The sequence below is a fragment of the Zhongshania antarctica genome (genome assembly GCF_014202945.1).
GTDB classification, from domain to species: domain Bacteria; phylum Pseudomonadota; class Gammaproteobacteria; order Pseudomonadales; family Spongiibacteraceae; genus Spongiibacter; species Spongiibacter antarcticus.
The window spans coordinates 56,140-106,741 of the sequence record NZ_JACHHW010000009.1 but is presented as its reverse complement, the minus strand read 5'-3'; the positions used below and the strand labels follow the sequence as shown (position 1 = coordinate 106,741).

The following is a 50,602-nucleotide window of genomic DNA, read 5'->3' as shown; positions in this document are numbered from 1 at the left end:
AGTAGCGAGAGCTACACACATGAGAAAACTTGTTTATATCAGCTTATTTACCACCTTATTTGGATTGAATGACGCAGTGCCTAGGCACGTAAGACTTCTCATTTAACCAAGCCAGTTTGCCTGGCGACCATAGAGACATGGTACCACCTGATCCCATCCCGAACTCAGAAGTGAAACGTGTCATCGCCGATGGTAGTTTGGGGTTTCCCCATGCGAGAGTAGGTCATCGCCAGGCTTTAATTTAAAACCCGAGATTCATTAGAGTCTCGGGTTTTTTTATGGGCCGCTGGAAGTGGGTTCCACCAGGCGATGACCTACGTAGGTCATGGCCACGGCACTCGCTAACGCTCGCGGGCCACACTGACACCTCGTTCAGCTTATGCTGGACGGGTTTTTATTTAGTGCGACTGTCGTAAGTCTTTTTAAAGCCCGCAGTACCCGCGGCAGCTCAATGCTAGACGGGAGACGGAAGGCGCAAAAGATAAAATCAACACCAAGTCTCCGGTTCCCCGCCTTACGCAATACCCACAAAAAAGCCCCAGCAGGAAACCCTGCTGGGGCTTTTAAGTTTTAGCGTCTTCCGTCTCTCGTAACGCATATCCGAGGCATTCTGCGTTCACTGTCTCCCGCGCCCTAATAAAAATCTCGGCTGGGTAGTCAGTTAGTGCTTTTCAGTATTCGGCATTCACGGCTTTCGGTGTTGGCTCGTTCGGTGTTGGCTCGTTCGGTGTTGGCTCGTTCGATGTCGGTCAGGGTTGCGTCAGGCGTGTGATGGAGGTCCTATTAAAAGGTTGTAGAGAAAATGCCTCCATTGGTGGCTAAATGCGCGTAAGTTGTTATCAACATGTTAGATTGTCTTTCTGTGGTGTTGCTTGATTAATCGGGTCGTGGCCCTTGCGCGGGGCTGGCAGGCCACATTCGTGTCTGGCCGCCTTTATGCCGCGCTTATCGCTATTCTTGGGCTAGTTCTTGGTTGTCTGCTATGATCCGAGGCGATTAAGTAGCGGGTTTTTGGTGTGGATAATTCAATATTGTTGACGATTTTGGCTGATGGTGAATATCACTCTGGCGAGGAGCTGGGTGCGCAGCTTGGAATTAGTCGCGCAGGCGTTTGGAAACAATTGCACAAGCTCGAAGTGCTTGAGCTTCCGATAGGGTCAATAAAAGGTCGGGGGTATCGGCTAGCTGGCGGTTTGGATTTGCTTGGGGCCGACAAGATTCGTTCCTTGTTGCCAGAATCGGCGGCGTCAGCCTTGGGTGAGCTTGATATTTTCCCGCTAATAGGGTCGACGAATGACGCGGCGGCTGAGGCGATTCGTACAGGGCGAGGCGCAAATTATTGCTGTTTTGCTGAGCAGCAGTCTGCTGGTCGAGGACGCCGCGGGCGGGCCTGGCGCAGCCCCTTTGGTCGCAATATATACCTTTCTATGGTGTGGGAATTTCAATCTGGCGCGGCGGCGTTAGAGGGTTTAAGTCTGTCGGTTGGTTTGGCGGTGGTGCGAGCCTTAGGGCATTTGGGTGTGGATGGCGCTGGTTTAAAGTGGCCTAATGACGTCTTGCACGATAATAAGAAGTTAGCGGGTATCTTGCTCGAAATGCAAGGTGATCCCTCCGGTTTGTGTCAGGTGATTGTTGGCGTTGGTTTGAACGTTAATTTGGCGGGCTGCGATACGGAGGCGATCACGCAGCCTTGGACTGACCTTCAGATGATAGTTGGTAATGTCGCGCGTAATGAGCTAGCCGCGACGCTTATTGCGGAGCTCCTAAAAGTGCAGGCCGAATTCACTCGTGACGGTTTTACCTATCTTCGTGAGGAGTGGGGAAAATTTGATGTCTTTGCGGGTAAGTCGGTACAGGTTCAGTTGGGTGATAACGCAATTCAGGGGGTCGCGCGCGGGGTCGATGCCAGTGGCGGCTTAGTGCTTGAGACCGACGCTGGTGAGCGGGTTTTCCGCGGCGGTGAAGTTAGTTTGCGAGGCGCTTGAGTGTGGGGGCAGTAAGTCTAGAGTTGGATGTGGGCAATAGTGCGCTGAAATGGCGGCTTATGAGCGAGTCGGGGCGCCTGCAAGGCGGGCGTGTTGCAAGCTCGCCGGCTGCACTGGGGTTGTTGCTTGATGAGCTCTCTCTGGAAAATTTGACTGATATCAAGGTTGCCTCAGTCGGTTCTGTTGAGCGCGATGAGCCCTTGATGCATATACTTGCGGCTTCAGGCGTGCCGGTTAAGTTGGCTGTTAGTCAGGCTTTTTGCCGTGGTGTGCGCAATAGTTATGGCGATACTTCTCGGATGGGCGTTGATCGCTGGCTGGCAATGGTTGCCGCCTTTGGGGTTTGTGGAAGCGCTTGTGTGGTCGTGGATGCTGGTACCGCCCTGACCATTGATATTGTTGATGGCGGCGGCATGCATCAGGGTGGGTATATTATTCCCGGTGTCGCAATGTCGGCTCGGGCCTTGGCGGAACATACCGGGCGGGTTCGATTTGATGGTGCAGATAAGCAAAGTCTGGCGCCCGGCAAGGATACCGAGAGTTGCGTTCATCACGGAAAGTGGTTGGCCCAATATGGCGCGGTTCAGGCTGCGATTACCCTGGCAGAGGCCACTCAGGGGTCTTTAGAGGTGTTTGTGACCGGCGGGGATGCTCAGGGGTTGATGGTGGTGGCTGGCGAATATGCTCGCCATTGGCAGTACTGCGAAGAGCTGGTGTTAGATGGGCTTGCGCCAGTGTTGGCGTCATGCTGAGGGAGAGATAAGTGCGCTGGTTTTTTGTGTTGATTGTTATGCTCAATGGGGTGTTTTACCTTGCGCATAAATCCGAGCAGGGTTTTGATGTGCTGTCTGAGCGTTTGGACTTGGCTTCTGGTGGTGGAAATATACAGTTGTTGGCAGAGCGGAATAAGGGGGTGGTAGAGCCGCCTCCGCGCGCTGCTGTCGCAGCGCCACGCCCGCCGGAGCAGGCGTGTCTGGTTTTGGGGCCGTATTCGGATGAGGCTGATTTCGGGTCGGATCGGGCGCGCTTGTCTGGTCTGGGGGTGTATCTTGAGGAGTACGAGCGCGGTGCGGACTACTGGGTCTATCTTGGGCCTTATTCATCGTTGGCGGTGGCGACCAAGGCGGGTGGTGAGTTAAGGGCGAAGCGGATTGATAACTTTGTGATTCGCAAAGGCGAATTAGAAAATGCCATTTCCTTGGGGGTCTTTACCGATGCCGAGCGCGCAGCCACGCATGCCAAGGGTTTAAGTAAAAAAAATTATGACGCCAAAATACGCCGGATTGCAAAGCTGGCTAACCGTTATTGGCTGGTGTTTCGCGGTGAGCGCGGTGGTGGTGAGTATGGGCGCGCTGAGTCGGTAATGGCTAAGCTGGAGGATGATAATAAAAAGCTAGGTGAAAAAGACTGTAATTTGATTGCGTCTTATAAACAGTTCGACTAGAATGCGCCCCTCGTTTGGAAGCGACGTGGTAGTTTGCTGGCGTAGCTCAGTTGGTAGAGCAGCTGACTTGTAATCAGCCGGTCGGGGGTTCGACTCCTCTCGCCAGCTCCACATATTTTTTGTTGCGGGGTAAGTATTGATCATTCGGCCATTAGTTTTGGGCGATAGATATTTGAACTAAAACAAATTATTCCATTTTCTTGGGGAGGGGTTCCCGAGTGGCTAAAGGGATCAGACTGTAAATCTGACGCGCGAGCTTCGGTGGTTCGAATCCACCCCCCTCCACCATTAATTGCTAGACTTGCCAGAAAACAATGATTTCAGCGGGTATGGTTCAATGGTAGAACCTCAGCCTTCCAAGCTGATGGTGCGGGTTCGATTCCCGCTACCCGCTCCAGTATGGGCAGGTGTAAGGGTGTGAATTGCGGTGCTCATATAGCTCAGTCGGTAGAGCACTTCCTTGGTAAGGAAGAGGTCAGCGGTTCGAATCCGCTTATGAGCTCCATTAATTTGGCGGCAAAAGCTGATTGGTCGGCTTTTGTCTTTTTGTAGTGACTAGACGAAAGGTCCGCTAGGAGACTGTCGCAATGGCAAAGGAAAAGTTTGAACGTAATAAGCCCCACTTGAACGTGGGCACCATCGGTCACGTTGACCATGGTAAAACCACGCTGACTGCAGCACTGACCCGTGTATGTGCGGAAGTGTATGGCGGTAAGGCAGTGGCGTTTGATGGTATCGATAATGCACCTGAAGAGCGTGCACGTGGTATCACCATTGCGACCTCTCACGTCGAGTATGATTCATCTACTCGTCACTACGCGCACGTTGACTGCCCGGGTCACGCTGATTATGTAAAAAACATGATCACTGGTGCTGCGCAGATGGATGGCGCGATTCTGGTATGTGGCGCCACTGACGGCCCAATGCCGCAGACGCGCGAGCACATCCTGCTGTCACGTCAGGTTGGTGTACCTTACATCGTTGTATTCCTGAACAAAGCTGACCTGCTGGCTGAAGATTGCGGCGGTGTGGGCAGCGAAGAATACAATGAAATGCTGGAATTGGTTGAAATGGAGCTGCGTGAGCTGCTCGATATGTACGAATTCCCAGGTGACGATACCCCCATTATTGCGGGTTCTGCACTGATGGCACTGAATGGCCAGGACGATAACGAGCTGGGCACCACTGCTGTTAAGAAATTAATCGAAGCTTTGGATTCTTATATTCCACAGCCAGAGCGCGCAATTGACCTGCCGTTCCTGATGCCGATTGAAGACGTATTCTCAATCTCTGGTCGCGGTACAGTAGTAACTGGCCGTATTGAGCGTGGTATTCTGCGCACCGGTGATGAGATTGCGATCATTGGTATTCACGACACCACCAAGACCGTATGTACTGGTGTTGAAATGTTCCGCAAGCTGCTTGACGAAGGTCGCGCTGGTGAGAACGTAGGTGTGTTGCTGCGTGGTACTAAGCGCGACGACGTAGAGCGTGGCCAAGTACTGGCTAAGCCCGGTTCAATCACGCCTCACACTCGTTTCGAAGGTGAAGTATACGTACTGTCCAAAGAAGAGGGTGGCCGTCACACGCCGTTCTTTAAAGGCTACCGTCCTCAGTTCTACTTCCGTACCACGGACGTAACTGGTGCATGTGAGCTGCCGGAAGGTACTGAAATGGTTATGCCTGGCGACAACGTGAAAATGGACGTAACTTTGATTGCGCCAATCGCGATGGAAGAAGGTCTGCGTTTTGCAATTCGCGAAGGTGGCCGTACTGTTGGCGCCGGCGTTGTTGCTAAAATCGTAGAATAAGCCCGGCAATATTGGGTTAAAGTCCGGGCTTGTAGGCCCGGCACTTGTAGGCCAGTAGTTCAATTGGTAGAGCACCGGTCTCCAAAACCGGCTGTTGGGGGTTCGAGTCCCTCCTGGCCTGCCATTTACGTTGACACCGCTTCGCGTATGCGTAGTGGTGTTTTGCGCTTAGCGGAAAAGGGAAATGTTTTAACAATGAGTGCTAAGGCGGAAGACGCTGGTCGATTCGACGGTCTGAAATGGAGCCTAGTAGCTCTGTTAGTGGCCGGCGGTGTTGGCGGCAATATATATTTCTCTAGCGAGTCTCTGCTTTACCGTGTTATCGCCTTATTGGTGTTGGCGCTGGTTGCGGGGTATATCGCTTACGGTACAGTTAAGGGCGAGGCCTTTTTTGAGTTGCTCAAAGGCGCGCGCACTGAGATTCGCAAGGTTGTCTGGCCATCGCGTCAGGAAAGCACCCAAACCACGCTGATTGTTGTGGCGTTTGTAGTAGTTGCGGCATTGATTCTGTGGGGCTTAGACACTCTGTTGGGTTGGTTGGCATCCATGGTTATCGGCTAGAGGTAGGGCATGACAAAGCGCTGGTATGTTGTACACGCCTATTCTGGGTATGAAAAGAAAGTGGCTCTGGCACTAAAAGAGCGCATTGAGCTGTCAGGTTTTGCTGACCGTTTTGGTGATGTTTTGGTTCCGACCGAAGAAGTCATTGAAATGCGTGGTGGTCAGAAGCGCAAAAGTGAGCGCAAATTTTTTCCAGGTTACGTGCTGATTCAAATGGAACTCGGCGACGACACTTGGCATTTGGTTAAAGAAACGCCGCGGGTAATGGGCTTTATTGGTGGCAAGGCCGACAAGCCGGCGCCTATTACTGAAAAAGAAGCGCAAGCGATATTGCAGCGCGTCGAAAGTGGTGACAAGCCTAAGCCTAAAACCTTGTTTGAACCGGGTGAAATGGTACGGGTTATCGATGGACCGTTTAATGACTTTAACGGTGTTGTTGAAGAAGTAAATTACGAGAAAAACCGTCTGCATGTCGCGGTTCTTATCTTTGGCCGGTCAACGCCGGTTGAGCTGGACTTTGCGCAGGTAGAAAAGGCGTAAAAATTGCCGTGCGTCGTACGCGCTGCAAATGAAATGTTGCTAGCTAGTCAGTGTTGATAGTCGAGCAGTTTAAACCGGGGAGCTGATTGTCGATTTTTAAATCGCAAGGCGTTTGTACCCACTAGGAGGAAGTTATGGCTAAGAAAGTACAAGCTTATATAAAGCTTCAGGTTGCTGCTGGTAAGGCCAACCCAAGTCCGCCAGTTGGTCCCGCACTGGGTCAGCACGGCGTTAACATCATGGAATTTTGTAAAGCCTTTAACGCTCAAACTCAGAGCCTAGAAGCTGGCATGCCAATTCCTGTTGTGATCACTGTTTATTCAGATCGTAGTTTCACCTTTGTGACTAAGACTCCACCAGCTTCGTTCTTGTTGAAGAAGGCTGCGGGCGTAACTAGTGGCTCTGGTACACCTAACTCCAAGAAAGTCGGTAAAGTGACTCGCGCCCAGCTTGAAGAAATCGCCACTATTAAAATGGCAGATTTGACTGCGTCTGATATGGATGCAGCAGTGCGCACTATTGCGGGCAGTGCCCGTGCCGCCGGTATTGAAGTTGAGGGTCTGTAATCATGGCTAAGCTCACTAAGCGTCAAAAAGCTATCCGCGAAAAAGTGGTAGCTGGTAAGCAGTACAGCTTCGAAGAAGCCGTAGCGCTGCTTAAAGAAGTATCAGTAATCAAATTCCCTGAAGCAATTGATGTTGCAATCAACCTTGGTGTTGATGCGCGTAAATCTGACCAGGCGGTTCGCGGTGCAACTACTCTGCCCCACGGCACGGGAAAAACTGTTCGCGTAGCAGTATTTACTCAAGGTGAAAACGCTGAGAAAGCGAAAGCAGCCGGTGCTGACTTTGTTGGTATGGATGATTTGGCTGCCCAAGTTAAAGGCGGCATGATGGACTTTGACGTGGTTGTTGCGTCTCCTGATGCAATGCGCGTTGTCGGTCAGTTGGGTCAAGTACTTGGTCCGCGTGGCCTGATGCCTAACCCAAAGACGGGTACCGTGACTGCAGACGTAGAGACTGCGGTTAAAAATGCTAAAGCAGGTCAGGTTCGCTACCGTACAGATAAAAACGGTATCATCCATGGCGCGATTGGCAGCATCAGCTTTGAAGCCAATGTGCTCAAGGATAACCTTGAGGCATTGTTGAGCGATTTGCGTAAAGGCAAGCCGTCGTCAGCCAAGGGTGTTTATATGAAGAAAGTAACTCTTTCTTCAACGATGGGTCCCGGTATCGCAATCGATATGGCGAGCTTGTCGGCAAAATAATTTTAGGACGCTAGTCGTTCTAAATGAGGCGACCTTTTCGGAGGTTGTTTTATAGGCTTTGTGGTCTTTGACAGCTGACCTACTGTGTCAAAAGACAGAGACCATCAAAGACCGTAGGCGGGGTTTGGGTTATTTAGACTTACCCCTTAATCGATGTGTTGATTCGTCAACGTTTACCGGCATTGGCCTACGCAGATGGTGGAGTGGATTTGTTCTCCAGCAAATGACTTGAAACCTCGTGTTTTGAGTCTACGGTAAATAACTGACAAATCCAGGAGTTATCCAAGTGGCATTAAGACTCGACGACAAGAAAGCGATAGTAGCTGATGTTAACGAGACTGCTGCGAGTGCATTGTCATTGGTTATTGCTGACGCCCGTGGGTGTTCAGTAGGCCAAATGACTGAGCTCCGCAAATTGGCGCGAGAATCACAAGTAAGTGTGCGTGTAGTGCGTAACACTCTTGCGAAATTAGCGCTGAAGGGAACTGAATTCGAGTGCGCAGAGTCGGCCTTTAAAGGTCCTTCTCTGCTAGCTTTCTCGATGGAAGATCCCGGTGCGGCGGCGCGTATCTTCAAAGACTTTGCGAAAGCAAATGCTAAATTTGAAGTAAAAGCACTGGCAGTCAGTGGCCAATTGATGGGCCCAGATCAGTTAGATGTACTGGCGAAATTGCCGACCCGCGACCAGGCGCTCTCTATGTTGATGAGCGTTATGCAAGCACCGGCTACGAAACTGGTACGTACACTGAACGAAGTACCCGGAAAATTGGTTCGTACTCTAGCTGCAGTTCGCGAGCAGAAAGAAGCTGCGTAAGCGCAGCGTATTAATGGTTTTTCTTTAAGTAATTGACACAGTAGGGAGTTTCACATGGCTCTGTCACAAGACGATATTTTGAATGCAATCGCTGAAATGAGCGTAATGGACGTAGTTGGTCTGATCGAAGCGATGGAAGAGAAGTTTGGCGTTACTGCTGCTGCGGCTGTTGCTGCTGCACCAGCTGCCGCTGCTGAAGCTGGCGCTGCCGCTGAAGAGCAGACTGAATTTGACGTAGTTCTGACCGCTGTTGGCGAGAAGAAAGTTAACGTTATCAAAGCAGTCCGCACTATCACTGGTCTGGGTCTGAAAGAAGCTAAAGAATTAGTAGACGGCGCGCCTTCTACTATTAAAGAAGCTGCTTCTAAGGCTGATGCAGAGACTGCGAAGAAAGAACTTGAAGAAGCTGGCGCTAGCGTCGAGCTTAAGTAAGTTGCTTGTTGGCCTGCTTGCAGGTCAATCTCAAGCGAGGCTGGTGGGTTAATCCCGCCGGCCTTTTGCTGTTATTTGAGATATTACAGTCGGTTTCCTTTGGGAGCTGGCTAGCGGCAGATGAAAAACTGCCGTACTAACGATGCCGTCGCCGGTCGCGACGGGGTCAAGAAATGATGCTGGGGAGTACTGATGGCTTACTCGTACACTGAGAAAAAACGTATCCGTAAGGATTTTGGCAAGATGCCGCACGTCATGGACGTGCCCTATCTCCTTGCGATTCAGCTGGATTCTTACAAGAAGTTCACCCAGCAGGGTGTCCCTGCCGGTGAGCGCGGCGAGTATGGTTTACACGCCGCATTTAAATCAATATTCCCGATAGTGAGTTACTCCGGCAATGCTGCGTTGGAGTATGTCGATTACGTACTTGGCGTGCCGGCCTTCGATGTGAATGAGTGCCAGCTGCGCGGTGTGACTTATTCTGTGCCGCTGCGAGTCAAAGTTCGTTTGATCATCTATGATCGCGAATCGGCCAACAAAAGCATCAAAGATATTAAAGAACAAGAAGTCTACATGGGCGAAATCCCACTGATGACGGAAAACGGTACCTTCGTTATTAATGGTACTGAGCGAGTTATTGTTTCCCAGTTACACCGTTCACCGGGTGTGTTCTTCGATCACGATCGAGGCAAAACTCACTCATCGGGCAAGCTGCTGTACTCTGCGCGGATCATTCCCTACCGTGGTTCTTGGTTGGATTTCGAATTCGACCCGAAAGACATGGTGTTTGTGCGTATCGATCGCCGTCGTAAATTGCCGGCCACGATTTTGCTGCGTTCATTGGGTATGACGGCAGAAGAGATTCTTGAGCTCTTCTACGACGTTAACACCTTTAAGGTTGCCAAAAAAGGCGGCTTTACTATCGAATTGATCGCTGAGCGCCTGCGCGGTGAAGTTGCGACCTTTGATATTGCTGCTAAGAACGGTGAGGTCATCGTTGAGACCGGCCGCCGTATTACTGCGCGCCATATCCGCCAGATTGAAAAGTCAGGCCTGAAAGAGTTAGAAGTACCGGTTGAATACTTGGTTGGCCGCGCGCTGGCTAAAGACATTGTCGACAAAAAGACCGGCGAAGTGCTCTTTACTTGTAATACCTTGATTACCGCCGAAATCCTTACTGCGCTTGAAGAAGCTGATGTTAAGGAAATCGACACGTTGTATACCAACGAATTGGATTGTGGTCCTTACGTAAGTGATACCTTGCGCGCTGACCCGACCAATACCCAGTTGGAGGCATTGGTCGAAATCTATCGCATGATGCGTCCTGGTGAACCGCCAACTAAAGAGTCGGCTGAGAATTTGTTCCAGAACTTATTCTTCTCGCCAGAGCGTTATGACTTGTCTACCGTTGGTCGGATGAAGTTCAACCGTCGCGTAGGCCGTGAAGAAATTTTGGGCTCCGGCACCTTGGACCAAAGCGACATCATCGCTGTTATGAAAATGCTGGTTGGCATTCGTAACGGTAAGGGCATCGTCGACGATATCGATCACCTCGGTAACCGTCGTATTCGCTCCGTGGGTGAAATGGCTGAAAACCAATTCCGTGTTGGTCTGGTACGGGTAGAGCGCGCGGTTAAAGAGCGTCTGTCTATGGCCGAAAGTGAAGGTCTGATGCCTCAGGACCTGATCAATGCCAAGCCGGTTGCAGCTGCAGTTAAAGAGTTCTTTGGCTCGTCACAGCTGTCTCAGTTTATGGACCAAAACAACCCGCTGTCAGAAATCACCCACAAGCGCCGTGTTTCTGCGCTTGGACCCGGTGGTCTGACCCGCGAGCGCGCTGGCTTCGAAGTCCGCGACGTTCACCCGACACACTACGGTCGGGTATGTCCTATAGAAACGCCAGAAGGACCAAACATTGGTCTGATTAACTCATTGGCGACCTATGCGCGTACCAATGAGTACGGTTTTCTTGAAAGCCCTTACCGTAAGGTGAAAGACGGTAAGGTAAGCGACGATATCGAATATCTGTCGGCGATCAACGAAGCTGAAGAAGTTATCGCTCAGGCCTCTGCGGTCATGAACGAAAAAGGCGAGCTGACCGACGAAATGGTTGCCGTTCGTCACATGAACGAATTTACGGTAATGCCGCCTGAAAAAGTAACCTACATGGACGTTTCGCCCAAGCAGGTTGTTTCGGTTGCTGCGTCATTGATTCCGTTCCTAGAGCACGATGATGCTAACCGCGCCTTGATGGGTTCGAACATGCAGCGTCAGGCTGTACCTACCTTGAAGGCCGATAAGCCTTTAGTCGGTACTGGTTTTGAACGCTATGTGGCGTCTGACTCCGGTGTGTGTGTGGTTGCTCGCCGCGGCGGTGTAATTGATAGTGTTGACTCTTCGCGTATTGTTGTTCGTGTAAATAATGAAGAAGTTCAGCCTGGTCAGCCACCGGTAGACATTTATAACCTGACTAAATACACCCGTTCGAACCAGAACACCTGTATTAATCAGCGCCCCATAGTGAGCGAAGGTCACGACGTCGTTCGCGGCGATATTTTGGCTGATGGCCCGTCTGTTGATATGGGTGAGCTGGCACTTGGCCAGAACATGCGTATTGCCTTCATGCCTTGGAATGGTTACAACTTCGAGGATTCGATCCTTGTTTCTGAGCGAGTAGTGAAAGAAGATCGCTTCACTACCATTCATATTCAAGAGTTGACCTGTATTGCCCGCGACACCAAATTGGGTTCAGAGGAAATCTCTGCCGATATTCCCAATGTTGGCGAAGGCGCGCTGGCGAGTCTCGACGAGTCCGGTATCGTGTATATCGGTGCTGAAGTCGGTCCCGGCGATATTCTGGTTGGCAAGGTCACGCCTAAAGGCGAAACCCAGTTAACCCCAGAAGAAAAATTGCTACGCGCAATCTTCGGTGAGAAAGCCTCTGACGTTAAAGATACTTCCCTGCGTGTGCCTACTAGCACCAAGGGTACTGTTATCGACGTTCAGGTTTTCACCCGCGATGGTCTTGAAAAAGACAAGCGCGCGCTGGAAATTGAAAAAATGCAGCTCGACCAGTTCCGTAAGGATCTGAACGAAGAGTATCGCATTGTAGAAGAAGCTACCTTTGCGCGTTTGTCTACGGCCTTGGATGGTCAGGCGATCCTAAGTGGTCCCGGCATGAAGAAGGGCGATGTCCTGACTGCTGCTGGCTTGGCTGAGGTTAAGACTGACGATTGGTTCAAGCTGCGTCTTTCAGACGAGACCTTGAATGCCGCACTGGAAGACGCCGACAAGCAGTTGGTTGCGCATCGCAAAACCTTGGAAGAGCGTTTTGAAGATAAGCGCCGCAAACTGACGACTGGCGACGATTTGGCGCCGGGCGTACTGAAGATAGTTAAGGTTTACTTGGCCATCAAGCGTCGCATTCAGCCAGGTGACAAAATGGCTGGTCGTCACGGTAACAAGGGTGTTATCTCGGTCATTATGCCTGTTGAAGACATGCCTTTTGACGAAAACGGCGAGCCGGTTGATATCGTCTTGAACCCGCTGGGTGTCCCGTCGCGGATGAACGTTGGTCAGGTTCTTGAGACTCACCTTGGTCTCGCTGCGAAGGGCTTGGGTAGCAAGATTGACACAATGATTCGCGAGCAGCGTCAAATTGCCGATGTTCGTAAGTTCCTTGGCGAAATCTACAACGATGGCGCAGGCCGTCACGAAGATCTCGATAGCTTCAGCGATGAAGCCATTATGGACCTTGCCAAGAACCTCCGTGGCGGCGTGCCAATGGCAACTCAGGTATTCGACGGTGCTAACGAGGCAGAAATTAAAAGTCTGCTACGCTTAGCAGGCCTGCCAGACAGCGGTCAGTTGAAACTGTGTGACGGTCGTACCGGTCTGGAGTTCGATCGCCCGGTCACTGTCGGCTATATGTACATGCTCAAGTTGAACCACTTGGTTGATGACAAGATGCATGCGCGTTCTACCGGTTCGTACAGCTTGGTTACCCAGCAGCCATTGGGTGGTAAAGCTCAGTTCGGTGGTCAGCGCTTCGGGGAGATGGAAGTGTGGGCACTAGAAGCTTACGGTGCCGCCTATACCCTGCAGGAAATGCTAACGGTGAAGTCGGACGACGTGAACGGTCGTACCAAGATGTACAAAAATATTGTTGATGGTGATCAGAGCATGGAGCCGGGTATGCCCGAGTCTTTCAATGTATTGGTCAAAGAGATCCGCTCACTCGGTATTAATATCGAGCTGGACACGGAATAAGTATCAACAACGAGATGGCAAGGGGTGCCGCTACAGTTTTGTAGCGGGCACCTGTTGAATACCCTTGCGGAGGAACGGCCTTGAAAGATTTATTAAGTCTATTAAAACAGGGACAACCGAACGATGAGTTTGACTCTATTCGTATCGGTTTGGCGTCACCGGAGCTAATTCGTTCTTGGTCTTTTGGCGAAGTGAAAAAGCCAGAAACCATTAACTACCGTACTTTCAAGCCTGAGCGTGACGGTTTGTTTTGTGCCAAAATTTTTGGACCCGTAAAAGACTACGAATGTCTGTGCGGTAAATACAAGCGCCTGAAGCATCGCGGCGTAATCTGTGAGAAGTGTGGCGTTGAAGTTGCACTGGCTAAAGTGCGTCGCGAGCGCATGGGCCACATTGAGCTGGCTAGCCCAGTTGCTCACATTTGGTTTTTGAAGTCACTGCCAAGCCGGATCGGTTTGCTGTTGGACATGACCCTGCGTGATATCGAACGTATTTTGTACTTCGAGTCGTACGTAGTGACTGACCCAGGCATGACTACCCTAGAGAAAGGCCAGTTGCTAAGCGACGAGCAATTCTTTGAGGCAATGGAAGAATTTGGTGACGACTTCGTGGCCAAAATGGGCGCCGAAGCCATCATGCACCTGCTGATGGAACTTGACCTACCGGTTGAGATTGAGCGTCTGCGCGAGGAAATTCCCGCGACCAACTCTGAAACCAAGATTAAAAAGCTGTCCAAGCGCCTGAAGCTGATTGAAGCCTTGGCCGAGTCTGGCAACAAGCCAGAGTGGATGGTAATGAAAGTTCTGCCAGTTCTGCCACCGGATTTGCGTCCTTTGGTACCGCTGGATGGTGGCCGTTTTGCGACCTCGGATCTTAACGATTTGTATCGCCGGGTGATCAACCGTAACAACCGTTTAAAGCGTCTGCTTGATCTGAATGCACCTGACATCATTGTGCGTAACGAAAAGCGTATGCTGCAAGAATCAGTTGATGCGCTGCTGGATAACGGTCGTCGCGGTCGTGCCATCACTGGCTCGAACAAGCGTCCGTTGAAATCTTTGGCAGACATGATCAAAGGTAAGCAGGGTCGTTTCCGTCAAAACCTCTTGGGTAAGCGAGTCGACTACTCTGGTCGTTCGGTTATCGTGGTTGGACCTACCTTGCGTCTGCATCAGTGCGGTCTGCCTAAGAAAATGGCACTCGAATTGTTTAAGCCATTTATCTTCGGCAAGCTCGAAGCACGTGGTTTAGCAACTACCATTAAAGCCGCTAAGAAAATGGTTGAGCGTGAGCCGCCAGAAGTATGGGATATTCTCGCTGACGTTATTCGCGAACATCCAGTGCTGCTCAACCGCGCACCAACCCTTCACCGCTTGGGTATTCAGGCGTTTGAGCCGGTACTGATCGAAGGTAAGGCAATTCAGTTGCACCCCTTGGTGTGTGCGGCCTATAACGCTGACTTTGACGGTGACCAAATGGCGGTACACGTACCGCTGACAATAGAAGCGCAGCTGGAATCTCGCGCGCTAATGATGTCGACCAACAACATTCTGTCGCCCGCTAACGGCGAACCGATCATCGTACCTTCTCAGGACGTTGTATTGGGTCTGTACTGGATGACTCGCGACCGTGTAAACGGCGCTGGTGAAGGCACTGTGTTCGCTAACCCAGAAGAAGTGCATCGCGCTTATGTTACCGGTTTGGCGCATTTGCAGGCGCGTATTAAGTGCCGCCTGACTGAGGTGAGTTTTGGTGAGAACGGCGAGCGTACGGAAACACGCTCCATCGTTGACACCACCATCGGCCGTGTTCTGTTGTGGCGGATCGTGCCTGAAGGTCTGCCCTTCGACATGGTTAACCACGCCATGACCAAGAAGGCGATCTCTCGTATTCTTAACGAGTGCTACCGTCGCGTTGGCCTGAAAGCCACGGTAATCCTCGGCGACCAGCTGATGTACACCGGTTTTGAATACTCTACTCGCTCCGGTTCATCGATTGGTGTTAACGATTTTGAAATCCCAGAAGCTAAGGCGCGTATTGTTGCGGCCGCTGATGCTGAAGTGGTTGAGATCGAGAAGCAGTACGCTTCCGGTCTGGTAACCCAGGGTGAGAAATACAACAAAGTTATCGATATTTGGTCCCGTGCGAACGACATGGTTTCCAAGGCGATGATGGAAGGTCTGTCTAAAGAGCCCGTTATAAACCGCAAGGGTGAGGAAGAGATGCAAGACTCTTTCAACTCGGTTTATATCTACGCTGACTCGGGTGCTCGTGGTTCGCCAGCCCAGATTCGTCAGTTGGCTGGTATGCGTGGTCTGATGGCTAAGCCGGACGGCTCGATCATCGAGACGCCGATCACCGCAAACTTCCGTGAAGGTTTGAGCGTACTTCAGTACTTCATCTCGACTCACGGTGCGCGTAAAGGTTTGGCGGATACGGCATTGAAGACGGCTAACTCCGGTTACCTTACTCGCCGTCTGGTTGACGTTGCTCAGGATTTGGTTATTACCGAAGACGATTGCGGCGCGACCGAAGGTCTGACCATGACCCCAGTTATCGAAGGTGGTGACATCATCGAAACCTTGGGTGACCGCGTACTGGGTCGTCTGGTTGTTCGCGATGTATTTATTCCTGGCACCGACGAAATTGCTGTCGAAGCGGGCGTGATGCTCGACGAGAAAGGCGTTATCGCGCTGGAAGAGATGGGTATCGACGAGATCGATGTGCGCTCGCCAATTACCTGCGAAACTCGTCACGGCGTTTGTTCTGCTTGTTACGGTCGCGATCTGGCGCGAGGCCACTTGGTTAACCGTGGTGAGGCTGTTGGTGTTATAGCTGCTCAGTCTATCGGTGAGCCGGGTACTCAGCTGACCATGCGTACCTTCCACATCGGTGGTGCGGCATCGCGGGCAACTGCAGTCGACAATATTCAGGTTAAACAAGACGGTAAGGCTCGCCTGCACAATCTGAAGTACGTTGAGCGTGAAGACGGCTTCCTAGTGGCGGTAAGCCGTTCTGGTGAGCTGGCTATTACCGACAAGAGCGGTCGTGAGCGCGAGCGTTATAAGCTTCCTTACGGCGCCTTGATTAAGGTTGCCGACCGCGCCGAAGTGGCAGCGGGCGATATCGTTGCTACTTGGGATCCGCACACTCACCCAATTATTACTGAAGTAGCGGGTATCGTTAAGATGTCCGGTATGGAAGAAGGTATTACCGTTAAGCGTCAAACTGATGAATTAACCGGTTTGACCAGTATTTCGGTTATGGACCAGGGCGAGCGTCCAGCAGCGGGTAAAGATATGCGCCCTGCCGTGACCTTGGTCGATCCCAATGGTGATGAACTGTGCTTGGCGGGTACCAACGTGCCGGCCCACTACTTCCTGACTGAAAATGCGATCGTGTCCCTGGAAAATGGCGCCACCGTGAAAGTCGGTGACGTTGTTGCTCGTATTCCACAGGAAAGCTCGAAAACACGTGACATTACTGGTGGTTTGCCACGAGTTGCTGACTTGTTTGAGGCGCGTAAGCCGAAAGAGCCCGCAATTTTGGCGGAGATCTCCGGTACTGTGAGCTTTGGTAAAGAAACCAAAGGTAAGCGCCGCTTGATTATCACGCCTGCCGACGGCAAGCCGCTGTCTGACGGTTCAGATTACTACGAAGTGCTTATTCCGAAATGGCGTACTTTGACCGTGTTCGAAGGTGAGCAGGTTGAGAAGGGTGAAATTGTATCGGAAGGCCCATTGAGCCCTCACGATATCCTGCGCCTGAAAGGCGTTGAAGAGTTGGCCAAGTATATCGTCAACGAAATTCAGGACGTTTACCGTCTGCAGGGTGTAAAGATCAACGATAAGCACATCGAAGTTATCGTTCGTCAGATGCTCCGCAAGGTCAATATTCTGACTTCTGGCGACTCAACCTTTATCAAGGGTGAGCAGGCTGAGTATGTGCGGGTAGTGGAGGAGAACGAAGTTCTTCACAACACCGACAAGATTTGTGCAAGCTATGAGCGTGAATTGTTGGGTATTACCAAGGCCTCGCTAGCAACAGAATCCTTTATTTCGGCGGCTTCCTTCCAGGAAACGACGCGGGTTCTGACCGAAGCGGCGGTTACCGGCAAGCGCGATCATCTGCGCGGCTTGAAAGAAAACGTGGTTGTAGGCCGCTTGATTCCTGCGGGAACGGGCTTGGCATATCACCGCGATCGCAAGATCAAGAAAGAAGAACTGAGTAAAACCGTATCAGCACAAGATGTTGAAGCGGCACTGTCAGAGGCGCTCAGCGATAACGGCTGAGTAAATTTGACTACTTGACGGGAGTGGAGTGCGTCTTTAGAATTCGCGCTCCACTTTTTTTATAAGCTGCCGGTGGTTTCGGCAGTTGGTCGGCCAGTGCATTGGTGCCCTGGTCTTTAGTTTTTGGAGTTAATTAATGGCAACGATCAACCAGTTGGTTCGTCAGCCGAGAAAGCGTAAAGCGGCTAAAAGTGATGTTCCTGCATTGCAGGCATGTCCACAGCGTCGCGGCGTATGTACTCGTGTTTACACCACTACCCCGAAAAAGCCTAACTCGGCACTGCGTAAAGTATGTCGTGTACGTTTGACTAACGGCTTTGAAGTTTCATCTTACATCGGTGGTGAAGGCCACAACCTGCAGGAACACAGTGTAGTGCTGATCCGCGGCGGCCGTGTAAAGGATTTGCCTGGTGTGCGTTACCACACTGTTCGCGGCAGCCTAGATACATCCGGTGTTAACAACCGTAAGCAAGCTCGTTCTAAGTACGGTACTAAGCGTCCTAAGTCGTAATTCGATTTAACGCTACTTAAACAGACCTTAAGTAAGGCCAAACCATCGTCTCATCGCTGTAAGGGCGGCCCGGTGTTTGGATTTACCTGAAGACAAAGGAAGATAGAGATATGCCAAGAAGACGCGTCGCCGCTAAGCGAGAAATACTGCCAGATCCAAAATTTGGCAACCTGACCCTGGCCAAGTTTATGAACCACGTAATGGTCAGTGGTAAAAAATCAGTTGCAGAGCGCATCGTATATGGAGCTTTGGACTTGGTTAAAGAGCGCCTGAATACTGATCCACTAGAGGCTTTCGACACTGCCCTAGAAAACATTGCACCTATGGTCGAGGTTAAGTCTCGCCGTGTTGGTGGTGCTACGTATCAGGTGCCTGTAGAGGTTCGTCCTAGCCGTCGTACTGCTTTGGCAATGCGTTGGTTGGTTGACTACTCTCGTGGCCGTGGCGAGAAATCTATGCGTCAGCGTTTGGCTGGTGAAATTATCGATGCATCGCAGGGCAAGGGCTCTGCAGTTAAGAAGCGTGAAGACGTGCATCGCATGGCTGAAGCTAACAAAGCGTTCTCCCATTATCGCTTCTAAGAAGTTACACCAGAGTTTAATTGGGGAAGCATAGTGGCACGTAAAACGCCTATCTCAAGATATCGTAATATTGGTATCTGTGCCCACGTTGATGCGGGCAAGACGACGACGACAGAGCGGGTGTTGTTCTATACCGGTATGTCGCACAAGATCGGCGAAGTTCACGATGGTGCTGCGACCATGGACTGGATGGCTCAGGAGCAGGAGCGTGGTATTACTATCACCTCCGCTGCGACCACCTGTTTTTGGTCTGGCATGCAGCAGCAGTTTGAACAGCACCGTATCAATATCATCGACACGCCGGGACACGTTGACTTTACCATTGAGGTTGAGCGGTCTTTGCGGGTGCTTGATGGTGCTGTGGTGGTTTTGTGTGGCTCGTCTGGGGTGCAACCTCAAACTGAAACTGTGTGGCGTCAAGCTAACAAGTATGAAGTGCCGCGTTTGGTCTTTGTGAACAAAATGGACCGAATGGGTGCTAATTTTCAGCGTGTAATTGAACAGCTCCGCACCCGCTTGGGTGCGGTCGCTGTGCCAATGCAGATGACGATCGGTAGCGAAGAAGAGTTTCGCGGGGTCGTTGATCTCATCAAAATGAAAGCCATTATCTGGAATGAAGCTGATCAGGGTATGACCTTCGAATACGAAGAGATTCCGGCTGAGATGTTGTCCGCGTGTGAAAAAATGCGCGAGTACATGATCGAGGCTGCCGCTGAAGCGACTGATGAGATGATGGAGAAGTACCTTGAAGGCGGTGAGCTGAGCGAGGAAGAGATCAAGGCGGGTATTCGCAAGCGTACTTTGGCTAATGAGATCATTCCGGTGTTTGGTGGTTCGGCTTTTAAAAATAAAGGTGTTCAGGCAATGCTTGATGCCGTTGTTGAGTATATGCCTTCGCCGACCGAAGTTAAGGCGATTGAAGGTACCCTCGACGACAAGAATGAAACGCTCGCTACCCGCGAAGCAGATGATGATGCGCCGTTTTCGGCGTTGGCGTTTAAGATTGCGACTGACCCCTTCGTGGGTACCCTGACTTTCTTCCGGGTGTATTCCGGCAAGCTGGAAAGTGGTACAGCGATTGTTAATTCAGTAAAGGGTAAGAAGGAGCGTGTCGGTCGTATGGTGCAAATGCACGCCAACGATAGGCAGGAAATTAAAGAGGTCTGGGCGGGTGATATTGCCGCTGCCATCGGCTTGAAGGACGTGACGACGGGTGACACTCTGTGTGATCCAAATAACGTCATTGTGCTTGAGCGTATGGAGTTTCCTGAGCCGGTAATATCGGTAGCAGTGGAGCCGCGGTCTCAGGCAGATCAAGAAAAAATGGGTATTGCCTTGGGTAAGTTGGCTCAGGAAGATCCGTCTTTCCGGGTCAAAACTGACGAAGAAACCGGTCAGTGTATTATCTCTGGTATGGGTGAATTGCACCTAGACATCCTTGTTGATCGTATGCGTCGCGAGTTTAGTGTTGAGGCCAATATCGGTAAGCCTCAGGTGGCCTACCGCGAGGCGATTCGCAATACCTGCGAGATTGAAGGTAAGTTTGTTCGTCAGTCTGGCGGTCGTGGTCAATTCGGGCATGTCTGGATTCGGTTTGAACCGGGCGAGGATTCAAATGCCGAAGGACTGGAGTTTGTCAGTGAGATTGTGGGTGGTGTGGTTCCGAAGGAATACATTCCGGCAATTGAAAAGGGTATTGCTGAGCAGATGCAGAATGGCGTGTTAGCCGGATATCCCTTGCTGGGACTTAAGGCGACAGCATTTGATGGCTCATACCACGACGTAGACTCTAACGAAATGGCGTTTAAGGTTGCCGCCTCTATGGCGACAAAGCGGCTCGCTCAAGAGGGCGGTGCGGTCTTGCTTGAACCCATTATGAAAGTAGAGATTGTTACCCCTGAGGCAAACATGGGTGACGTCGTTGGCGACCTAAACCGTCGTCGCGGCATAATCTTGGGCATGGATGAGTGTCTGTCTGGCAAGGTTATTAATGCCGAGGTTCCGCTGGCAGAGATGTTCGGTTATGCAACCGATTTGCGCAGTGCGACCCAAGGGCGTGCGACATTTACGATGGAATTCGAAAAGTATTTTGAAGCGCCGCGTAACGTTACCGAAGAAATCATGGCTAAAAACAGAGCTTAATTTTTAAAACCTTTATGCGAGGAATATATTGTGGCTAAGGAAAAGTTTGAACGTAATAAGCCCCACTTGAACGTGGGCACCATCGGTCACGTTGACCATGGTAAAACCACGCTGACTGCAGCACTGACCCGTGTATGTGCGGAAGTGTATGGCGGTAAGGCAGTGGCGTTTGATGGTATCGATAATGCACCTGAAGAGCGTGCACGTGGTATCACCATTGCGACCTCTCACGTCGAGTATGATTCATCTACTCGTCACTACGCGCACGTTGACTGCCCGGGTCACGCTGATTATGTAAAAAACATGATCACTGGTGCTGCGCAGATGGATGGCGCGATTCTGGTATGTGGCGCCACTGACGGCCCAATGCCGCAGACGCGCGAGCACATCCTGCTGTCACGTCAGGTTGGTGTACCTTACATCGTTGTATTCCTGAACAAAGCTGACCTGCTGGCTGAAGATTGCGGCGGTGTGGGCAGCGAAGAATACAATGAAATGCTGGAATTGGTTGAAATGGAGCTGCGTGAGCTGCTCGATATGTACGAATTCCCAGGTGACGATACCCCCATTATTGCGGGTTCTGCACTGATGGCACTGAATGGCCAGGACGATAACGAGCTGGGCACCACTGCTGTTAAGAAATTAATCGAAGCTTTGGATTCTTATATTCCACAGCCAGAGCGCGCAATTGACCTGCCGTTCCTGATGCCGATTGAAGACGTATTCTCAATCTCTGGTCGCGGTACAGTAGTAACTGGCCGTATTGAGCGTGGTATTCTGCGCACCGGTGATGAGATTGCGATCATTGGTATTCACGACACCACCAAGACCGTATGTACTGGTGTTGAAATGTTCCGCAAGCTGCTTGACGAAGGTCGCGCTGGTGAGAACGTAGGTGTGTTGCTGCGTGGTACTAAGCGCGACGACGTAGAGCGTGGCCAAGTACTGGCTAAGCCCGGTTCAATCACGCCTCACACTCGTTTCGAAGGTGAAGTATACGTACTGTCCAAAGAAGAGGGTGGCCGTCACACGCCGTTCTTTAAAGGCTACCGTCCTCAGTTCTACTTCCGTACCACGGACGTAACTGGTGCATGTGAGCTGCCGGAAGGTACTGAAATGGTTATGCCTGGCGACAACGTGAAAATGGACGTAACTTTGATTGCGCCAATCGCGATGGAAGAAGGTCTGCGTTTTGCAATTCGCGAAGGTGGCCGTACTGTTGGCGCCGGCGTTGTTGCTAAAATCGTAGAATAAACATTACCGCTACGGCGGTATTTGTTTTGGAGAGGGAGGTTTTGCCTCCCTTTCTTAGTTGTTCACCGGTAATTTTGCCGGCTTTGTAATTTAGTTGTGGTTTGCGTAGAGAAATGATTGGATATTGTGTTGACAATGTCTGGGTATATCTTTAACATTCCGCTTCCTTTTTTCGGGTTACCTCGGCGACAAATGGCGAGGGTCCGGATTTATTCGGGATGGGAGTTTGATCAGGTGCAGAACCAACGGATAAGAATTCGTTTAAAAGCTTTTGATCACCGCCTCATTGATGCGTCTACGCAAGAGATTGTGGACACTGCAAAACGTACTGGTGCTCAGGTTAGAGGTCCAATTCCTCTGCCAACGCGCAAAGAGCGTTTTACAATCCTGGTCTCTCCACATGTAAACAAGGATGCGCGTGATCAGTATGAGATCCGCACCCATAAGCGCATGTTGGACATCGTAGAGCCTACAGAAAAAACTGTAGACGCGCTGATGAAGTTAGATTTGGCGGCTGGTGTAGAAGTTCAAATTAGCCTCGGCTAAAAACAAGTAAACACTGAATATTTTTTTCAGACCCGCTCGGGGGCTGGCCCTGGGTTGTGTAACGCGTGTTAAAGCGCGGCCATAGAGGGTGTTAGCCCCGTACACTGAGAGGTTGGAGCAATGACTATAGGTTTGGTCGGTCGTAAAAGCGGCATGACGCGCGTTTTTACAGAAGACGGTATTTCTATTCCGGTAACCGTGATTGAGGTTGATCCTAATCGCGTTACTCGTGTCAAGGCAGATGATGTCGATGGCTATCGGGCAATCCAGATTACTACTGGCGCTCGCAAAGCATCGCGTATCCCGAAAGCAGAAGCAGGTCACTTTGCAAAAGCCGGAGTTGAGGCTGGTCGTGGTTTGTGGGAGTTTCGTTTGGAGCAGGGCGAAGAAGCCCCTGAAGTTGGTGTTGAGCTAACTGTTGCTGCATTCGAGGCGGGCCAAAAGGTTGATGTCACTGGTCAGTCTAAAGGTAAAGGTTTTCAGGGCGGTATTAAGCGCTGGAACTTTGCTATGCAAGACGCAACTCATGGTAACTCTTTGTCTCACCGTTCTAACGGCTCAATTGGTCAGTGTCAAACGCCTGGTCGAGTTTTTAAGGGCAAGAAGATGTCGGGTCATATGGGTGCTGAGCGCGTAACGGTTCAGACTCTTGAGGTTGTTCGTGTGGACGCTGAGCGCAACTTGATTTTGGTCAAGGGTGCGGTTCCAGGTGCTCCAGGTGGTGATGTATTCGTACGTCCTGCTGTAAAAGCTAAAAAATCCTAGGGGGCGATGCAATGGAATTAAGTATTGCGAAACCCGGTAACGGGGCAGCGGGGACAGTTCAGGTATCTGATGTCACCTTTGCACGCGAGTTTAACGAAGATCTGGTGCACCAAGTAGTAGTGGCTTATATGGCCGGTGCGCGTCAGGGTACTCGTGCTCAAAAGACACGTTCTGATGTCCGTGGTGGTGGTAAGAAGCCTTGGCGTCAAAAAGGTACTGGCCGCGCACGTGCCGGTACGATCCGTTCGCCAATTTGGCGTGGGGGCGGCGTGACATTTGCTGCGCGTCCACAGGATCATACTCAAAAAGTAAACCGTAAAATGTATCGTGCCGCGCTTTGCACGATTCTGTCTGAGTTGGCTCGTCAAGAGCGCTTGGTCGTGGTTGAAGAATTTGCACTAGAGTCACCGAAAACGAAGTTGCTGGTTAAGTCGCTTGGTGAGTACGGTCTTGAAGGTGCCTTGGTTGTGACAGAAGAAGTGAATGGCAATTTGTATCTTGCTGCGCGCAATCTGCACAATGTTGATGTTCGCGATGTAAGTGGTGTTGACCCAGTAAGCCTGATTGGCTACGACAAAGTGGTTATCACTGTTGCTGCATTGAAAAAGTTTGAGGAGCTGTTGGGATGAATAAAGAGCGCATCTATAAGGTACTGCTCGGCCCGCACGTTTCTGAAAAAAGTGCAGCGAGCACAGAGCTTAGTAATCAGGTAGTTTTTCGGGTGCTGCCGAACGCTAACAAGCTGGAAATTAAGAAAGCGGTAGAAATGCTTTTTAAAGTCAGTGTGTTGGATGTTCGTACAGTGAACGTAAAAGGTAAGGTTAAACGCAATCGTTTTGGTTTGAGTAAGAAGTCAAGCTGGAAGAAAGCGTATGTAAGCCTTGCGCAGGGTCAAGATATTGACTTTGCGGTCGCTGAATAAGTCTGGAGTTTAGTCAAATGGCAATTGTAAAAAGTAAACCGACTTCTCCCGGCCGTCGCTTTGTTGTTCGGGTTGTAAACCCCGATCTACACAAAGGTGCACCGCACAAGCCACTGCTTGAGAGTCAATCGCGCAATGGCGGTCGTAACAATAACGGTCGTATCACCACTCGTCACGTTGGTGGTGGTCATAAGCAGCATTACCGTTTGGTAGATTTTAAGCGTAATAAAGACGGTATTCCTGCACGCGTCGAGCGTTTAGAGTATGATCCTAACCGCACCGCGTTCATTGCCTTGGTAATGTACGCTGACGGTGAGCGTCGTTACATTATTGCGCCAAAAGGTGTTTCGGCCGGGGATCAAATTATCTCTGGTGAAGCGTCGCCAATTAAGGCTGGTAATACTCTGCCTATTCGCAACATCCCGCTGGGAAGCACAGTTCACTGTGTTGAAATGAAGCCTGGTAAAGGTGCGCAGATAGCGCGCAGTGCCGGTACTTCTGCTCAGTTGGTTGCTCGTGAAGGTCAGTACGCGACGATTCGTCTGCGTAGCGGTGAAACGCGCAAGATATTATCAGAGTGCAAAGCAACATTGGGTGAAGTATCCAACAGCGAGCACAGCTTGCGTAAGTTGGGTAAAGCCGGTGCCTCGCGTTGGCGTGGTGTTCGTCCTACCGTTCGCGGTGTGGCGATGAACCCGGTAGATCACCCACATGGTGGTGGTGAAGGTCGTACTTCTGGTGGTCGTCACCCTGTATCTCCTTGGGGTATGCCGACCAAAGGGTATAAGACCCGTAAAAATAAGCGTACAGACAAACTAATTGTACGTCGTCGCGATAAATAATCGATCAGACGTCAATTAGAGTAAAGAGGATTAGCTTGTGCCACGTTCATTAAAGAAAGGTCCGTTTGTCGATCTTCATTTGTTGAAGAAGGTTGAAGTAGCGGTAGAAAAAAACGATCGTCGCCCCATTAAAACGTGGTCGCGTCGCTCCATGATTCTGCCTGAAATGGTGGCTCTGACAATCGCTGTTCACAACGGTCGTCAGCATGTTCCGGTTATTATTTCCGAAGACATGGTTGGTCACAAATTGGGTGAATTTGCCGCGACTAGGACCTATAAGGGTCACGTGGCCGATAAAAAGGCCAAGCGTTAAGCTTGGGCCGGGAGAGGCTTTTAAGATGGAAGTAGCAGCACGTTTAAAAGGCGCACGAATCTCTGCCCAAAAGGCGCGTTTGGTTGCTGACCAAATTCGCGGCAAGGGTGTAGAAGAGTCGCTAGATCTGCTGACGTTCAGCTCCAAGAAAGCGGCGAGCATTATTAAGAAAGTGCTCAACTCCGCAATCGCCAATGCTGAGCACAATGAAGGCGCAGATGTTGACGAATTGAAAGTTTCGACAATCTTTGTTGATGAAGGTACGACGATGAAACGTCTTCGTCCTCGAGCAAAGGGTCGTGCGGACCGTATTCTGAAAAGATCTTGTCACATCACGATTAAAGTCGCAGACGGCGAAGGCTAGGTAGGAGAGACCACATGGGTCAGAAAGTACACCCGACCGGCATCCGGCTGGGAATCGTAAAAGAACATAATTCCGTTTGGTACGCGAGTGGCAAAAACTACGCCGCGCACCTAGTAATGGATTTGGAAGTACGTGAGTTGCTTGAGAAAAAGCTCTCTCACGCTTCAGTAAGCCGTATTGTTATTGAGCGTCCGGCACAGACTGCACGCATCACGATTCACACAGCGCGCCCCGGTATCGTTATCGGTAAAAAGGGTGAGGATGTCGACAAGCTTCGTAAAGAGCTGTCAGTGAAGATGGGTGTGCCAGTTCATATCAACATCGAAGAGATCCGCAAGCCGGATATGGAAGCGAAGTTGGTAGCCATGAACGTCGCTCAGCAGCTTGAACGCCGTGTTATGTTCCGTCGCGCTATGAAGCGTGTGGTACAGAATGCAATGCGCCAAGGTGCAGAAGGCATTAAGGTACAAGTTAGTGGGCGTGTCGGTGGTGCAGAAATTGCTCGTACTGAGTGGTATCGCGAAGGCCGTGTGCCCTTGCACACACTCCGTGCTGATATTGACTACGCGACACACGAAGCAGCTACGACCTACGGCATCATTGGTGTCAAAGTCTGGATCTTTAAGGGAGAAATCCTGGGAACCAGAAAAGAAGCGGTCGAAGCTAAGGCTAAGAAAGGTTCAGAGTAAGGGTTACGCAAATGTTACAGCCGAAGCGCACAAAGTTTCGCAAGCAACACAAAGGACGCAACCGTGGTCTGGCAGAACGCGGTAGCCGGGTCAGCTTTGGCGAGTTTGGCCTTAAAGCAATCGGTCGCGGCCGTATTACAGCACGCCAGATTGAAGCGGCACGTCGAGCTATGACGCGTCACATCAAGCGTGGTGGTAAAATCTGGATACGTGTTTTCCCAGATAAGCCAATTACCGAAAAGCCTCTGGAAGTTCGTCAGGGTAAAGGTAAGGGTAATGTAGAATACTGGGTCGCACAGATTCAGCCGGGCAAGGTCTTGTACGAAGTGGAAGGCGTGTCTGAAGAATTAGCGCGTGAAGCATTCGCCTTGGCGTCAGCAAAGATTCCTGTGCCGACCGCATTTGTTAGACGGGTGGTGATGTGATGAATGCTTTAGAGTTACGCGATAAATCAGTTGAAGATCTTAATGCCCAACTGTTGCAGCTGCTTGAAGATCAGTTCAAGCTTCGCATGCAAAAGAGTACCGGCCAGTTAGCGCAAACGCATTTGCTGAAGAAAACTCGTCAGGAAATCGCACGCGTTAAAACTGTGCTCCAGGAAAAGGCAGGTAACTAAAAATGTCAGAAGTAGCAAAAAGTGCTCGTACAGCCACCGGTAAAGTGGTCAGTGACAAGATGGATAAAACCATCACGGTACTGATTGAGCGTCGGGTAAAGCACCCGATGTACGGTAAGTACATAACGCGCTCATCTAAAGTTCACGCTCATGATGAAAATAATGAGTGCAAAATTGGTGATGTAGTGACAGTTTGCGAAACGCGTCCAGTGTCCAAGTTAAAAACTTGGGCTTTGTTGAGCGTAGATGTAACGGCTACCCAGGTTTAATTTGGCCGGCGGCCTGTGTGCAATCGCTTGATGCACTGTTGACTGGTTTGGAGTAAGAAATGATTCAAACAGAAAGCTATTTGGAAGTTGCAGATAACAGTGGCGCACGTCGCGTTATGTGCATCAAGGTGCTTGGCGGCTCTCATCGTCGCTATGCACGAGTCGGTGATCTGATCAAAGTCACAGTCAAAGAGGCTATTCCTCGCGGCAAAGTGAAAAAAGGTCAGGTAATGACAGCTGTTGTAGTTCGTACTAAGAAAGGTGTTCGTCGTCCAGACGGCTCACTGATCAAGTTTGACGATAACGCTGCAGTGTTGCTAAACAATAACAACGCACCTATTGGTACCCGTATTTTTGGGCCAGTAACGCGTGAATTGCGTGGCGAGAAGTTCATGAAGATAATCTCTCTGGCACCGGAAGTATTGTAGTTCTAGGTGTAGAGAGAAGGCTGAGGTCAGGTTATGCGTAAGATTAAGCGTGAAGACGAAGTTATCGTCTTAACCGGGAAAGACAAAGGTAAGCGCGGTGTTGTCCAGAAAGTTTTGGCCGACAACAAGTTGCTGGTCTCCGGCATCAATATGATGAAGAAACACCAGCGTCCTAACCCGCAGTTGGGTGTGGCAGGTGGTATCGTTGAGAAAGAGGCGGCGATTCAAGTTTCTAATGTTGCTATTTATAACCCGTCTACCAAGCAGGCGGATCGCGTGGGCTTCAAGGTGGCCGAAGACGGCAGCAAGACCCGTATTTTTAAATCAAGCGGCGAAGCGATCAACGCGTAGGGGTTATTGAAAAATGGCACGATTAGGTGAACTTTACCAAACTGAGTTAAAAGCAAAGCTGATTGAAGAGCTGGCTTTGGCTAACCCTATGGAAGTTCCGCGCATTACCAAAATCACCCTGAACATGGGTGTTGGTGAAGCAGCTGGAGACAAAAAGGTTCTTGAGGCAGCACTGTCCGATCTGACGAAAATCGCAGGTCAAAAACCAGTGGTGACCAAGGCGCGCAAATCTATCGCAGGTTTTAAAATCCGTGATGGTTGGCCAATTGGCTGCAAAGTAACTCTGCGCGGCGAAAACATGTATGAATTTCTGGATCGCTTAGTCAGTATCGCTATTCCTCGCGTACGTGACTTCCGCGGTATCAGCCCGAAATCATTCGACGGTCGCGGTAACTTCGCGATGGGCGTAACGGAACAGATTATTTTTCCGGAAATTGATTACGATAAAATTGATACACTACGCGGTATGGATATTACGATCACGACTACTGCTCGTAATGACGACGAAGGTCGCGCGCTGTTAAAGGCGTTTAACTTTCCGTTTAAAGGTTAAGGGGTTCAGGGGACATGGCAAAGCAGTCAATGAAAGCGCGCGAATTGAAACGTGCCCAAACTGTCGAAAAATTCGCTGCAAAGCGCGCTGAGCTAAAAGCGATTTTCGCCAGCGTAAATTCTAGCGATGAAGAAAAGTGGGATGCGCAGGTTAAGCTGCAGAAGCTTCCGCGTGATGCAAGTCCATCACGTCAGCGTCGTCGTTGTCAGATCACGGGTCGTCCGCACGGTGTATACCGCAAGTTCGGTCTTTGCCGTAACCAGCTTCGTCAAGCCGCTATGCGCGGTGATGTCCCCGGCTTAGTTAAGGCTAGCTGGTAATAGTGGGAATTTTGCTGTCGCTGGCTATGGCCGCGGCGTTTAATGGGAGCAAAACATGAGCATGCAAGATCCTTTAGCGGATATGCTTACACGTATCCGCAACGCTCAGATGGCAGGTAAAACTGCTGTTCAGATGCCTTCTTCAAAACTTAAGGTATCGGTTGCAAAGGTACTGGAAGACGAAGGTTATATCGCTAGTTCGCGCGTTGAAGCCGATGGTGGCAAAGCGCAGCTGACAGTTGAGTTGAAGTACTATCAGGGTAAGCCGGTAATCGCTGAGATTCATCGGGTAAGCCGTCCAGGTCTGCGCGCTTACGCTGGTAAAGACGAATTGCCATCAGTGCGTGCCGGTTTGGGCATCGCGATTGTGTCTACCAGTAATGGTGTGATGACTGATCGTGCAGCGCGAGCGGCCGGTGTGGGCGGCGAAGTGCTTTGCACTGTTTTCTAACGCGACAGTTTAAAGAGTTCTTAACATGTCAAGAGTAGCGAAAAGTCCAGTGACTATCCCCTCAGGGGTTGAAGTCAAACTCGACGCCAGCAGCATCGCAGTCAAAGGTAAAAAGGGTAGCTTAGTGCTGCCTTTGCACCAGTCTGTTGAAGTGAAGCAAGAAGACGGGCGTTTAGTGTTCTCAGCGCGTGAAGGCGCGAAAAACGGTTGGGCGATGGCGGGTACTACTCGTTCATTGACTAACAATATGTGTGTTGGTGTTAGCGAAGGATTTCAGCGTAAGCTGATTCTAAACGGCGTTGGTTACCGTGCTAAGGCCACTGGTAATAGCATTAATCTGGTGTTGGGTTTTTCCCACCCCATTGATTATGCATTACCAGAAGGCGTAACTGTCGATACCCCGACTCAGACAGAGATTGTCTTGAGTGGTACTGACAAGCAAATACTGGGTAAGGTAGCGGCCGAAATCCGCGCGTTCCGTCCACCAGAGCCTTACAAAGGTAAGGGTGTTCGCTACGCAGACGAAAACGTCCGTCGTAAAGAAGCGAAGAAAAAGTAAAGGCTAGGTTATGAGCGATAAGAAAGTATCAAGATTACGTCGTGCCCGCCGTGCTCGCTTTAAAATGCGTGAGCTCCGCGCCGTACGTCTTAGCATTCACCGCACACCGCGTCACATGTATGCTCAGCTTATAGCTGCTACAGGTGATGTCGTGTTGGCGAGTGCCTCTACACTAGATAAAGAGTTGCGTGCTGGTGCGACTGGTAATGTTGCTGCAGCCGCTAGTGTGGGCAAGTTGATCGCCGACCGCGCGAAAGCCGCAGGCGTGACAAAGGTCGCCTTTGACCGCAGTGGATTTAAATTCCACGGCCGTGTCAAGGCGCTGGCAGATGCTGCCCGTGAAGGTGGTTTGGAATTCTAAGGTTTTAGGCGATGGCGTATAACGATCAGAAAGACAAAGCGAACACTGAAGGCTTGCAAGAGAAATTAGTGCAGGTAAACCGTGTTGCCAAGGTGGTCAAGGGTGGCCGTATTTTCAGCTTCACTGCTCTGACTGTAGTTGGTGATGGCAATGGTAAAGTCGGCTTTGGCCGCGGCAAGGCACGTGAAGTGCCGGTCGCAATCCAAAAGGCGATGGAAGCTGCCCGCCGTAATATGGTCCAGGTAGACGTAAAGGGTGATACCATCCAATACGCTGTCAAAGGCCGTCACGGTGCCTCCAAGGTTTACATGCAGCCCGCATCCGAAGGTACTGGTGTTATTGCCGGTGGTGCAATGCGCTCGGTGCTTGAAATTGCCGGCATTCATAACGTACTGGCCAAGTGCTACGGTTCTACCAACCCGGTAAACGTGGTTCGTGCAACTGTTAAGGCATTGGTAAGCGTTTCTTCACCAGAAGAGGTCGCAACTAAACGCGGCAAGACTGTTGAAGAGATCTTGGGCTAAGAAATAGGCAGGATTTGCAATGAGCAAGATTAAAGTCACACTAGTTCGTTCTGTTACAGGACGGCTAAAGTCGCACAAGGCCTGCGTAGCTGGTCTTGGCTTGCGTCGTATTCGCCACACTGTTGAAGTGGAAGACACTCCATCAGTGCGCGGTATGATCAATAAGGTCAACTATTTAGTACGTGTTGAGGGATAAGTGATGAGCGATATGCGTTTAAACACGCTGAGCCCGGCTCCCGGTCGAGTTAAAGATAGTAAACGGGTAGGTCGTGGTATCGGTAGTGGCTTGGGTAAAACCGCAGGTCGTGGTCACAAAGGTTTAAAGTCGCGTTCAGGCGGTAGTGTACGTCCTGGTTTCGAAGGCGGTCAGATGCCTTTGCAAAAGCGTCTGCCGAAGTATGGTTTTACTTCGCGCCTGTCACGCGTGACTGCACAAATTCGCACCGCTGAGCTCGCAGCAGCTGGTGATGGCGTGATTGATCTTGATGCGTTGAAGCGTGCTGACTTGGTCGGTCGCAATATTGAGCGTGCAAAGATCTTTCTGTCCGGTGATCTGAACAAGGCAGTTACTGTAAAAGGTTTGGCAGTAACAAAAGGCGCGCGCGAAGCTATTGAAAAAGCGGGCGGCAAAGTCGAGGAATAAGGCGAGATCCCCATGGCGAAATCCAGTCCATTATCAGCTGGAAGTCAATCCGGAGTAGGCGAGCTGATGGCTCGCCTTCGTTTTCTACTGCTGGCGATAATTGTTTATCGCATCGGTACTCACATTCCGGTACCGGGCATTAACCCGGATCAACTCGCCGCGCTGTTTAATCAGAATCAGGGCACGGTACTTGGTTTGTTTAATATGTTCTCGGGCGGTGCCTTGGAGCGTATGAGTATATTGGCGCTGGGTATCATGCCGTATATCTCTGCATCGATTATTATGCAGCTGATGTCGGCAGTGAGTCCTCAGCTCGAAGCGCTTAAGAAAGAAGGCGAGTCAGGCCGTCGGCAGATCAGTCAGTACACCCGCTACTTAACGGTTGTACTTGCGCTGCTTCAAGCGGTTGGTATGACGGTAGGTTTGGCTAATCAAGGCCTGGCTTACAGTGCAGATTTTAGTTTTTACTTTGTTGCCGTGGTTTCACTGGTAACAGGTGCGATTTTCATGATGTGGCTTGGTGAGCAGTTAACCGAGCGCGGTGTTGGTAACGGCATCTCCATGTTGATCTTCGCAGGTATCGTTGCGGGCTTGCCCTCGGCGGTCGGGCAGTCTTTGGAGCAAGCGCGCCAAGGTGAGCTCAATGTATTAGTACTGTTGGCGGTGTTGGTGCTGGCGGTAGCGGTGGTGTATTTGGTGGTCTTTATCGAGCGCGGTCAACGCCGCATTACGGTGAATTACGCCAAGCAGCAGCGCGGTAATAAGATGTATCAGGCGCAGTCCAGCCACTTGCCGATGAAGGTGAATATGGCGGGTGTTATACCGGCGATTTTCGCTAGCTCTATTCTACTGTTCCCTGCGTCCATTGCGCAGTGGGTTGGTCAGAGCGGTGAAGGCATGGAATGGTTGCAAGAGCTCGCTCTGGCAATTGGACCCGGTCAGCCCCTGAATATCATTATGTTTACTGCCTTGATCGTATTTTTCTGCTTCTTTTATACAGCGTTGATGTTTAACCCTAATGAAGTAGCAGATAATTTAAAACGCTCAGGTGCATTTTTACCCGGGATTCGTCCTGGTAAGCAAACGGCTAATTACATCGATGGTGTGTTAACCCGATTGACCATGTTTGGCTCTATGTATATTGCTGGCGTGTGTTTGTTACCGCAGTTCTTGGTAGTGATGTGGAATGTGCCGTTTTATCTCGGTGGTACATCACTGCTGATCGTAGTGGTGGTAGTGATGGATTTCATGGCGCAGGTTCAATCGCACCTAATGTCTCATCAGTATGACTCGGTCTTGAAAAAGGCCAATTTGAAAAATTACGGCGGTGGTGTGCGCTAAGGCGCACCAACCTGATTGCTAGTTTGGAGTGTCACAATGAAAGTACGCGCATCAGTAAAGACGATCTGTCGAAACTGTAAAATTGTTCGCCGCAAGGGTGTTGTTCGCGTTATTTGTAGCGTCGAACCTCGTCACAAGCAGCGGCAGGGCTAAGCAATACGGTTGGGGTTGATTTACAACCCCAGTACGGGTAGACTACTGCGCCTTTCGTGCGGTGGTTTCCTTGTTACCGGTCATTGCTAGGCGTTGGAAGAATTAGGCTTAATTGGAGTAACCTGAATGGCTCGTATAGCAGGTGTCAACATACCAGATAACAAGCATGCTGTTATTTCGTTGACCTATATATTTGGCATTGGCCGCACTACTGCTAAAGCACTGTGTGCCAAAACCACTATCGCTGAAGATGCAAAGATCGGCGATTTATCTGAAGAGCAACTAGATGCGCTTCGCGGCGAGATTGCCAAAATGTCAGTAGAGGGCGACTTGCGTCGCGCAGTATCTATGAGCATTAAGCGTCTGCTGGATTTGGGCTGCTACCGCGGTCTGCGTCATCGTAAAGGCCTGCCGCTTCGCGGTCAGCGTACTAAGACTAATGCGCGTACGCGTAAAGGTCCACGTAAGCCGATTCGTAAGTAATTTAAAGGCAGTGATTCCTTTAGTGTAGCTACACCACTTGTGTAGTGTTGATATTAGAGATGGAAATAGAACATGGCCAAACCAGGCAAGCAACAAGCTCCACGGAAAAAGGTCAAAAAGACCGTCGTGGATGGTGTCGCACACATACATGCGTCATTTAACAATACGATTGTTACTATTACGGATCGTCAGGGTAATGCACTGAGCTGGGCTACGGCCGGTGGTAGTGGTTTCCGCGGCTCTCGTAAAAGTACACCTTTCGCTGCCCAGGTCGCTGCAGAGCGCGCTGGTAACGCTGCGAAAGATTACGGTTTAAAAAATCTTGATGTGCAAGTTAAAGGTCCAGGCCCAGGTCGCGAATCTGCGGTCCGCGCACTGAACAATTGCGGTTACAAGATTACCAACATCACCGACGTGACGCCTATTCCGCACAATGGTTGCCGTCCTCCCAAGAAACGTCGCGTTTAATTAACAGTTGAGGAATACAGAAAATGGCTAGATATTTGGGCCCAAGCTGTAAATTATCCAGACGGGAAGGCACCGACCTGTTCCTGAAGAGTGGCGTACGTCCGCTGGATTCAAAATGTAAAGCAGAAACTGCACCCGGTATGCACGGTGCGCGTCGTGGTCGTCTATCTGACTACGGTGTTCAGTTGCGTGAAAAGCAAAAAGTACGTCGTATGTACGGTGTTCTTGAAAAGCAATTCCGCGCTTATTATGCAAAAGCTGCTCGTCGTAAAGGCGCAACCGGTGAAAACCTGCTGCAACTTTTAGAAAGTCGCTTAGACAACGTGGTATACCGCATTGGTTTTGGCTCTACTCGTGCCGAATCTCGTCAGCTGGTATCGCACAAGTCAGTACTGGTTAATGGCAAAACGGTTAACGTACCGTCTTACCAAGTTCAAGCTGGTGATGTAGTCAGTGTTCGTGAGAAAGCTAAAGCGCAATTGCGGATTCAATCTGCGATTACTCTGGCCGCACAGCGCGGTGACTGCGCATGGATCGACATTAACGCCACTAAGATGGAAGGTGTTTTTAAGAGCGTGCCAGATCGTAGCGACTTGTCTTCAGAGATCAACGAACAATTGATCGTTGAGCTTTACTCGAAGTAAGTTAACCTCCGGACAAATCACTACAGGTGAATTATGCAAAGTGCTGTCAATGAATTTTTAACCCCGCGTGTCATCCAAGTTGAAGAATTTGGCCAGACTCGCGCGAAAGTGACCTTAGAACCGCTTGAGCGGGGATTCGGTCATACCCTGGGTAATGCCTTGCGCCGTATTTTGCTGTCTTCTATGCCGGGCTGTGCAATCACCGAAGTTGAGATTGATGGTGTGTTGCACGAGTACAGTGCAATGGAAGGTGTGCAGGAAGATGTTATTGAAATCCTGCTTAACCTGAAAGAAGTTGCAGTAATCATGCACGGCAAAGATCAGGCAATTTTGAGCCTGAACAAAAAAGGCCCAGGTGTTGTTACTGCAGGTGATATCCAGACGGATCACGAAATCGAAATTGTTAACACCGATCACGTTATTGCGAACCTAAACGACGACGGCGAGATTAATATGCGCCTGACTATCGCTCGCGGTCGCGGTTACGTGCCGGCAGACGCTCGTGATAACGGCGAAGAAGAAACCCGCTCTATCGGTCGTCTTCAATTAGACGCCAGCTACAGCCCAATCAGCCGCGTAAGTTATGTGGTTGAGAGTGCTCGTGTTGAGCAGCGTACTGACCTAGATAAATTGGTTCTTGATTTAGAGACCAACGGTACGATTGATCCCGAAGAAGCTATTCGCCGTGCGGCAACCATACTTCAGCAGCAGCTGGCAGTATTCGTTGACCTTGAAAGCGAAGGTGAAAACGAGCCGTCACGTGAAGAGAACGAAGTAGATCCTATTCTGCTGCGTCCGGTAGATGATTTGGAGCTGACAGTGCGCTCTGCCAACTGCCTGAAAGCAGAAAATATCTACTACATCGGTGATTTGGTGCAGCGCACAGAAGTTGAACTTCTGAAGACGCCAAACCTTGGTAAGAAGTCGCTGACTGAAATTAAAGACGTATTGGCATCGCGTGGTTTGTCTTTGGGTTTGCGCCTAGACAACTGGCCGCCAGCAAGTCTTAGAAACGACGACCGAGTACTCGCTTAATTTTAAGTGATCACTCTCGAATATTTTTTGCTGAGATAGCAACGTTTATTAAAGGAAAAAGCCATGCGTCATCGTCATAGTGGCCGTCAATTAAACCGTAATAGCTCACATCGTAAAGCGATGTTCCGCAATATGACGGCGTCGTTGGTAGAGCACGAAATGATTAAAACCACCTTGCCAAAGGCAAAGGAGCTGCGCGGTTATGCAGAGCCTTTGATTACCCTTTCAAAGGTAGACAGTGTTGCTAACCGTCGTTTGGCTTTCGCCAGACTGCGTTGTAATGCTGCTGTTGGTAAGCTGTTTACTGACCTGGGTCCTCGTTATGAAGGCCGTCCAGGCGGTTATATCCGTATCATGAAGTGCGGTCTTCGCACCGGTGATAAGGCGCCAATGGCTTATGTAGAATTGGTTGACCGTCCAGTAGCAGAAGAAGCTGACGACGAGTAAGTCTCGACGTAGCAAAAAAGCCGACTTTTTAAGTCGGCTTTTTTTTGTCTTAAAATTGGCTTTTGGTGTGCTGGGCCAGTCAAAGACCGACCCAGCCGCGATTAGGCGCTGCGCTGCTTGGCGAGCTTGAGGACGTCCGCAAGAAAATGCCCGGTGTGGGACTGGCTAATGGTGGCGATGTCCTCGGGGGTACCTTCCGCGATAATCATGCCGCCGCCACTTCCGCCTTCGGGGCCAAGGTCAACGATCCAGTCTGCAGTCTTAATCACGTCGAGATTATGTTCGATGACCACGACGGTGTTGCCGTGATCTCGCAGGCGATGTAAAACCGTAAGCAGTAATTGAATGTCCTCAAAATGCAGTCCTGTGGTGGGTTCGTCGAGGATGTACAAGGTTTTGCCGGTGTCACGCTTTGATAGTTCCTTGGCGAGTTTTACCCGCTGCGCTTCGCCGCCAGATAGTGTGGTGGCAGCTTGGCCCAGACGAATATAGCTTAAGCCAACATCCATCAGGGTTTGCAGTTTCTTGCTGATAGACGGTACGTTTTCAAAAAAGGTGTTGGCGTCTTCTACAGTCATATCCAATACTTCGTGGATATTTTTGCCCTTGTAGACGATCTCCAAGGTCTCTCTGTTGTAGCGTTGGCTGCGGCAAACTTCACAGGCGACATAAATGTCGGGTAAGAAATGCATTTCTACCTTGGTGACCCCGTCGCCCTGACAAGCTTCGCAGCGTCCACCCTTTACGTTAAAGCTAAAGCGGCCAACCTTATAGCCCCGCGAGCGCGCTTCCTGAGTGCCAGCAAAGAGTTCGCGAATCGGCGTAAATATCCCGGTATAGGTTGCGGGGTTTGAGCGCGGGGTGCGACCAATGGGGCTTTGGTCAATATCGATGCATTTATCGACTTGATCTAGGCCGGTTACTGCGCGATGTGGCGCGGGTGTTAATGTGGTCGCGCCGTTAAGTACGGTTGCTGCCACGGGGTAGAGGGTGTGGTTGATAAGCGTGGATTTACCCGAGCCAGAAACGCCGGTGACGCAGGTCATCAGGCCTAGCGGGATAGTCAGGTCGACGTCCCGTAAGTTATTACCGGTCGCACCTTCTATCCGCAGGCATTGATCCGGATTAACAGGATTGCGTAGTTTGGGGATCGCGATCGCGCGCTTTCCGGATAAATATTGGCCGGTGAGGGATTCAGGGCTATTTAAAATATCTTCTATTTTGCCTTCAGCAATGACGCGGCCGCCGTGTACCCCGGCGCCGGGGCCAATATCGATAATGTGGTCGGCGGTGCGAATGGCGTCTTCGTCGTGCTCAACCACAATGACGGTATTGCCGATGTCGCGAAGGTGACGAAGGGTCTTTAAAAGGCGTTCATTGTCGCGCTGATGGAGGCCGATTGAGGGTTCGTCGAGAATGTACATAACGCCGACGAGGCCCGCGCCAATCTGGCTAGCGAGGCGAATACGCTGAGCTTCGCCGCCAGACAAGGTGTCGGCGCTGCGGTCAAGCGTAAGATAGTTAAGTCCAACGTCGACCAAAAAGCGCAGTCGGTCGTTAATCTCTTTCAGAATTTTTTCGGCTATTTGGCCGCGACGACCGCTGAGCTCTAGCTTGGTAAAATACTCGCGCGCTGCGCCAACCGGCATGGCAGTGATTTCCGGCAGGGTGTTGTCGAGGATAAAGACATTGCGCGCTTCTTTGCGTAATCGCGTGCCCGCGCAGTCTGGGCAGGATTGCGAATTTAAGAATTTGCTCAATTCTTCGCGGACGGTTTGTGATTCGGTTTCTTTGTAGCGGCGATCCATATTGGGGATCACGCCCTCGAAGGGGTGCTTGCGCTGGAAGTTGTCGCCGCGATCATTGATATAGGTGAAGCTGATTTCTTCTGCGCCGCTGCCGAATAGAATTTTCTGGCGGTGCTCATCGCTCAGCTCTTCAAAGGGGGCGTCAATGTCAAAGCCGTAGTGCTCGGCCAAGGACGTGAGCATATGGAAATAATAAACACTGCGCCGATCCCAGCCCCGAATTGCGCCTGTGGATAGGCTAACGTCGGGATGCTGTACTATGCGGGAAGAGTCGAAAAATTGTTTTACGCCTAAACCATCGCAACTACTGCAGGCGCCGAGCGGACTGTTAAACGAAAACAGTCGAGGTTCTAATTCAGAGAGGCTGTAACCGCAGTGGGGGCAGGCGAACTTTGATGAGAACGTTAATTCAGCTGCTTTGTCGTTGTCCATATCGGCGATGCTGGCGATACCGTCGGTGAGCTCTAGTGCGGTTTCAAAAGATTCGGCTAGACGTTGGGTGAGGTCCTCGCGTACTTTAAAGCGGTCTACCACCACTTCGATGGTGTGCTTTTTATTTTTATCCAGAGTGGGTAAATCGTCTAAATCGGTTACTAGGCCGTTTATTCTGGCGCGGACAAAGCCTTGGCTGCGTAGCTTTTCAAAGGTGTGAATATGTTCGCCTTTGCGATTTTGCACAATCGGCGCCAGCATCATTAGCTTGCTGCCCTCGGGTAGGGCTAATACTGTGTCGACCATCTGGCTGACAGTCTGCGCTGACAGTGCGGCGTTGTGGTCGGGGCAGCGGGGCTCACCTGCGCGGGCGAACAATAGGCGCAGATAGTCATAAATTTCGGTTATCGTGCCCACGGTGGAACGAGGATTGTGGGAGGTGGATTTTTGTTCTATCGAAATAGCCGGTGACAAGCCTTCGATGTGGTCGACATCGGGCTTTTCCATCATCGACAAAAATTGCCGAGCATAGGTCGAGAGTGACTCAACGTAGCGGCGCTGGCCTTCGGCGTAGAGTGTGTCGAAAGCCAGTGATGACTTACCTGAACCGGATAGACCGGTAATCACGACGAGTTTGTCGCGGGGTATATCAAGATCGATATTCTTTAGATTGTGGGTGCGGGCACCGCGGACGATAATCCGATCCATATATTTTCCCGGCCTAATAAACCGGACATTATACGACGCCGACACCATGGGGCGCAAAACAAGCTCGTTGCTAATATGTATGGTTTTTTGGCGGCAGCATAGCTGTTAGAATGGCGGCCAAACCCCTTAATTTTGTAGGACTTCCTCGCCCTTGAATCATCATTCGATGAGCGCAACTGAACTGCGCGCGATCGTATCCTTGGCAAGCCTTTATGCCTTCCGCATGCTTGGCTTGTTTATGTTGCTGCCGGTCTTGAGTTTGTACGCGGCGGAGTATGACTACAGCACGCCGGTACTAGTTGGCTTGGCATTGGGTATTTACGGCCTAGGGCAGGCCGCCCTGCAAGTGCCGTTGGGTATGTTGTCGGACCGTATTGGTCGCAAGCCCGTGATTATTAGCGGCCTATTATTGTTTATTGCTGGCGGCGTGGTTGCTGCCGGAGCCGACACTATTTTTGGTGTTATTGTTGGTCGTTTATTGCAAGGGACTGGCGCTATAGCGAGTACCTTAACCGCATTGCTCGCCGACCTTACTCGGGAGCAGCATCGCACTAAAGCGATGGCCTCCATTGGCGTGAGTATAGGGGTGTCTTTTGCTGTTGCGATGGTGGTCGGGCCTGTGATGGCATCGTGGTTTGGTGTTTCTGGTTTATTTTTGAGTACCTCGGTGCTGGCGGGGCTGGGGATTATTATTACGGTATTTCTTGTTCCCAATCCTGATGCGCAGCGTCTAGATGCTGATAGCCAGTCGTTGAGCGGTTTGTTAGGGCGCTGTCTTAAAGACAGCAATCTGATGCGCCTCAATCTTGGCATTTTCAGTTTGCATGCAATTTTGATGGCGATATTTATTGCCGTGCCGGGTATTTTGGAAGAGCAGGGTTTGCACCGTGATGCTCATTGGCAAGTGTATTTGCCGATGATGTTGGTGGCCTTTATCGCCATGGTGCCTTTTATTATTATTGCTGAAACCAAGAATAAAATGCGGGAAGTATTTTTACTCGGTATTGCCACCATTGCTTTAGCCTTGGTCGCAGCGACGTTTTGGGGGCAGCTCTTTACCCCTTTGCTTATTATTATTACCTTATTTTTTGTGGCATTTAATTTAATGGAAGCGTCATTGCCCTTGCTAGTAAGCAAGACCGTTTATGCTGGTGGCAAAGGTACTGCAATGGGGGTTTATTCAACGTTTCAGTTTTTTGGCGCATTCTGTGGCGGCGCGATTGGTGGTGGTTTATTTGGCCGCTGGGGTGCTAGTGCGGTATTCGCCGGGGCCGCGATACTTGCCGGCGCTTGGCTAATTGCTGCTTGGGGGATGTCGGTTCCTCTTAAATCAGAGAGTATCGTTTTACGCTGGCAGTTTGGCGATTGGGATGTCGCAGATATGCGTCGTGAAGTTCTTGCCTTACCCGGCGCCTTGGATATTACGGTGCTGGAAGGCGAGCGTATTGCTTATTTGCAGGTAGGCAGTGATTTTGATTTGGCGAACTTGCCAGAAGGTCTGCAGCTGGGTAGCTGATGGCCGCTTTCGGCGGAATCCGGTATAGTGCAGTGTCTGTTGCGAGCGTTGGTTCGCATCCATAGAAAAACAGGAGAGAACGCATGGCGCGTGGTATAAATAAAGTTATTTTGGTCGGAAATCTGGGCCAAGATCCCGAAACCCGTTACATGCCTTCCGGCGGTGCAGTGACCAATGTCACCATCGCAACCAGCGAAACCTGGAAGGATAAGCAAAGCGGCCAGCCTCAGGAGCGCACTGAGTGGCATCGAGTCGTATTTTTTAATCGTCTGGCAGAGATTGCTGGTGAATATTTAAAGAAAGGCTCCAAGGTCTATGTTGAGGGTTCCTTGCGTACTCGCAAGTGGCAGAATAAAGAGGGTGTTGATCAGTACACCACCGAAATCGTGGCAGCAGAAATGCAGATGCTCGATGGTCGCGGTGGGGCCGGCGGCGGTGCTTCTAGTGGCGGCGCTAGTGGTTACGATGATGGCGGCTATGGTCAGCAGCAAGCGCCTCAGGCCCAAGCCGCGGCGCCCGCGCCGCGCCGCGCGCCGCCCCCGCAGCAAAATCGTGCACCAGCACCAGCACCAGCGCAAAACCCGCCAGCGGGCTTTGACGATTTTGATGATGATATTCCGTTTTAGGGAATGCCTTTGGGAATAGTGTAACGCGTGAACAATATTCTGAAGAGCCCCGCTAGCCGGGGCTTTTTTGTGAGCTGATGATCGGCTGCAAGCGCGGCGTGAAATTGATATTTTCTTGCGCATCCATGATGCATTGAGTAATGTTGATGACTTTTCTGGCATTTTGAATCCTGTCATCTTTGCCATTTCCGCGGGTTTAAACGCCTGCTTTAACTGCTGAATTCTGTGATTTTTCTGTGAATGTTATTGTGATTTCTCGTCCGGGTGCCTTGGTTACTGCGCTGCTCAGTCAGTTTGCAGTGAGGGGGCGCGCGAGTATCAATGTGTCTTTTGATGAGCTGGCTGGCTTCGGTGATGAATTGCTGCGCGGTGCGCTAGTGATTGATACTGACGCGCTCAGTTTTCTGCAACGCAATGTGGCATTTGCTCATGCTGAGCATGAACGCTTACTCGGTTTGCGGCAGGTATTTTTATCCCGCTGTCGAACATTAGGTGTTCCGTATTTATTGCTGAGTGATGGCCGCGTATTTGGTGAGTTTGATAACACAGGCACCGCATTTTTTGAGGCAGATAAACCTGAAGCGAAGTGCATCGCTGGGGCGCAGTTCGCGGCGGTGGAAAACGCGCTTGTTGCTAGCGAAGTGTCAGGCTTGGTGCTGCGCACTGGGCCGTTGATTGCGGTACAAGAGGGCAATTTTCTCCGTGATTGTTTGCTTACTATGCGCGGGGGCGAGACGCTGCGCTTAAACGATGCGCAGGTTTCCTATCCAACGCCGGTTGCTGATTTAGCGCGGGTTGTATCGGGCCTAGTTGACCAAATTAGTTGTGGTGCTGCATGTGGTGGCGTGTATCACTATTGCAGTAGCGGTGGGGCCAGTGCGTATGAGTTTGCTGAAGTGGTGTGTGCTTTTGCGTCGCAATTTGTTGCGCCAATGGCGGGTTTAGAGGTCGATGAAGAGGGTGAGTCCTGGTGTCCTGAGGTACCAGAGCTGAGCTGTGAGCGCATCTTGCAGGATTTTGGTATTAAGCGTTTGCCGTGGCGGGCGTACTTGCCGCGCATGATAAAAACTGTTTGTGAGGAGACCTCGAAATGAGTGCTAGTGCAGATTTGACGCCGCTGGGGATGGCAGTGCTGACGATTTCAGATACCCGCGACGAAAGTACTGACAGCTCAGGGCAATATTTAGTTACTGCGCTCGGTGCTGCGGGTCACAATTTAATTGATAAGCAAATTGTTAAAGATGATATCTATCAGATTCGCGCAACGGTGTCCGCCTGGATTGCAAATCCGAATATAGAGGCGGTATTGCTCACCGGCGGTACGGGGTTCTCTGGTCGCGATTCAACGCCCGAGGCAGTAGCGGTGCTATTCGACAAGGTAATTGAGGGATTTGGTGAGGTTTTTCGCTCGGTCTCTCTGCAAGAGATTGGTTCTTCAACGATCCAGTCACGCGCTATTGCTGGGCTGGCGAATAATACGGTTATTTTTTGTATGCCCGGTTCGACGGGTGCCTGTAAAACGGCGTGGCAATCCATTATTTGTGAGCAGCTTGATAGCCGTCATAGACCCTGTAATTTTGTTGGGGTGTTAACGACCCGTAAGGGCGGAGGTCTTTAATCATGGCTTTGCGCTCTGTGGCTGAGACACTGCACCAATTGTTGGCGGATGTGCCAACGTGGGGCACTGAGTCGCGAAATTTAGCACAGGCGCAGGGCGCTATCCTGGCTGCTGATGTTTGTGCGCAAATTGACGTGCCGCCGTTGGATAATAGTGCCATGGATGGCTATGCGCTGCGTCTTAGCGACCTAAGCGCGGGCGCACCGCTGCGAATCAGTCAGCGGATACCTGCAGGTGCAAATCCCTGCGCTCTCCAAGCGGGCACTGCTGCGCGAATATTCACTGGCGCGTCAATTCCTGCGGGCGCCGATACGGTCGTCGCGCAGGAAGACTGCGAGCTTGTTGGTGACACGCTGGCGGTTAACATAGCGCCACGGTTGGGGCAGCATATCCGACCCCGAGGTCAAGATATTGCCGAGGGGCAGCGAATACTGCTTAAGGGTCATCGATTATTGGCTGCTGATCTTGGTTTGCTGGCCTCGCTGGGCGTTGGGTCTGTTCAGGTTGGGTGTCGGCTGCGAGTCGCTTTAATGTCGACCGGTGATGAACTGCGCGAGCCCGGCGAGATGCTGGCTGCGGGGCAAATTTACAATTCTAACCGGCCGATGTTAGCCGCGTTGATCGCGTCGCTTGGTGCTGAGGTGATTGATCTCGGTATTGTCGCCGACACACCCCAGGCGACCAGAGATGCCTTGGCGCGGGCAGCGGCAACGGCCGATGTGGTGATTTCCAGTGGCGGCGTTTCAGTTGGTGAGGAAGATCACGTCAAGGCTCAGGTCGAGGCTTTAGGGTCGCTGAATTTATGGAAGTTGGCTATTAAGCCCGGCAAGCCGCTAGCCTATGGTCGGGTAGCTGAGGTGCCGTTTTTTGGTCTGCCTGGCAATCCGGTGTCGGGCTTTGTGACCTTTTGCCTGCTGGTGCGGCCCTACCTGCTAAAAATGCAGGGTGCGACCCAATTGCAGTCGCCGCAGTGGGCGGCGCGGGCGCTATTCGATTGGCCGCGCGCAGGTACCCGACAAGAATATTTGCGTGCTAGAGTGACGCCGGGCGACGCGGGTATGGAGGTTGAAATTCATCCGCAACAAAGTTCTGGGGCGCTGTCATCGGTATCGTGGTGCAATGCCTTGGCGGTTATCCCTATTGGCAAAACCTTGAGCCGTGGCGATAGTGTGGACGTGATTTTTTTACAGGATATTAGCTAAATAATAATACCCAGAGGTGTTGTTAGTGGCGTGGCGAGGGGGGAGGCACTTGCAGCGCTGGGCGCTGCAAGTCAGGCAATTTTACGCCTGATAACGCTGGAATACCAAGCTGGCGTTGGTGCCGCCAAAGCCAAAGCTATTCGACATCACCGTATTCAGGGTGACGTTGTCTTGGCGCGTCAGTGCGATCGGCACGCCAGTGGCTTCGTCGTCAACCGTCTCAATATTGGCTGATGCTGCAATAAAATTATGCTTCATCATCAGTAGTGAGAAAATGGCTTCTTGCACGCCGGTTGCGCCTAATGAATGGCCAGCAAGGGATTTGGTGGAGCCTATTGTCGGAATGGTTTTGCCTTCATAGGCCTGCTTCACCGCCTTCAATTCCTGCATGTCACCCGCTGGCGTCGATGTGCCGTGAGAGTTGATGTAGTCAACGTCGCCATTCACGCCTTGGAGCGCTTGGGCCATACAGCGTGCCGCGCCTTCACCGCTTGGTGCAACCATGTCATAGCCGTCTGACGTAGCGCCGTAGCCGACGATTTCGCCGTATATCTTCGCGCCGCGAGCCTTGGCGTGCTCTAACTCTTCAAGCACGATCATGCCTGCGCCGCCGGCAATAACAAAACCGTCGCGATTGGCGTCGTAGGGGCGAGATGCTTTCTCAGGAGTGTCGTTATATTTGGTTGATAGTGCGCCCATGGCGTCAAACAAGCAGCTTAAAGACCAGTGTTCTTCTTCGCCGCCACCAGCAAAAACCACATCTTGTTTGCCGAGCTGGATCAGCTCCATGGCATTGCCAATGCAGTGGGCACTGGTCGCGCAAGCCGAGGAAATTGAGTAGTTAACACCTTTGATTTTAAACGGTGTGGCCAGGCAAGCCGAAACCGTGCTGCCCATGGTTTGGGTGACGCGGTAGGGCCCAATGCGTTTTACACCGCGCTCGCGCAGGGTGTCGGCCGACTCAATTAAGTTGGCGGAAGATGCGCCGCCAGAGCCGGCTATAATGCCGGTGCGCACGTTGCTGACTTGGTCTTCAGCAAGGCCTGAATCGCTAACGGCCTCTTGCATCGCAATATAAGCGTAGGCCGCCGCATCACCCATGAAGCGGAGTTGCTTGCGGTCAATACGTTCTTTAAGGTCGAGGTTCTTTATAGAGCCGGAAACTTGGCTGCGAAATCCCTTTTCCTTGTATTCTTCGTTGAACGCGATTCCCGACTTACCCTCTTGCAATGATGTGAGTACTTCTGCCAAATCATTGCCGATGCTGGAAACAATCCCCATACCGGTTACGACAACACGCTTCATCGGATACCTCATTATATTATCTGTAGTATTAATTGGGTTTTCAGGAAATATTAGAAACTGGCGTCGTCTTTAAACAAACCAACGCGCAAATCTTTTGCGGTGTAGATTACCTTGCCGTCGACAGCGACTTCGCCATCGGCGATACCCAATATAAGCTTGCGTTCAATAAGGCGCTTATAATTAAGGGTGTAGGTGACTAGTTTGGAGTCGGGCAGTATTTGGCCGGTGAATTTTACTTCGCCCGCGCCGAGTGCGCGGCCTTTGCCACTGTTGCCGCGCCAGCCAAGGTAAAAGCCAACCAGCTGCCACATCGCATCAAGGCCTAGGCAACCAGGCATTACAGGGTCGCCTTTAAAGTGGCAGTCAAAGAACCAGAGGTCCGGGTTGATATCGAGCTCGGCAACTAACACGCCTTTGTCGTAACTGCCGCCTTCAGTGCTAATGTGGGTAATCCGGTCTACCATTAGCATATTGTCTACGGGGAGTTTGGGATTGCCGGGACCAAATAATTTGCCGTGTCCGCAGTCGATGAGTTCTTCTTTGGTAAAGCTATTTTGATGGATTAGAGACATGAGGCCATAGTTTCAGGTTGAAAATGTAGAGCTTATCTTAGCACGAAGGTTTTGGATGGCACATTAAAATGTCAACATTGGCGTGATGCTTGCTGTCATAGGGTTGTCATCAAAAGACGATAAAAGAGCGGTGCTTGCCAAGTGTCGCAGCTGTTGGGAGAATGCCCGCAGCGTTAACATTCGTTAAAAGGATTCGGGATGGCTCCCGACAGCACTTCAGGAAATATTATGATTCGAAAATGTCTATTCCCCGTCGCCGGTTACGGCACGCGCTTTCTTCCCGCAACCAAATCCATGCCCAAGGAAATGCTGCCTATCGTCAACAAGCCTCTCGTGCAGTATGGCGTAGAGGAAGCGATTCAGGCCGGTTTAAAAGAAATAGCCCTGGTCACCGGTCGCGGTAAGCGCGCTATTGCGGATCACTTTGATATTAGTTACGAGTTAGAAAACCAAATAGCGGGAACGAGCAAGGAGCGCTACCTAGATTGCATTCGCAATGTGCTTAATGAAGGGACGTTTATGATGACCCGTCAGCGCGAAATGAAAGGCCTCGGCCACGCTATTTTGACGGGTGAATGCTTAATTGGTGATGAGGCATTTGGCGTAATTTTGTCCGACGATTTATGCCTAAACCAGGAAGATGACGGTGTTATGGCGCAAATGGTGGCGCTGTATAAACAGTTTCGTTGCAGTATTGTCGCGATTCAAGAAGTGCCGATGGAAGAGATTGAAAAATACGGTGTCATTGCTGGTGAGGAAATGGGCGATGGCTTGTACCGCGTAAGTTCCATGGTGGAAAAGCCCAAGCCGGAAGATGCGCCAACCAATATGGCGGTTATTGGTCGCTATATTTTAACGCCGGATATTTTCGATATTTTACGCAATACCCCGCCGGGTAAAAACGGCGAAGTTCAGCTGACTGATGCGCTGATGACGCAGGCGCAAAATGGCTGTGTGCTCGCCTATAAATTCCGTGGTAAGCGTTTTGACTGTGGTAGCGTGCCGGGCTTTATTGAGGCGACTAACTACGTTTACGAGAATGTTTATAGCGAGGCCTCGTCGTGAGCAGTAGTGAGATAACGTGTTTTAAAGCTTATGACGTGCGCGGTCGTATTCCCGACCAGCTAAATGAGGATATTGCCTATCGAATTGGGCGCGCCTTTGCCGAGGTGATACAGCCAAAGAAAGTGGTGGTTGGTCATGATATTCGCTTAAGCAGTGAGTCTATTAAAGGTGCGTTGACCGAAGGGCTGCGCGATGCGGGGGTGGATGTTTACGATATCGGTTTGTGCGGCACAGAAGAAATTTATTTCGCCACATCCCATGCCGAAATGGATGGCGGTATTGCCGTCACCGCAAGCCATAATCCCAAAGATTACAACGGCATGAAGTTTGTGCGCGAGGGCTCTAAGCCCATTAGTGGCGATACAGGGTTATTTGAAATTAAAGCGCTTGCTGAAAAAAACGAATTTGCGCCAGTCGCGGCGCGAGGCAGTTTGCAGGCCTTGGATACCTCGGCAGCCTACGTAGAGCATTTGCTTAGCTATGTCGATGTTGAATCCTTAAAGCCCCTTAAAATTGTGGTTAATGCTGGCAACGGCGGCGCCGGTCGGGTTGTTGATTTACTGGAGCCTTATTTACCATTTGAATTTATTCGGGTGCACCACGAAGCTGACGGTAACTTCCCTAACGGCGTGCCGAACCCCTTGTTGATAGAAAATCGTCAGCCCAGCATTGATGCAATAAAAGCACATGGCGCCGATTTGGGAGTGGCGTGGGATGGTGATTTTGATCGCTGTTTTTTCTTTGATGAGACCGGCGATTTTATCGAAGGCTACTATGTTGTTGGTTTATTGGCCGAAGCTTTTTTACTGAAAAACCCCGGTGAAAAAATCGTGCATGACCCGCGTCTAACGTGGAACACCATTGCTATTGTTGAAGAGGCTGGTGGTGAGGCGGTGCAGTGTAAAACCGGTCATGCCTTCATTAAAGAGCGGATGCGGATCGAAAATGCGGTGTATGGTGGCGAAATGAGCGCTCACCACTATTTTCGCGACTTCGCTTTTTGTGACAGCGGCATGATTCCCTGGTTGTTGGTAACACAGCTAATGTCGGTGAAGTCAGCGAGCTTGTCGTCACTGGTTGAGCAGCGAGTTGCGTTATTCCCCTGCAGTGGTGAAATAAACCGCGAAGTTGCTGATGCCAAAGCCGTGATCGCGGCGATTGAGGCGCATTACACCCCATTGGCCGCAGCGATAGATTTTACCGATGGCCTAAGTATGAGTTTTGACGGCTGGCGCTTTAATGTGCGGATGTCGAATACCGAACCGGTGGTGCGTCTCAATGTGGAGAGCGACGGCGATATACCGTTGATGGAAGCGAAAACAGCTGAGTTATTGGCTATGCTGTAAGTCAAATCTAGATGATTGAGTATGCAATAAAGGCGCCGAGAGGCGCCTTTATTGCATCTGCTGCTTGCTTGAAATTACGCGTCTTGGGCGTGTCGATAGCGGGCTATGAGTTCTCTAGTCGATGAATCTAGTGTGGCGTTATCGTCACCGCTCAAGCTAGCCATAAGCGTTTCGCTTATCTGTTTTCCCAGCTCGACTCCCCATTGATCAAAAGGGTTAATACCCCACATGAAGCTTGCGGCGAATAGACGGTATTCATAGAGGGCGATGAGCGCGCCCAGACTTTCGGCGTCAAGTTTGTTCATTAAAATAGTGGTGCTGGGCCGGTTGCCGGGCATGGCTTTGTGCTGGGCAAGCTGCTGGGCGGCGCTGGCGTCCATGCCGCTAGTAATTAAATCTTGTTCGATGTCGGCGGCAGCTTGGCCTTGCATTAACACTAAGCTCTGACTAAAACAGTTGGCAATGAGGGCTTGATGCTGCTCACCAATCGGGTTGTGGGAGCTTAAGCTGGCGATGAAGTCGCAGGGAATAGCGTCGCTGCCTTGGTGAAGGAGTTGGTGAAAAGAGTGCTGGCCATTGGTGCCCTCGGTACCCCAGATAACACCGCCGGTCGCGCTGGCAGTTGGGCCGCCATCGGCCTTAACGGATTTTCCCGCGCTCTCCATAAACAATTGCTGCAAATAAATCGGCAGTAGTTTTAAGTGGTGCTCATAGGGCAGTACCGCTTGCGACGTCATGCCCCAGGCATTGCGATACCATACATCTAACATGCCTAAGATGAGTGGAATATTGCTTTCCAGTGGCTGGCTGGCAACGTGCTGATCTACCGCATACCCGCCTTTGAGCAGAGCGCGGAAACTGTCCATGCCGGCATATAGAGCTATGGCGAGACCAAAGCCTGACCATACCGAAAAGCGACCGCCAACCCACTCGGGAGCGGGGATGATTAATTCCTCGCTAATGCCAAACGCCTTTGCTGCTTCGGGCTTGGAGCTTACTGCCACAAAGTGGGCGTCGACGTTGTTGGTGCCGAGCGCGGATTGCAGCCAGGCCCGTGCGGTCTGAGCATTGCAGCGGGACTCCTGAGTGCCGAAGGATTTTGAGGCGACAATAAACAGCGTGGTTTCGGCGGGCACGCGGGCCAATATCTCGGTCATCACGCTAGGGTCGATATTGGCGGCGAAGTGCGGTCGCAAGGTGTTGGCGTGCTGGTTGCTTAGGGCGTCGCAAACTAGGCGCGGGCCGAAGTCTGAGCCGCCAATGCCAATATTGACGACATCGGTAAAGGTTTGGCCGGTGCTGCTGCGGTGGGTGCCTTCGTGAATTGCAGCAACCAGGGCTTCCATTTTGCTATACATGGAGTCAATGGCGGGGTCATGCTTCGCGCCTGTGTCACCACTGGCCCAGCGCCGCAGGCACGGGTAGTTCGCAGAGCGATCCTCGGTGTTATTGAGTTTGGCGCCAGCGCGCAGAGCGTCGAGTTGTTGTGGCACGCTACGTTGGCGAGCGAGTGCGCACAGTCCGCTGAGAATACCGGCATCCAGATGGTGTTTGGCGTAATCGACAAATAAGGGGCCGATTTGGCCGCTAAATGTACTGGCGCGCTGGGGATCGAGCTTGAATCGGTGTTTAAGAGGGGTATTTGCGGCGTCGCGCGCGAGTTCGGTTAGCTGTGTCTGTAAGCCACGATCACTTAGTTGGGCTGGTGCCTGGTCTACAGCTGTGCTCAAAATAACTCCTCGGATATCCGTTTCGGTGCGCGCCAGTCATTCCATCTTGGCGATAAGTGCTGAAATTGTAACGGCTTATTAGGAGTATTGTAATCCGCCTACGCGTCGCTGTGGCGAGAAAATTAGCTGCGGCGGGAAAGGGCGATTTCAGTTAGCTCTTCAAGTGCGCTGCGGTAGGGGCTGGCTTGGAGGTTTTTGAGTGCAGTGAGTGCCGCGTCGGTGTAGCGTTTGGCCGCAGCATGGCAATAATCGAGCGCCCCGCAGTGCTTAACGGCATCGACAATGGCCTCGAGCTGTTCTGCAGATTTATGGCTAATGGCGTCGCGCACCAGCTGCTTGTGCTCGTCACTGCCGTTTTCGAGTAAATAAATTAGCGGCAGTGTTGGCTTACCTTCAGCTAGATCGTCGCCGACATTTTTACCGGTTTCGGCGGGGTCGCCCTCGTAGTCGAGAATGTCGTCAATGAGCTGAAAGGCGATGCCGAGGTTTACGCCATAGTCGTGCAGCGCTTCTTGCTGTTCCGTTCTATTGCTGAGAATGGCGGCGCCACTGCAGGCGGCACCAAATAAGACGGCGGTTTTACTGCGAATGACCTCAAAGTAGGTGGCTTCGCTGGTGTCGGGGTTGCCCGCGCGGGTCAGTTGCAGTACTTCGCCTTCGGCGACAGTGTTGGTGGTGTCTGAC

Annotated in this window: 56 protein-coding genes, 5 tRNA genes and 1 rRNA gene (1 of these 62 cut by a window edge); 57 read left to right on the top strand and 5 right to left on the bottom strand. The window is 51.1% G+C overall.

Going from position 1 to position 50,602, the window contains the following annotated elements:
• The first annotated feature begins 119 nt into the window (after positions 1–119).
• The 50 genes from rrf to rplQ all read left to right on the top strand — a co-directional run bounded on the left by rrf (position 120) and on the right by rplQ (position 35,990).
• A 5S ribosomal RNA gene (rrf, locus tag HNQ57_RS15425) occupies positions 120–235 on the top strand.
• Between the two features lie 781 nt (positions 236–1,016).
• Positions 1,017–1,985, top strand: a complete 969-nt coding sequence (gene birA, locus HNQ57_RS15420) for a bifunctional biotin--[acetyl-CoA-carboxylase] ligase/biotin operon repressor BirA (RefSeq protein ID WP_184464470.1) — start codon at positions 1,017–1,019, stop codon at positions 1,983–1,985.
• 2 nt (positions 1,986–1,987) lie between these two features.
• Positions 1,988–2,737: a type III pantothenate kinase gene (locus tag HNQ57_RS15415; protein WP_184464468.1), complete on the top strand. Its 750-nt coding sequence runs from the start codon at positions 1,988–1,990 to the stop codon at positions 2,735–2,737.
• Between the two features lie 11 nt (positions 2,738–2,748).
• Positions 2,749–3,429, top strand: coding sequence for an SPOR domain-containing protein (locus tag HNQ57_RS15410; RefSeq protein ID WP_184464466.1), 681 nt, complete (start codon positions 2,749–2,751; stop codon positions 3,427–3,429).
• 35 nt (positions 3,430–3,464) lie between these two features.
• A tRNA-Thr gene (locus tag HNQ57_RS15405) sits at positions 3,465–3,540 on the top strand.
• Between the two features lie 93 nt (positions 3,541–3,633).
• Positions 3,634–3,717: transfer RNA gene (locus tag HNQ57_RS15400), tRNA-Tyr, on the top strand.
• A gap of 35 nt (positions 3,718–3,752) precedes the next feature.
• Positions 3,753–3,826, top strand: a tRNA-Gly gene (locus tag HNQ57_RS15395).
• Between the two features lie 32 nt (positions 3,827–3,858).
• Positions 3,859–3,934 (top strand) — tRNA-Thr (locus HNQ57_RS15390).
• A gap of 82 nt (positions 3,935–4,016) precedes the next feature.
• Positions 4,017–5,240 (top strand): elongation factor Tu, encoded by a 1,224-nt coding sequence (tuf, locus tag HNQ57_RS15385; RefSeq protein WP_184464448.1) that lies wholly within the window; start codon positions 4,017–4,019, stop codon positions 5,238–5,240.
• A gap of 48 nt (positions 5,241–5,288) precedes the next feature.
• Positions 5,289–5,364: transfer RNA gene (locus HNQ57_RS15380), tRNA-Trp, on the top strand.
• A 71-nt stretch (positions 5,365–5,435) separates the two neighbouring features.
• Positions 5,436–5,801 (top strand): preprotein translocase subunit SecE, encoded by a 366-nt coding sequence (gene secE / locus HNQ57_RS15375; RefSeq protein ID WP_184464464.1) that lies wholly within the window; start codon positions 5,436–5,438, stop codon positions 5,799–5,801.
• 9 nt (positions 5,802–5,810) lie between these two features.
• Entirely contained in the window at positions 5,811–6,341 is a 531-nt protein-coding gene (nusG, locus tag HNQ57_RS15370; RefSeq protein WP_184464462.1) for a transcription termination/antitermination protein NusG, read from the top strand.
• Positions 6,342–6,475: 134 nt separating this feature from the next.
• Positions 6,476–6,907 (top strand): 50S ribosomal protein L11, encoded by a 432-nt coding sequence (gene rplK / locus HNQ57_RS15365; RefSeq protein ID WP_184464460.1) that lies wholly within the window; start codon positions 6,476–6,478, stop codon positions 6,905–6,907.
• Between the two features lie 2 nt (positions 6,908–6,909).
• Complete coding sequence (gene rplA, locus HNQ57_RS15360) at positions 6,910–7,608, top strand: 50S ribosomal protein L1 (protein ID WP_184464458.1); 699 nt, start codon at positions 6,910–6,912, stop codon at positions 7,606–7,608.
• A gap of 286 nt (positions 7,609–7,894) precedes the next feature.
• Complete coding sequence (gene rplJ / locus HNQ57_RS15355; RefSeq protein WP_008248385.1) at positions 7,895–8,422, top strand: 50S ribosomal protein L10; 528 nt, start codon at positions 7,895–7,897, stop codon at positions 8,420–8,422.
• Between the two features lie 54 nt (positions 8,423–8,476).
• Entirely contained in the window at positions 8,477–8,854 is a 378-nt protein-coding gene (gene rplL, locus HNQ57_RS15350) for a 50S ribosomal protein L7/L12 (RefSeq protein ID WP_184464456.1), read from the top strand.
• 192 nt (positions 8,855–9,046) lie between these two features.
• On the top strand, positions 9,047–13,123 hold the full coding sequence (rpoB, locus tag HNQ57_RS15345) for a DNA-directed RNA polymerase subunit beta (RefSeq protein WP_184464454.1): 4,077 nt from the start codon (positions 9,047–9,049) through the stop codon (positions 13,121–13,123).
• Positions 13,124–13,203: 80 nt separating this feature from the next.
• Positions 13,204–17,415, top strand: coding sequence for a DNA-directed RNA polymerase subunit beta' (gene rpoC, locus HNQ57_RS15340; protein ID WP_184464452.1), 4,212 nt, complete (start codon positions 13,204–13,206; stop codon positions 17,413–17,415).
• 136 nt (positions 17,416–17,551) lie between these two features.
• Complete coding sequence (gene rpsL, locus HNQ57_RS15335; RefSeq protein WP_008248376.1) at positions 17,552–17,926, top strand: 30S ribosomal protein S12; 375 nt, start codon at positions 17,552–17,554, stop codon at positions 17,924–17,926.
• 110 nt (positions 17,927–18,036) lie between these two features.
• Positions 18,037–18,507, top strand: a complete 471-nt coding sequence (rpsG, locus tag HNQ57_RS15330) for a 30S ribosomal protein S7 (protein ID WP_008248375.1) — start codon at positions 18,037–18,039, stop codon at positions 18,505–18,507.
• Positions 18,508–18,540: 33 nt separating this feature from the next.
• Positions 18,541–20,649: an elongation factor G gene (gene fusA, locus HNQ57_RS15325; protein ID WP_184464450.1), complete on the top strand. Its 2,109-nt coding sequence runs from the start codon at positions 18,541–18,543 to the stop codon at positions 20,647–20,649.
• 30 nt (positions 20,650–20,679) lie between these two features.
• Complete coding sequence (tuf, locus tag HNQ57_RS15320; protein ID WP_184464448.1) at positions 20,680–21,903, top strand: elongation factor Tu; 1,224 nt, start codon at positions 20,680–20,682, stop codon at positions 21,901–21,903.
• A 234-nt stretch (positions 21,904–22,137) separates the two neighbouring features.
• Positions 22,138–22,449 (top strand): 30S ribosomal protein S10, encoded by a 312-nt coding sequence (rpsJ, locus tag HNQ57_RS15315; RefSeq protein WP_008248372.1) that lies wholly within the window; start codon positions 22,138–22,140, stop codon positions 22,447–22,449.
• A 120-nt stretch (positions 22,450–22,569) separates the two neighbouring features.
• Positions 22,570–23,214 carry a 50S ribosomal protein L3 gene (gene rplC, locus HNQ57_RS15310; RefSeq protein ID WP_184464446.1) on the top strand — a complete coding sequence of 215 codons (645 nt, stop codon included), beginning with the start codon at positions 22,570–22,572 and terminating at the stop codon, positions 23,212–23,214.
• Positions 23,215–23,225: 11 nt separating this feature from the next.
• Positions 23,226–23,843, top strand: a complete 618-nt coding sequence (gene rplD, locus HNQ57_RS15305; protein WP_008248357.1) for a 50S ribosomal protein L4 — start codon at positions 23,226–23,228, stop codon at positions 23,841–23,843.
• Complete coding sequence (gene rplW / locus HNQ57_RS15300) at positions 23,840–24,136, top strand: 50S ribosomal protein L23 (protein ID WP_184464444.1); 297 nt, start codon at positions 23,840–23,842, stop codon at positions 24,134–24,136. The genes rplD and rplW overlap by 4 nt, the downstream gene beginning before the upstream one ends.
• A 17-nt stretch (positions 24,137–24,153) precedes the next feature.
• Positions 24,154–24,978, top strand: a complete 825-nt coding sequence (rplB, locus tag HNQ57_RS15295) for a 50S ribosomal protein L2 (RefSeq protein WP_008248355.1) — start codon at positions 24,154–24,156, stop codon at positions 24,976–24,978.
• A 37-nt stretch (positions 24,979–25,015) separates the two neighbouring features.
• Positions 25,016–25,291 carry a 30S ribosomal protein S19 gene (gene rpsS / locus HNQ57_RS15290; protein ID WP_008248348.1) on the top strand — a complete coding sequence of 92 codons (276 nt, stop codon included), beginning with the start codon at positions 25,016–25,018 and terminating at the stop codon, positions 25,289–25,291.
• A gap of 25 nt (positions 25,292–25,316) precedes the next feature.
• The gene (rplV, locus tag HNQ57_RS15285; RefSeq protein ID WP_008248347.1) at positions 25,317–25,655 is read left to right on the top strand and encodes a 50S ribosomal protein L22; all 339 of its coding nucleotides are present in this window, start codon (positions 25,317–25,319) and stop codon (positions 25,653–25,655) included.
• Positions 25,656–25,669: 14 nt separating this feature from the next.
• The gene (gene rpsC, locus HNQ57_RS15280; RefSeq protein ID WP_008248346.1) at positions 25,670–26,344 is read left to right on the top strand and encodes a 30S ribosomal protein S3; all 675 of its coding nucleotides are present in this window, start codon (positions 25,670–25,672) and stop codon (positions 26,342–26,344) included.
• 11 nt (positions 26,345–26,355) lie between these two features.
• Positions 26,356–26,769, top strand: a complete 414-nt coding sequence (rplP, locus tag HNQ57_RS15275) for a 50S ribosomal protein L16 (protein ID WP_184464442.1) — start codon at positions 26,356–26,358, stop codon at positions 26,767–26,769.
• Positions 26,769–26,960 (top strand): 50S ribosomal protein L29, encoded by a 192-nt coding sequence (rpmC, locus tag HNQ57_RS15270; RefSeq protein WP_008248343.1) that lies wholly within the window; start codon positions 26,769–26,771, stop codon positions 26,958–26,960. The genes rplP and rpmC overlap by 1 nt, the downstream gene beginning before the upstream one ends.
• 2 nt (positions 26,961–26,962) lie before the next feature.
• Entirely contained in the window at positions 26,963–27,229 is a 267-nt protein-coding gene (gene rpsQ / locus HNQ57_RS15265) for a 30S ribosomal protein S17 (RefSeq protein WP_008248341.1), read from the top strand.
• A 59-nt stretch (positions 27,230–27,288) separates the two neighbouring features.
• Positions 27,289–27,657 (top strand): 50S ribosomal protein L14, encoded by a 369-nt coding sequence (gene rplN / locus HNQ57_RS15260; protein ID WP_008248339.1) that lies wholly within the window; start codon positions 27,289–27,291, stop codon positions 27,655–27,657.
• A 33-nt stretch (positions 27,658–27,690) separates the two neighbouring features.
• Complete coding sequence (gene rplX, locus HNQ57_RS15255) at positions 27,691–28,008, top strand: 50S ribosomal protein L24 (RefSeq protein WP_008248337.1); 318 nt, start codon at positions 27,691–27,693, stop codon at positions 28,006–28,008.
• Positions 28,009–28,021: 13 nt separating this feature from the next.
• Positions 28,022–28,561, top strand: a complete 540-nt coding sequence (gene rplE / locus HNQ57_RS15250; protein ID WP_008248334.1) for a 50S ribosomal protein L5 — start codon at positions 28,022–28,024, stop codon at positions 28,559–28,561.
• A 14-nt stretch (positions 28,562–28,575) separates the two neighbouring features.
• Positions 28,576–28,881 carry a 30S ribosomal protein S14 gene (gene rpsN / locus HNQ57_RS15245; RefSeq protein ID WP_008248324.1) on the top strand — a complete coding sequence of 102 codons (306 nt, stop codon included), beginning with the start codon at positions 28,576–28,578 and terminating at the stop codon, positions 28,879–28,881.
• 55 nt (positions 28,882–28,936) lie between these two features.
• Complete coding sequence (rpsH, locus tag HNQ57_RS15240; protein ID WP_008248322.1) at positions 28,937–29,332, top strand: 30S ribosomal protein S8; 396 nt, start codon at positions 28,937–28,939, stop codon at positions 29,330–29,332.
• A 25-nt stretch (positions 29,333–29,357) separates the two neighbouring features.
• A complete protein-coding gene (rplF, locus tag HNQ57_RS15235) occupies positions 29,358–29,891 on the top strand; it encodes a 50S ribosomal protein L6 (RefSeq protein WP_184464440.1) in 534 nt (177 codons plus the stop codon).
• 10 nt (positions 29,892–29,901) lie between these two features.
• Positions 29,902–30,252 carry a 50S ribosomal protein L18 gene (rplR, locus tag HNQ57_RS15230; protein ID WP_008248320.1) on the top strand — a complete coding sequence of 117 codons (351 nt, stop codon included), beginning with the start codon at positions 29,902–29,904 and terminating at the stop codon, positions 30,250–30,252.
• An 11-nt stretch (positions 30,253–30,263) separates the two neighbouring features.
• Positions 30,264–30,776: a 30S ribosomal protein S5 gene (gene rpsE / locus HNQ57_RS15225; RefSeq protein ID WP_008248319.1), complete on the top strand. Its 513-nt coding sequence runs from the start codon at positions 30,264–30,266 to the stop codon at positions 30,774–30,776.
• Positions 30,777–30,795: 19 nt separating this feature from the next.
• Positions 30,796–30,972, top strand: coding sequence for a 50S ribosomal protein L30 (gene rpmD, locus HNQ57_RS15220; RefSeq protein ID WP_008248318.1), 177 nt, complete (start codon positions 30,796–30,798; stop codon positions 30,970–30,972).
• A gap of 12 nt (positions 30,973–30,984) precedes the next feature.
• A complete protein-coding gene (gene rplO, locus HNQ57_RS15215) occupies positions 30,985–31,419 on the top strand; it encodes a 50S ribosomal protein L15 (protein WP_008248315.1) in 435 nt (144 codons plus the stop codon).
• Between the two features lie 12 nt (positions 31,420–31,431).
• The gene (secY, locus tag HNQ57_RS15210; protein WP_184464437.1) at positions 31,432–32,760 is read left to right on the top strand and encodes a preprotein translocase subunit SecY; all 1,329 of its coding nucleotides are present in this window, start codon (positions 31,432–31,434) and stop codon (positions 32,758–32,760) included.
• Between the two features lie 36 nt (positions 32,761–32,796).
• Positions 32,797–32,913, top strand: a complete 117-nt coding sequence (rpmJ, locus tag HNQ57_RS15205) for a 50S ribosomal protein L36 (protein ID WP_008248307.1) — start codon at positions 32,797–32,799, stop codon at positions 32,911–32,913.
• A gap of 126 nt (positions 32,914–33,039) precedes the next feature.
• Positions 33,040–33,396 (top strand): 30S ribosomal protein S13, encoded by a 357-nt coding sequence (gene rpsM / locus HNQ57_RS15200; protein ID WP_008248303.1) that lies wholly within the window; start codon positions 33,040–33,042, stop codon positions 33,394–33,396.
• A 72-nt stretch (positions 33,397–33,468) separates the two neighbouring features.
• Positions 33,469–33,864 carry a 30S ribosomal protein S11 gene (gene rpsK, locus HNQ57_RS15195; protein WP_008248301.1) on the top strand — a complete coding sequence of 132 codons (396 nt, stop codon included), beginning with the start codon at positions 33,469–33,471 and terminating at the stop codon, positions 33,862–33,864.
• Between the two features lie 23 nt (positions 33,865–33,887).
• The gene (gene rpsD / locus HNQ57_RS15190; RefSeq protein ID WP_008248299.1) at positions 33,888–34,508 is read left to right on the top strand and encodes a 30S ribosomal protein S4; all 621 of its coding nucleotides are present in this window, start codon (positions 33,888–33,890) and stop codon (positions 34,506–34,508) included.
• 33 nt (positions 34,509–34,541) lie between these two features.
• Positions 34,542–35,543 (top strand): DNA-directed RNA polymerase subunit alpha, encoded by a 1,002-nt coding sequence (locus HNQ57_RS15185; RefSeq protein WP_008248297.1) that lies wholly within the window; start codon positions 34,542–34,544, stop codon positions 35,541–35,543.
• A 63-nt stretch (positions 35,544–35,606) separates the two neighbouring features.
• The gene (gene rplQ, locus HNQ57_RS15180) at positions 35,607–35,990 is read left to right on the top strand and encodes a 50S ribosomal protein L17 (RefSeq protein ID WP_184464435.1); all 384 of its coding nucleotides are present in this window, start codon (positions 35,607–35,609) and stop codon (positions 35,988–35,990) included.
• A gap of 101 nt (positions 35,991–36,091) precedes the next feature.
• Here rplQ and uvrA read toward each other — a convergent pair whose 3' ends face one another.
• The gene (uvrA, locus tag HNQ57_RS15175; protein ID WP_184464433.1) at positions 36,092–38,938 is read right to left on the bottom strand and encodes an excinuclease ABC subunit UvrA; all 2,847 of its coding nucleotides are present in this window, start codon (positions 38,936–38,938) and stop codon (positions 36,092–36,094) included.
• A gap of 166 nt (positions 38,939–39,104) precedes the next feature.
• On the opposite strand from uvrA, the gene HNQ57_RS15170 reads away from it, so the two are divergent.
• From HNQ57_RS15170 to HNQ57_RS15150, 5 genes are all read left to right on the top strand, one after another.
• A complete protein-coding gene (locus HNQ57_RS15170; RefSeq protein ID WP_184464431.1) occupies positions 39,105–40,454 on the top strand; it encodes an MFS transporter in 1,350 nt (449 codons plus the stop codon).
• A gap of 83 nt (positions 40,455–40,537) precedes the next feature.
• The gene (ssb, locus tag HNQ57_RS15165) at positions 40,538–41,080 is read left to right on the top strand and encodes a single-stranded DNA-binding protein (protein WP_184464429.1); all 543 of its coding nucleotides are present in this window, start codon (positions 40,538–40,540) and stop codon (positions 41,078–41,080) included.
• Between the two features lie 236 nt (positions 41,081–41,316).
• The gene (locus HNQ57_RS15160) at positions 41,317–42,174 is read left to right on the top strand and encodes a sugar nucleotide-binding protein (RefSeq protein ID WP_184464427.1); all 858 of its coding nucleotides are present in this window, start codon (positions 41,317–41,319) and stop codon (positions 42,172–42,174) included.
• Entirely contained in the window at positions 42,171–42,698 is a 528-nt protein-coding gene (gene moaB / locus HNQ57_RS15155; protein WP_184464425.1) for a molybdenum cofactor biosynthesis protein B, read from the top strand. Before HNQ57_RS15160 ends, moaB begins: the two co-directional genes overlap by 4 nt.
• Positions 42,699–42,700: 2 nt before the next feature.
• Positions 42,701–43,900, top strand: a complete 1,200-nt coding sequence (locus HNQ57_RS15150) for a molybdopterin molybdotransferase MoeA (RefSeq protein ID WP_184464423.1) — start codon at positions 42,701–42,703, stop codon at positions 43,898–43,900.
• An 81-nt stretch (positions 43,901–43,981) separates the two neighbouring features.
• Here the strand turns inward: HNQ57_RS15150 and fabB are convergent, their stop codons facing one another.
• Together fabB and fabA are read right to left on the bottom strand one after the other, a co-directional pair.
• Positions 43,982–45,205, bottom strand: coding sequence for a beta-ketoacyl-ACP synthase I (fabB, locus tag HNQ57_RS15145; RefSeq protein ID WP_184464421.1), 1,224 nt, complete (start codon positions 45,203–45,205; stop codon positions 43,982–43,984).
• Positions 45,206–45,255: 50 nt separating this feature from the next.
• Positions 45,256–45,777: a bifunctional 3-hydroxydecanoyl-ACP dehydratase/trans-2-decenoyl-ACP isomerase gene (gene fabA, locus HNQ57_RS15140; protein ID WP_008248255.1), complete on the bottom strand. Its 522-nt coding sequence runs from the start codon at positions 45,775–45,777 to the stop codon at positions 45,256–45,258.
• A gap of 228 nt (positions 45,778–46,005) precedes the next feature.
• Between fabA and galU the strand changes: the two genes are divergently transcribed.
• Both galU and HNQ57_RS15130 read left to right on the top strand, forming a co-directional pair.
• Positions 46,006–46,842: a UTP--glucose-1-phosphate uridylyltransferase GalU gene (gene galU, locus HNQ57_RS15135; RefSeq protein ID WP_062382940.1), complete on the top strand. Its 837-nt coding sequence runs from the start codon at positions 46,006–46,008 to the stop codon at positions 46,840–46,842.
• Positions 46,839–48,188, top strand: a complete 1,350-nt coding sequence (locus HNQ57_RS15130; protein ID WP_184464419.1) for a phosphohexomutase domain-containing protein — start codon at positions 46,839–46,841, stop codon at positions 48,186–48,188. The genes galU and HNQ57_RS15130 overlap by 4 nt, the downstream gene beginning before the upstream one ends.
• Before the next feature lie 74 nt (positions 48,189–48,262).
• On the opposite strand, the gene pgi is transcribed toward HNQ57_RS15130, so the two are convergent.
• On the bottom strand, positions 48,263–49,918 hold the full coding sequence (gene pgi / locus HNQ57_RS15125) for a glucose-6-phosphate isomerase (RefSeq protein WP_184464417.1): 1,656 nt from the start codon (positions 49,916–49,918) through the stop codon (positions 48,263–48,265).
• A 122-nt stretch (positions 49,919–50,040) separates the two neighbouring features.
• On the bottom strand, positions 50,041–50,602 hold the 3' portion of the coding sequence (locus tag HNQ57_RS15120) for a polyprenyl synthetase family protein (protein WP_184464415.1). 398 nt of this gene lie beyond the right edge of the window; 562 of the gene's 960 nt are visible here — the last part of the coding sequence; its start codon lies off the right edge, out of view; the stop codon is at positions 50,041–50,043.

Coding starts and splice junctions, on each gene's coding strand:
- rpsH (WP_008248322.1), top strand. CDS start 28,937: ATGAGCATGCAAGATCCTTTAGCGGATATGCTTACACGTATCCGCAAC.
- fabA (WP_008248255.1), bottom strand. CDS start 45,777: ATGTCTCTAATCCATCAAAATAGCTTTACCAAAGAAGAACTCATCGAC.
- rpmC (WP_008248343.1), top strand. CDS start 26,769: ATGAATGCTTTAGAGTTACGCGATAAATCAGTTGAAGATCTTAATGCC.
- rplV (WP_008248347.1), top strand. CDS start 25,317: ATGGAAGTAGCAGCACGTTTAAAAGGCGCACGAATCTCTGCCCAAAAG.
- rplO (WP_008248315.1), top strand. CDS start 30,985: ATGCGTTTAAACACGCTGAGCCCGGCTCCCGGTCGAGTTAAAGATAGT.
- rpsM (WP_008248303.1), top strand. CDS start 33,040: ATGGCTCGTATAGCAGGTGTCAACATACCAGATAACAAGCATGCTGTT.
- HNQ57_RS15185 (WP_008248297.1), top strand. CDS start 34,542: ATGCAAAGTGCTGTCAATGAATTTTTAACCCCGCGTGTCATCCAAGTT.
- rplQ (WP_184464435.1), top strand. CDS start 35,607: ATGCGTCATCGTCATAGTGGCCGTCAATTAAACCGTAATAGCTCACAT.
- rpmJ (WP_008248307.1), top strand. CDS start 32,797: ATGAAAGTACGCGCATCAGTAAAGACGATCTGTCGAAACTGTAAAATT.
- secE (WP_184464464.1), top strand. CDS start 5,436: ATGAGTGCTAAGGCGGAAGACGCTGGTCGATTCGACGGTCTGAAATGG.
- rpsK (WP_008248301.1), top strand. CDS start 33,469: ATGGCCAAACCAGGCAAGCAACAAGCTCCACGGAAAAAGGTCAAAAAG.
- fabB (WP_184464421.1), bottom strand. CDS start 45,205: ATGAAGCGTGTTGTCGTAACCGGTATGGGGATTGTTTCCAGCATCGGC.
- rpsE (WP_008248319.1), top strand. CDS start 30,264: ATGGCGTATAACGATCAGAAAGACAAAGCGAACACTGAAGGCTTGCAA.
- rpsQ (WP_008248341.1), top strand. CDS start 26,963: ATGTCAGAAGTAGCAAAAAGTGCTCGTACAGCCACCGGTAAAGTGGTC.
- galU (WP_062382940.1), top strand. CDS start 46,006: ATGATTCGAAAATGTCTATTCCCCGTCGCCGGTTACGGCACGCGCTTT.
- ssb (WP_184464429.1), top strand. CDS start 40,538: ATGGCGCGTGGTATAAATAAAGTTATTTTGGTCGGAAATCTGGGCCAA.
- nusG (WP_184464462.1), top strand. CDS start 5,811: ATGACAAAGCGCTGGTATGTTGTACACGCCTATTCTGGGTATGAAAAG.
- rpoB (WP_184464454.1), top strand. CDS start 9,047: ATGGCTTACTCGTACACTGAGAAAAAACGTATCCGTAAGGATTTTGGC.
- HNQ57_RS15170 (WP_184464431.1), top strand. CDS start 39,105: ATGAGCGCAACTGAACTGCGCGCGATCGTATCCTTGGCAAGCCTTTAT.
- rplE (WP_008248334.1), top strand. CDS start 28,022: ATGGCACGATTAGGTGAACTTTACCAAACTGAGTTAAAAGCAAAGCTG.
- uvrA (WP_184464433.1), bottom strand. CDS start 38,938: ATGGATCGGATTATCGTCCGCGGTGCCCGCACCCACAATCTAAAGAAT.
- rplD (WP_008248357.1), top strand. CDS start 23,226: ATGGAATTAAGTATTGCGAAACCCGGTAACGGGGCAGCGGGGACAGTT.
- rplP (WP_184464442.1), top strand. CDS start 26,356: ATGTTACAGCCGAAGCGCACAAAGTTTCGCAAGCAACACAAAGGACGC.
- rplL (WP_184464456.1), top strand. CDS start 8,477: ATGGCTCTGTCACAAGACGATATTTTGAATGCAATCGCTGAAATGAGC.
- rpsD (WP_008248299.1), top strand. CDS start 33,888: ATGGCTAGATATTTGGGCCCAAGCTGTAAATTATCCAGACGGGAAGGC.
- rplN (WP_008248339.1), top strand. CDS start 27,289: ATGATTCAAACAGAAAGCTATTTGGAAGTTGCAGATAACAGTGGCGCA.
- rplA (WP_184464458.1), top strand. CDS start 6,910: ATGGCTAAGCTCACTAAGCGTCAAAAAGCTATCCGCGAAAAAGTGGTA.
- rpsG (WP_008248375.1), top strand. CDS start 18,037: ATGCCAAGAAGACGCGTCGCCGCTAAGCGAGAAATACTGCCAGATCCA.
- rplR (WP_008248320.1), top strand. CDS start 29,902: ATGAGCGATAAGAAAGTATCAAGATTACGTCGTGCCCGCCGTGCTCGC.
- rplC (WP_184464446.1), top strand. CDS start 22,570: ATGACTATAGGTTTGGTCGGTCGTAAAAGCGGCATGACGCGCGTTTTT.
- rplK (WP_184464460.1), top strand. CDS start 6,476: ATGGCTAAGAAAGTACAAGCTTATATAAAGCTTCAGGTTGCTGCTGGT.
- rpsL (WP_008248376.1), top strand. CDS start 17,552: ATGGCAACGATCAACCAGTTGGTTCGTCAGCCGAGAAAGCGTAAAGCG.
- rplF (WP_184464440.1), top strand. CDS start 29,358: ATGTCAAGAGTAGCGAAAAGTCCAGTGACTATCCCCTCAGGGGTTGAA.
- rpsC (WP_008248346.1), top strand. CDS start 25,670: ATGGGTCAGAAAGTACACCCGACCGGCATCCGGCTGGGAATCGTAAAA.
- secY (WP_184464437.1), top strand. CDS start 31,432: ATGGCGAAATCCAGTCCATTATCAGCTGGAAGTCAATCCGGAGTAGGC.
- rplX (WP_008248337.1), top strand. CDS start 27,691: ATGCGTAAGATTAAGCGTGAAGACGAAGTTATCGTCTTAACCGGGAAA.
- HNQ57_RS15150 (WP_184464423.1), top strand. CDS start 42,701: ATGGCTTTGCGCTCTGTGGCTGAGACACTGCACCAATTGTTGGCGGAT.
- rpmD (WP_008248318.1), top strand. CDS start 30,796: ATGAGCAAGATTAAAGTCACACTAGTTCGTTCTGTTACAGGACGGCTA.
- moaB (WP_184464425.1), top strand. CDS start 42,171: ATGAGTGCTAGTGCAGATTTGACGCCGCTGGGGATGGCAGTGCTGACG.
- rplW (WP_184464444.1), top strand. CDS start 23,840: ATGAATAAAGAGCGCATCTATAAGGTACTGCTCGGCCCGCACGTTTCT.
- rplB (WP_008248355.1), top strand. CDS start 24,154: ATGGCAATTGTAAAAAGTAAACCGACTTCTCCCGGCCGTCGCTTTGTT.
- tuf (WP_184464448.1), top strand. CDS start 4,017: ATGGCAAAGGAAAAGTTTGAACGTAATAAGCCCCACTTGAACGTGGGC.
- rpsN (WP_008248324.1), top strand. CDS start 28,576: ATGGCAAAGCAGTCAATGAAAGCGCGCGAATTGAAACGTGCCCAAACT.